This window comes from Phocaeicola sp. HCN-6420, from assembly GCF_037890145.1.
Classification (GTDB): Bacteria; Bacteroidota; Bacteroidia; order Bacteroidales; family Bacteroidaceae; genus Phocaeicola.
This window is the reverse complement of record NZ_JBBKBJ010000010.1, coordinates 1-57,671: the sequence shown is the minus strand read 5'-3', so window position 1 is coordinate 57,671 and position 57,671 is coordinate 1. Positions and strand designations below refer to the sequence as shown.

General features: G+C 40.9%; 48 protein-coding genes, 1 tRNA gene and 1 pseudogene (1 of these 50 running past the window's edge). 21 read left to right on the top strand and 29 right to left on the bottom strand.

Annotation, left to right across the window (positions count from 1 at the left end; all coding sequences use genetic code 11):
* Window positions 1–1,017, top strand: partial view of a zinc-dependent metalloprotease gene (locus tag WKT12_RS08075; protein WP_340319371.1) — the end only. It extends 1,491 nt beyond the left edge of the window; 1,017 of the gene's 2,508 nt are visible here — the last part of the coding sequence; the start codon falls outside the window, past its left edge; its stop codon occupies window positions 1,015–1,017.
* Between the two features lie 17 nt (window positions 1,018–1,034).
* Here the strand turns inward: WKT12_RS08075 and WKT12_RS08070 are convergent, their stop codons facing one another.
* The 4 genes and pseudogenes from WKT12_RS08070 to WKT12_RS08055 form a co-directional block, all read right to left on the bottom strand.
* Window positions 1,035–1,322, bottom strand: a complete 288-nt coding sequence (locus tag WKT12_RS08070) for an alpha-L-arabinofuranosidase C-terminal domain-containing protein (protein ID WP_340319370.1) — start codon at window positions 1,320–1,322, stop codon at window positions 1,035–1,037.
* 188 nt (window positions 1,323–1,510) lie between these two features.
* Complete coding sequence (locus WKT12_RS08065) at window positions 1,511–3,649, bottom strand: RagB/SusD family nutrient uptake outer membrane protein (RefSeq protein WP_340319369.1); 2,139 nt, start codon at window positions 3,647–3,649, stop codon at window positions 1,511–1,513.
* Between the two features lie 34 nt (window positions 3,650–3,683).
* Window positions 3,684–6,968, bottom strand: a pseudogene (locus tag WKT12_RS08060) (SusC/RagA family TonB-linked outer membrane protein).
* A gap of 135 nt (window positions 6,969–7,103) precedes the next feature.
* Complete coding sequence (locus WKT12_RS08055) at window positions 7,104–7,934, bottom strand: metallophosphoesterase (RefSeq protein WP_340319368.1); 831 nt, start codon at window positions 7,932–7,934, stop codon at window positions 7,104–7,106.
* Between the two features lie 101 nt (window positions 7,935–8,035).
* On the opposite strand from WKT12_RS08055, the gene WKT12_RS08050 reads away from it, so the two are divergent.
* Both WKT12_RS08050 and WKT12_RS08045 read left to right on the top strand, forming a co-directional pair.
* Complete coding sequence (locus WKT12_RS08050; protein WP_340319367.1) at window positions 8,036–8,926, top strand: 1,4-dihydroxy-2-naphthoate polyprenyltransferase; 891 nt, start codon at window positions 8,036–8,038, stop codon at window positions 8,924–8,926.
* 21 nt (window positions 8,927–8,947) lie between these two features.
* Complete coding sequence (locus WKT12_RS08045) at window positions 8,948–9,898, top strand: acyltransferase (RefSeq protein WP_340319366.1); 951 nt, start codon at window positions 8,948–8,950, stop codon at window positions 9,896–9,898.
* Here WKT12_RS08045 and ispF read toward each other — a convergent pair.
* Genes ispF through WKT12_RS08030 form a run of 3 tightly spaced genes read right to left on the bottom strand, consistent with a single transcriptional unit; the run spans window position 9,895 to window position 11,648 of the window.
* Window positions 9,895–10,374 (bottom strand): 2-C-methyl-D-erythritol 2,4-cyclodiphosphate synthase, encoded by a 480-nt coding sequence (gene ispF / locus WKT12_RS08040; RefSeq protein WP_021969992.1) that lies wholly within the window; start codon window positions 10,372–10,374, stop codon window positions 9,895–9,897. The genes WKT12_RS08045 and ispF overlap by 4 nt on opposite strands.
* On the bottom strand, window positions 10,371–10,988 hold the full coding sequence (locus WKT12_RS08035; RefSeq protein WP_021969991.1) for a fumarylacetoacetate hydrolase family protein: 618 nt from the start codon (window positions 10,986–10,988) through the stop codon (window positions 10,371–10,373). Before WKT12_RS08035 ends, ispF begins: the two co-directional genes overlap by 4 nt.
* 6 nt (window positions 10,989–10,994) lie before the next feature.
* Window positions 10,995–11,648: a redox-sensing transcriptional repressor Rex gene (locus tag WKT12_RS08030; protein WP_021969990.1), complete on the bottom strand. Its 654-nt coding sequence runs from the start codon at window positions 11,646–11,648 to the stop codon at window positions 10,995–10,997.
* A gap of 113 nt (window positions 11,649–11,761) precedes the next feature.
* On the opposite strand from WKT12_RS08030, the gene WKT12_RS08025 reads away from it, so the two are divergent.
* Entirely contained in the window at window positions 11,762–12,100 is a 339-nt protein-coding gene (locus tag WKT12_RS08025; RefSeq protein WP_340319365.1) for a translation initiation factor, read from the top strand.
* 375 nt (window positions 12,101–12,475) lie between these two features.
* Here the strand turns inward: WKT12_RS08025 and WKT12_RS08020 are convergent, their stop codons facing one another.
* From WKT12_RS08020 to purB, 15 genes are all read right to left on the bottom strand, one after another.
* Window positions 12,476–13,684, bottom strand: a complete 1,209-nt coding sequence (locus tag WKT12_RS08020) for a DUF1735 and LamG domain-containing protein (RefSeq protein WP_340319364.1) — start codon at window positions 13,682–13,684, stop codon at window positions 12,476–12,478.
* Between the two features lie 11 nt (window positions 13,685–13,695).
* A complete protein-coding gene (locus WKT12_RS08015; RefSeq protein ID WP_340319363.1) occupies window positions 13,696–14,706 on the bottom strand; it encodes a BT_3987 domain-containing protein in 1,011 nt (336 codons plus the stop codon).
* Window positions 14,707–14,729: 23 nt separating this feature from the next.
* Complete coding sequence (locus WKT12_RS08010; protein WP_340319362.1) at window positions 14,730–15,725, bottom strand: glycoside hydrolase family 18; 996 nt, start codon at window positions 15,723–15,725, stop codon at window positions 14,730–14,732.
* A gap of 31 nt (window positions 15,726–15,756) precedes the next feature.
* On the bottom strand, window positions 15,757–17,376 hold the full coding sequence (locus tag WKT12_RS08005) for a SusD/RagB family nutrient-binding outer membrane lipoprotein (RefSeq protein WP_340319361.1): 1,620 nt from the start codon (window positions 17,374–17,376) through the stop codon (window positions 15,757–15,759).
* 11 nt (window positions 17,377–17,387) lie between these two features.
* On the bottom strand, window positions 17,388–20,681 hold the full coding sequence (locus WKT12_RS08000) for a SusC/RagA family TonB-linked outer membrane protein (RefSeq protein ID WP_340319360.1): 3,294 nt from the start codon (window positions 20,679–20,681) through the stop codon (window positions 17,388–17,390).
* A 149-nt stretch (window positions 20,682–20,830) separates the two neighbouring features.
* Window positions 20,831–21,835 carry a FecR family protein gene (locus tag WKT12_RS07995; protein ID WP_340319359.1) on the bottom strand — a complete coding sequence of 335 codons (1,005 nt, stop codon included), beginning with the start codon at window positions 21,833–21,835 and terminating at the stop codon, window positions 20,831–20,833.
* 39 nt (window positions 21,836–21,874) lie between these two features.
* Window positions 21,875–22,420: an RNA polymerase sigma-70 factor gene (locus WKT12_RS07990; RefSeq protein WP_340319358.1), complete on the bottom strand. Its 546-nt coding sequence runs from the start codon at window positions 22,418–22,420 to the stop codon at window positions 21,875–21,877.
* A 264-nt stretch (window positions 22,421–22,684) separates the two neighbouring features.
* Entirely contained in the window at window positions 22,685–23,683 is a 999-nt protein-coding gene (gene tsf / locus WKT12_RS07985; RefSeq protein WP_340319357.1) for a translation elongation factor Ts, read from the bottom strand.
* A 131-nt stretch (window positions 23,684–23,814) separates the two neighbouring features.
* Window positions 23,815–24,651 (bottom strand): 30S ribosomal protein S2, encoded by an 837-nt coding sequence (gene rpsB / locus WKT12_RS07980; RefSeq protein ID WP_022232074.1) that lies wholly within the window; start codon window positions 24,649–24,651, stop codon window positions 23,815–23,817.
* Window positions 24,652–24,839: 188 nt separating this feature from the next.
* Window positions 24,840–25,226 (bottom strand): 30S ribosomal protein S9, encoded by a 387-nt coding sequence (gene rpsI, locus WKT12_RS07975; protein ID WP_007569886.1) that lies wholly within the window; start codon window positions 25,224–25,226, stop codon window positions 24,840–24,842.
* A 6-nt stretch (window positions 25,227–25,232) separates the two neighbouring features.
* Window positions 25,233–25,694: a 50S ribosomal protein L13 gene (gene rplM / locus WKT12_RS07970; RefSeq protein WP_021971068.1), complete on the bottom strand. Its 462-nt coding sequence runs from the start codon at window positions 25,692–25,694 to the stop codon at window positions 25,233–25,235.
* 203 nt (window positions 25,695–25,897) lie between these two features.
* Window positions 25,898–26,389, bottom strand: coding sequence for a DUF4488 domain-containing protein (locus WKT12_RS07965; protein ID WP_021971067.1), 492 nt, complete (start codon window positions 26,387–26,389; stop codon window positions 25,898–25,900).
* Window positions 26,390–26,609: 220 nt separating this feature from the next.
* A complete protein-coding gene (gene asnS / locus WKT12_RS07960) occupies window positions 26,610–28,013 on the bottom strand; it encodes an asparagine--tRNA ligase (protein ID WP_021970842.1) in 1,404 nt (467 codons plus the stop codon).
* A gap of 20 nt (window positions 28,014–28,033) precedes the next feature.
* Window positions 28,034–29,386, bottom strand: coding sequence for a pseudouridine synthase (locus tag WKT12_RS07955; RefSeq protein WP_340319356.1), 1,353 nt, complete (start codon window positions 29,384–29,386; stop codon window positions 28,034–28,036).
* A gap of 66 nt (window positions 29,387–29,452) precedes the next feature.
* Window positions 29,453–30,799: an adenylosuccinate lyase gene (gene purB / locus WKT12_RS07950; RefSeq protein ID WP_340319411.1), complete on the bottom strand. Its 1,347-nt coding sequence runs from the start codon at window positions 30,797–30,799 to the stop codon at window positions 29,453–29,455.
* A gap of 244 nt (window positions 30,800–31,043) precedes the next feature.
* Here purB and WKT12_RS07945 point away from each other — a divergent pair, with 244 nt between their 5' ends.
* Complete coding sequence (locus WKT12_RS07945) at window positions 31,044–31,220, top strand: DUF4250 domain-containing protein (protein WP_021970845.1); 177 nt, start codon at window positions 31,044–31,046, stop codon at window positions 31,218–31,220.
* A 225-nt stretch (window positions 31,221–31,445) separates the two neighbouring features.
* Here WKT12_RS07945 and WKT12_RS07940 read toward each other — a convergent pair whose 3' ends face one another.
* From WKT12_RS07940 to dut, 4 genes are read right to left on the bottom strand one after another with little or no spacing between them, the layout of a single operon-like run.
* Window positions 31,446–32,756 (bottom strand): murein hydrolase activator EnvC family protein, encoded by a 1,311-nt coding sequence (locus WKT12_RS07940; protein WP_021970846.1) that lies wholly within the window; start codon window positions 32,754–32,756, stop codon window positions 31,446–31,448.
* Complete coding sequence (locus tag WKT12_RS07935) at window positions 32,753–33,589, bottom strand: DUF4292 domain-containing protein (RefSeq protein ID WP_340319355.1); 837 nt, start codon at window positions 33,587–33,589, stop codon at window positions 32,753–32,755. The genes WKT12_RS07940 and WKT12_RS07935 overlap by 4 nt, the downstream gene beginning before the upstream one ends.
* A complete protein-coding gene (locus tag WKT12_RS07930; RefSeq protein ID WP_340319354.1) occupies window positions 33,586–35,379 on the bottom strand; it encodes a tetratricopeptide repeat protein in 1,794 nt (597 codons plus the stop codon). Before WKT12_RS07930 ends, WKT12_RS07935 begins: the two co-directional genes overlap by 4 nt.
* Window positions 35,380–35,420: 41 nt before the next feature.
* A complete protein-coding gene (gene dut / locus WKT12_RS07925; RefSeq protein ID WP_021970849.1) occupies window positions 35,421–35,855 on the bottom strand; it encodes a dUTP diphosphatase in 435 nt (144 codons plus the stop codon).
* Window positions 35,856–36,026: 171 nt separating this feature from the next.
* Here dut and WKT12_RS07920 point away from each other — a divergent pair, with 171 nt between their 5' ends.
* Window positions 36,027–37,358, top strand: coding sequence for a deoxyguanosinetriphosphate triphosphohydrolase (locus WKT12_RS07920; RefSeq protein ID WP_340319353.1), 1,332 nt, complete (start codon window positions 36,027–36,029; stop codon window positions 37,356–37,358).
* An 82-nt stretch (window positions 37,359–37,440) separates the two neighbouring features.
* On the opposite strand, the gene WKT12_RS07915 is transcribed toward WKT12_RS07920, so the two are convergent.
* Together WKT12_RS07915 and WKT12_RS07910 are read right to left on the bottom strand one after the other, a co-directional pair.
* Entirely contained in the window at window positions 37,441–38,430 is a 990-nt protein-coding gene (locus WKT12_RS07915) for a GNAT family N-acetyltransferase (protein WP_340319352.1), read from the bottom strand.
* A 24-nt stretch (window positions 38,431–38,454) separates the two neighbouring features.
* Entirely contained in the window at window positions 38,455–39,273 is an 819-nt protein-coding gene (locus WKT12_RS07910; protein ID WP_340319351.1) for a 1-acyl-sn-glycerol-3-phosphate acyltransferase, read from the bottom strand.
* 461 nt (window positions 39,274–39,734) lie between these two features.
* Here WKT12_RS07910 and rsmH point away from each other — a divergent pair, with 461 nt between their 5' ends.
* The 13 genes from rsmH (at window position 39,735) to WKT12_RS07845 (ending at window position 55,275) form a co-directional block, all read left to right on the top strand.
* Entirely contained in the window at window positions 39,735–40,649 is a 915-nt protein-coding gene (gene rsmH, locus WKT12_RS07905; protein WP_021970853.1) for a 16S rRNA (cytosine(1402)-N(4))-methyltransferase RsmH, read from the top strand.
* Between the two features lie 8 nt (window positions 40,650–40,657).
* Complete coding sequence (locus tag WKT12_RS07900) at window positions 40,658–41,023, top strand: FtsL-like putative cell division protein (protein ID WP_340319350.1); 366 nt, start codon at window positions 40,658–40,660, stop codon at window positions 41,021–41,023.
* Window positions 41,020–43,146 carry a penicillin-binding protein gene (locus WKT12_RS07895; RefSeq protein WP_340319349.1) on the top strand — a complete coding sequence of 709 codons (2,127 nt, stop codon included), beginning with the start codon at window positions 41,020–41,022 and terminating at the stop codon, window positions 43,144–43,146. Before WKT12_RS07900 ends, WKT12_RS07895 begins: the two co-directional genes overlap by 4 nt.
* A 15-nt stretch (window positions 43,147–43,161) precedes the next feature.
* Entirely contained in the window at window positions 43,162–44,616 is a 1,455-nt protein-coding gene (locus WKT12_RS07890; protein WP_340319348.1) for a UDP-N-acetylmuramoyl-L-alanyl-D-glutamate--2,6-diaminopimelate ligase, read from the top strand.
* A gap of 12 nt (window positions 44,617–44,628) precedes the next feature.
* On the top strand, window positions 44,629–45,897 hold the full coding sequence (mraY, locus tag WKT12_RS07885) for a phospho-N-acetylmuramoyl-pentapeptide-transferase (RefSeq protein WP_340319347.1): 1,269 nt from the start codon (window positions 44,629–44,631) through the stop codon (window positions 45,895–45,897).
* Between the two features lie 7 nt (window positions 45,898–45,904).
* Window positions 45,905–47,239 carry a UDP-N-acetylmuramoyl-L-alanine--D-glutamate ligase gene (gene murD, locus WKT12_RS07880; RefSeq protein WP_340319346.1) on the top strand — a complete coding sequence of 445 codons (1,335 nt, stop codon included), beginning with the start codon at window positions 45,905–45,907 and terminating at the stop codon, window positions 47,237–47,239.
* Between the two features lie 18 nt (window positions 47,240–47,257).
* Window positions 47,258–48,556 carry an FtsW/RodA/SpoVE family cell cycle protein gene (locus tag WKT12_RS07875; protein ID WP_021970859.1) on the top strand — a complete coding sequence of 433 codons (1,299 nt, stop codon included), beginning with the start codon at window positions 47,258–47,260 and terminating at the stop codon, window positions 48,554–48,556.
* 100 nt (window positions 48,557–48,656) lie between these two features.
* Window positions 48,657–49,787, top strand: a complete 1,131-nt coding sequence (murG, locus tag WKT12_RS07870) for an undecaprenyldiphospho-muramoylpentapeptide beta-N-acetylglucosaminyltransferase (protein WP_021970860.1) — start codon at window positions 48,657–48,659, stop codon at window positions 49,785–49,787.
* On the top strand, window positions 49,777–51,153 hold the full coding sequence (gene murC / locus WKT12_RS07865; RefSeq protein ID WP_340319345.1) for a UDP-N-acetylmuramate--L-alanine ligase: 1,377 nt from the start codon (window positions 49,777–49,779) through the stop codon (window positions 51,151–51,153). Before murG ends, murC begins: the two co-directional genes overlap by 11 nt.
* Window positions 51,150–51,887: a cell division protein FtsQ/DivIB gene (locus tag WKT12_RS07860; protein ID WP_340319344.1), complete on the top strand. Its 738-nt coding sequence runs from the start codon at window positions 51,150–51,152 to the stop codon at window positions 51,885–51,887. The genes murC and WKT12_RS07860 overlap by 4 nt, the downstream gene beginning before the upstream one ends.
* 3 nt (window positions 51,888–51,890) lie before the next feature.
* Window positions 51,891–53,462 (top strand): cell division protein FtsA, encoded by a 1,572-nt coding sequence (gene ftsA, locus WKT12_RS07855; protein WP_021970863.1) that lies wholly within the window; start codon window positions 51,891–51,893, stop codon window positions 53,460–53,462.
* A 29-nt stretch (window positions 53,463–53,491) separates the two neighbouring features.
* Complete coding sequence (ftsZ, locus tag WKT12_RS07850) at window positions 53,492–54,787, top strand: cell division protein FtsZ (RefSeq protein ID WP_021970864.1); 1,296 nt, start codon at window positions 53,492–53,494, stop codon at window positions 54,785–54,787.
* A 38-nt stretch (window positions 54,788–54,825) separates the two neighbouring features.
* Entirely contained in the window at window positions 54,826–55,275 is a 450-nt protein-coding gene (locus WKT12_RS07845) for a GatB/YqeY domain-containing protein (protein WP_021970865.1), read from the top strand.
* A 291-nt stretch (window positions 55,276–55,566) separates the two neighbouring features.
* On the opposite strand, the gene recO is transcribed toward WKT12_RS07845, so the two are convergent.
* Complete coding sequence (gene recO / locus WKT12_RS07840) at window positions 55,567–56,289, bottom strand: DNA repair protein RecO (RefSeq protein ID WP_340319342.1); 723 nt, start codon at window positions 56,287–56,289, stop codon at window positions 55,567–55,569.
* 609 nt (window positions 56,290–56,898) lie between these two features.
* On the opposite strand from recO, the gene WKT12_RS07835 reads away from it, so the two are divergent.
* Window positions 56,899–56,970: transfer RNA gene (locus tag WKT12_RS07835), tRNA-Glu, on the top strand.
* Between the two features lie 42 nt (window positions 56,971–57,012).
* Window positions 57,013–57,267 (top strand): 30S ribosomal protein S20, encoded by a 255-nt coding sequence (gene rpsT, locus WKT12_RS07830; RefSeq protein WP_007571135.1) that lies wholly within the window; start codon window positions 57,013–57,015, stop codon window positions 57,265–57,267.
* Window positions 57,268–57,671 lie beyond the last annotated feature (404 nt).

Genomic DNA, 57,671 nt, shown 5'->3' with positions numbered 1-57,671 from the left:
GACTACGCCCGGTTCAACTATGTTGCGCAGCCAGAAGACAGCATTACACGTGCAGGAATCTTTCCTCGCATAGGAATGTATGACAAATGGTCTATAGAATGGGGATACCGATGGTTACCACAGTTCCAAAAACCGGAAGATGAAATTGCATTCTCCAATCAATCCATCATTGGGAAACTGAAAGAAGATATCCGTTATACATTTGGTACAGAATCAGATGCCAACGATCCCCGCAACCAAAGTGAGGACTTGGGCGATGACTCCATGCTGGCCAGTATGTATGGCATCAAAAACCTGAAACGAATTGTTCCTCAGATACTGAAATGGTCGTACGAGCCCAACAAATCATATGCCGGTGCCGGAGAAATATACAGTCAGGTAGTATCTCAGTTCAATCGCTATTTAGGACATGTGACCAAAAACGTCGCAGGAATTTACAGCAATCCCATTACGGTAGAACAATCAGACGAAGTAGCGCGCGAATTTGTTCCTGCCGATATACAGAAACGAGCTGTTACATTCCTCAACGAACAGTTGTTTACTACTCCTCAGTGGCTCATCAACCGCCAGTTGATAGAAAAGGCAAAGATACTTCCCGTAAATGTGATCTGTTCACTGCAGTCGGGGATTCTCACACGCCTCATCAGTAAAAGTACACTTGACAAAATGAGTGAAAACGAAACATTGAACGGAAAGAAAGCATATACCTCGGCACAAATGTTCAATGATTTGAAAAAAGTAATCTGGAGCAACCTTGGACAATCGGATATCTACAAACGCAACATGCAGAAAACATACGTAGAAAGCCTCATCAGCTTACTCGACAAGCCTGAAGCAGCCAGCAAAAATGCATCAGGAAAGCGACCTGCATATTCCGAAGCCCCGGCTATCGCTCACGGACAACTGCTGGAACTAAAACGTCTGGCAACTGGAGCAGCCGGTATGACAAGTGGTACAGCCAAAGGCCACTATCTAAACTTGGTTACCCTGATAGATAATGCGTTGAATGACAAATAAAAAGCTCCGTTGTTACTTTATCTTTTCACAGATAAATGTAACAACTGAGCTTTTTTTAAATCCTTAGGAGTCACAATATCAGGATGTTCAAACGAGTTACAATCATCAATATTTTTCGAAGTCAGAATACGTCCCGAAACAGATTTAACCTGTACACCATCCAAGGATAAAGTAATATACTGCGATTCCTCCAAGTCAACATTCGACAAAGAGATATGAATTACTCCTGCCTTGTCGCGCGAAGCCGTTGCACTAACCATCGGTACAATTCGGTCATCACGTACAATCTTACGTTCACACCGCATATATCTATAAGCAAATATGTAACCATTTAGTAGTTTTACATCGTTACATTTTCATACATCAGACTTCTTTGCAAACACACTAAGAAATCCCATTTACTTTGTTTACATGCAAAAAAGGATGTGTCTTAGCTTTCGCCAGACACATCCTTTATGCTGATCTAAAGATTTATCAATCTACATCACCTCGATCAATTATTTTTGAATCCATAACCATTGGTTATTTTACCCAATGATGTTTCCAAAATAGAGCTATGGAACGGTACGAAATAAATAGGAGCTTCTCCGTCTACAAATCCACGGAATACATAATCAGAATAATCAGACTCGTAATCAAGAATATCCTTACCCCAGTTTACCATTGTATAGCCATCAGCTTCCAAAGCCTTAGCTTCGGCACTGCCCGGTTCAATGTGTTTAAACAGACCTTGAATTGCCAAATTTGTACCCGGATTTGCCGAATAAATTGATTTGCCGGTATATCCTTCCCAGTCATCAAATACACCACGCCATCCCGGATACATTACCGGGTCTGTTTCATCGGTACATTGAGTAGTCAAGCGGTAACCATACTGTGCTTTAGCATCTACGCTCTTAGTCCATACATACAGTGAAATCGTATTGCCATTTTCGAATGTATAATAGCCGTTAGTCTTTAATCCGTTAACCATCGCAGCCAAATCAGCTTTCAGTTTCTTGATAGCTTCCGGCAACTTACCAGTACGGATCAAATCGTAACGGCGAAGACCTTCACCACCAAACTCCAGTTTACGCTCCTGCTGAATAGCTTCTTTGATACCACCCCATTTAGAAATGAAACCATCAAGATTAGCAAGTTCCGGAGTCGCAAACGCACGGTTATGAACTTCCGACAAGTACTGCTTAGCAGTCATTTCATCACCCAGTTCGGCTTTTACCTCTGCCAACATCAAGATAACATCCGACATACGTACAAATGGATTATTGATACCTGATTGACGCTGTTTTTCCCAACGTGGCTCCGGCTGACGGTTTTCATCCCATTTGTTATTGGCAATACCACCACCATTAGCCTGTGATCCCGGAATAAATGGTAAAAGCTTTTCTACTCCATTCTTTCCATCGCTACCTGTAACCGTACAAGTAACATCACGCCGCATGTCATTCGGATCGAAATCACCATAGTAGTAAGTAGGATGGAAACGGCTCTGACCATAATTCTTACACGGATAGTTGTTCGAGCTACCAGCCGAACTTGGACGGCCGAAAGCATAAGGACGCTCTGTCTGAACTCCTCTGGTTTCAGGAATTTCATAAATACTTTCAGAAGAGAGTACTAAATTCTCATTCTGCTGGAACACGTACTGATAAGGATTTCCAAACGACTGACCATCAGAACCTTTTGCACGAGGATCGACTGTACATAATGCTGCTGTACCTGGATTATCAACACAGTTCTGCAAATACGTTTCGGCTATTTCATAGAACTTCTTATAATCTGTACGTCTACCGTAAAATGCATTGTTTGCATCTACTGTATTCAACTTTTCAAAGCTCAGCACATTTCCATCCAGATCTTTATAGAAATCTGTTCCCAAATCAGTACGACGAGTAGAATAACCTCCTGCATACAGACACATACGACCGATTAATGCATCCACATAATTACGCGTCATCATACTTGCATCTGCGCCGACATTTTCGCCCAAATAATACATGTAAGGTTCAACTTGCATCAATTTGTTGATATGGTATTCATAAATCTGATCACGTGGAGTCAGACCTTCCGCAACTACACCAGGTACCAGATTATGAGGAACATCTCCCCAAAAACGGAGTAATTCATTATAAGCAGTAGCACGCAAAGCCACGGCCTGTCCGTACAAGTCTGTCATTTCTGTTACCGAGCCTGTTCCTGCTTCAATAGCCTTATAGGTATCAGTTTCCTCAATAGCATTACAAAGCGTATTACATGTAGCAATGATGCTATATAAAGCCGGCCATGCATTTACGCCATTATTTCCAGCCGAGTTAATATCAAAGTTGGATGTACCTCCATAATACAAATTTTCCGGGATATGACGTGCCTGTGCATCGTAACCTTCGGGATGCCGTTCTGAATCCGATCCGCAAACTACCAAATCGTAAAACAAACCATTGGCATGAACATAGGCTTTTGCACGCCACTTTTCATAAGCTTCCATTAAGGCACCGCGAGCCGTTGAAACGTCTCCAAACACAAATTCCGGAGTAGCTTCAGATGGTGAAGACGTATCCAGAAAATCTTCACACGAAGTTATATTGAGCATTAAAAGTCCAACACCTAAATATGTATATAATAACTTTTTCATTGTCTTTTCATTGATTAGTTAACAGATTATTTAATTAGAATGTAATGTTTACACCAAATGTAAATGTTCTTGCACGAGGATAAGTACCATAGTCCATACCCAACAACGGATAGTTTCCTGTGTTGGCAGCAGTTGTACTCTTATCCGGATCAGCATTAACTTCAGGATCAATACCAGAATAACCTGTAATAGTAAACAAATTACCAGCAGTTGCATAAATACGTGCACGTTGCATACCAATCTTCTTTGTCCATTCTTTCGGGAAGGTATAACCAAGAGTTAATGTATTCAATCGCAAGAATGAAGCATTTTCTACGAAGGTTGACAAAACAGTACCATTTTCCATATAAGGGACACCGTATTTAGCACCAGCATTCAATGCATCCAATGCAGCCGGTTCTACAACAGGAACCAGTTCTCCATTCTGGATATCATAAATCTGGTAGCAGTCATTGATGAATTCCAGCTTATTGGCACCTGCACCTGTATCCTTGTTACCATACATATTAATCAAAGAGTTAACATTGTATACATGACCACCTGCAGCCCATGCAAATCCTGCACTGAAGTCGATATCCTTCCATGTCATGTTCAAATTGAAACCACCGGTATGAGGATGAGTTATTTCACCTAAATCAGCAACATCTTCTGTATCTGCTACACCATTACCATCCAAGTCACGCAGTTTAACTGCTCCCGGGAATGCTTTCTGACCTTCCGGCAAATTATAGTGGTTAGGATAGTTACCAACCTGATTACCCAAGTCGGCTACACCTGGTTTCAACGTATACATCTGGGTTGCCGGATCGTAATTAAAATCGGCTGTTGTATAGAAACCGTCGCAGATGTAACCACGAATCAAGCCAACAGGTTTTCCTTCACGGAACTCATAGTCGTAAGTCGGAGTTGTAGCACTGGAAGCCCACTGAGAACCATATTGTGCAATGATATTATCAGCCAGTTCATCGATGTTGTTATGGTTATAGTTATAAGTTGCAGAAATACCTAATGTAAAGTCTTTGGTACGGACGATATCATAGTTCTAAGCAATTTCAAAACCTTTATTCGAAGTCTGTCCGATATTCTGATATTGATATGAATAACCGGTTGTTTCATCAATAGGAATACACATCAACAAGTCTTTCGTTGTATTCCAGTAAGCATCAATGGTACCAGAAAGACGGTTGCCGAAGAAACCGAAATCCAAACCGATATTTCTTGAAATAGTTGTTTCCCATTTCAGATCAGGGTTAGAAAGCATACCACTGGGTTTATAGCCTGAATAAGTCTGCCCGTTGAATGTCACAGTAGTAGATTCCCATGTTTCTCTCCAAAGACTGGCATCAATATTATCAGCACCTGCCATACCATAAGACAAACGAAGCTTCAAATTATCCAGCCAGCTACGAGTACCTTCCATGAATGATTCATCAGAAAGACGCCAAGCAAATGCACCTGCCGGGAAATATCCCCAACGGTGGTTAGGAGCAAATTTAGAAGAACCATCGGCACGGAATGTAACAGTAAACAGATAACGATCCAACAATGAATAATTAGCACGTGCAAAGAATGAAACAGTCTTGTCGGGAGTACCAATTGAGTTACTGAATTTATCCTTTGCCAAAGTCTTGTCTGTTTGGTCGATCATACCGAAAGCCTGATCAAAATCGAATCCTTCGGGATATCCGTGACCTTCAATCTCTGTTGAGTTCGATTTAGAAACAATGGTTTCCTGACCTAACAGGAATGACAAGCTATGTTTGTCACCCAAGCCCTGAACCTGATAATTCAACGTATTTACGTTACGTAAATTATAGCCTTCGCTGCGAGTCAGCTTAGCCACTTTATGACCTTGAGTCAGACCGTTTTCATAATACTTAGTTTCACCCCAGTTACGACCGGCACCAACTTCAGCACGTAAAGTCAAACCTTCAATAATATCCCAAGACAGAGCAGCAATACCTCTGATTCTTTGTTTTCTCGCAATATTCTGGACATCGTTTGTCCAGTCAACCGGACTTCCGTAAGAAGCATCTACATTATCAGCACCTAAACCAAATCCACCAAATGTTTCAGGATCTCCCAAAGGATTATCGATAGGACGCCAGCGGTATGCACCTGACAATAAAGAACCTTTACCGTTTGTTGAAGATTCTTTTCCAGTAGTCTGATCTTCAGAATAACGAACATCAACATCCAACTTCAAATTTTTCAACAGCTCCTGATTCAACTTCAATGATGTGTTGAAACGATTATAACCAGAATTAATCTTGATACCTTCATCATTCAGATAGTTGACATTCAATACAAATTTTGTTTTTTCGCTACCACCTGAAATTGAAAGGTTGTGTGTATGAGCAATGGCATTACGCAGCATATCGTCAGTCCAGTCGTGCACGCCCACGTTCGCGTAGTCAGCAAAATGATTTCCATAAGCAGCACCTAATCCAAAATATTTGGCTACGCCATCAGCGCTAACAGCACCACCTGTCTTTTCCAAGGCATCTGCATAACCCCACTGATATTTTACATAATCCTGAGCACTGAGCGGATCCAAGGTCTTGGCAGCAGCTTTGGTCTGTATATATCCATTATAAGTAACAGACAGCTTATCTGTCTTTGCTCCCTTTGTAGTAACCAAAATAACACCATTTGCACCACGTGCACCATAAATAGCAGTAGACGACGCATCTTTCAATACATCAATTGTTTCAATCTGGTCTGCAGGAATATCAGAAATAGAACTTACCGGAAACCCATCAACGATAAACAACGGATCGTTGCTCTGTGTAATAGAACCTCCACCGCGAACTCGAATGGAAACCTCCGCACCCGGACGACCATCCTGAGAAACAACTGACACACCGGCCAATTTACCTTGCAAAGCCTGAGATACATCCGAAACAGGGTTCGCTGTCAATGTTTCATTATTCACTGATGCAACAGAACCTGTCAGGTCACGTTTCTTTACAGTTCCATAACCAATAACAACAACTTCATCCAGTGCTTCTGTATCTTCTTTTAAGATAATGTTGAAAGAAGATTTACTTCCAACCGAAATAGACTGTGGTACATAACCTACATAGGTAATAGTAAGTACATCCGAATCTTTTACATCCTGAATACTAAACTTACCATCGAAATCTGTAATAGTACCATTAGTAGTACCTTTCACCAATACATTTACACCAATCATAGGCTCACCGGCACTATCCTTAATAATACCAGTTATCTGTTTTCCTTGTGCAAATGCAAGTACACAGAGCATACTCAATAAAAATGTAGAATATACCCTTTTCAAAAGCAGTAGTCTGTTCATACGTGTTTTTAGTTTAGATAATAAATAAGGTTAATAGTTCTCATAAGAATTACAACATTTCAAAATTAGGAAAGATACGACTGATATAATTGATAAAAAATGGTTTTTTAGTGGTAAAAATTGGTTTTTAACAGTTCAGCGGCCCTTGTGAAGAACAATCTGGACTATTTCGCTGGGGGTAAACAAGCGAATATCTTTGCGCGACGTACCTATCCCATTGCTGATTATCACGGGAATTCCCTTGCTATTATATTTCAGGCCAGTAAGGAAACGATTACCGTATTTTGAGAAATGTGCAAAAGCGTATTTATGAAACAAACTGACCTGACCTCCATGTGTATGCCCTGCCAGCGCCAGATCGGTATTACTTACATCCACATCTTCAACATAATCAGGCGTGTGTGTCAGCATAATGACATAATCTTCCGGACGGAGAAACAAGGTAGGCGAAACTCCGTTTTTTGTCAAATCAAACGGATTGCGAATTCCACAAAGTAAAATATACTGGTTTCCCTTCCATATCGTATCTACTTGATGCTCGAGCAAGTGAATTCCTGTCCGTTGCATTTCTTGCCTGACAATTTCATAATTGGCATTATTCTCATGGTTACCCATTACCCCATAGGTACCATAAGGTGCGTGAAACTGCTGAAGCACATCAAAAAGTTCAGACAAATTTCCTCCATTCCTTCCCCGGTAATCTCCTCCTAACAGCAGAAGATCGGCATCGGTAGCCTGCAAGGCTTTCAACAAACTGGGAAGTCTTTTCTTTCCAAAGCGGCTCTCATAATGAAAGTCGGAAGCAAAAGCTATCCGAAATCCGTCAAAAGAATCAGGAAGCTGTGTGCTATATATGTCGTATTTCTTTACACGTCCTATTCCATGATATTTCGACAGAGAAGCCGTGGCACACGAAGAGAGTAAAATCATGACTGCCAAAAAAACAAGATAAATAATCTTTTTCATGGTATATAACTAAATCCTTAAACGAAAATAACACTTTTCTACCAGCCAAGCAAAGTGTCGGCAGAATTTTCTAACTTTGCACCATAAAATAAATTGGATTTATGGTAAAACAAAATTCTGCAAAAGCCTGGTTGCTGGCCAGCCGTCCCAAGACCCTGACAGCAGCTTCCATCCCAGTCATGCTGGGGTGTGCACTGGCTTCAATGTACGGACATTTTCAGCTTATTCCGGCTATATTATGCTTCTTATTCGCTTTTCTGATGCAGATAGATGCAAACTTTATCAATGACTTGTATGATTATCTGAAAGGTACTGACCGAGAAGACAGACTCGGACCGGAACGTGCCTGCGCACAAGGTTGGATTTCTTCGTCGGGTATGAAGAAAGGAATAGCCATAACGACTTTACTGGCTGCATTGGACGGGCTCTGCCTGCTCTGGTACGGTGGCTGGGAAATGATTCCGGTAGGCATTGCCTGCATTATTTTTGCCTTCTTATATACCGCCGGTCCTTATCCGCTTGCCTACCATGGCTGGGGGGACGTACTGGTTTTAGTATTTTTCGGATTTGTTCCCGTAGGATGTACTTTCTATATCATGGCACACAGTTGGAATACTTCTGTTACCATGGCTTCGCTTGCCTGTGGATTTGTGATAGATACGTTGCTGATGGTCAACAATTTCCGCGACAGGGAGCAGGATGCTATCAGCGGAAAGAAAACAATCGTTGTACGACTGGGAGCCCGTGCCGGACTGATTCTATATTTTCTGCTGGGACTGGCTGCATGCTGGAGTTGTTTTTATTTTGTAACCGAGGGCAGACTATGGGCAGCTATCCTGCCACAGATTTATTTGTTGCTCCATATTTTTACCACCGTGAAAATGGCACGCATCAACCGAGGAAAGGAACTCAACGTCATTTTGGGAGAAACTTCAAGAAACATGTTGCTGTTCGGCATACTACTTACTGCCGGCCTGTTACTCAACGCCTGATAATTATCAATTCTCACTCCTATGAACGGCAGAATCAAGGAACTCGATTTTTTAAAAAGCATATTCATCATTCTGATGATTATCTTTCATCTGGTATACATCGGCGATTCGTACCCATATGCCAAACAAGTGGTCTATACCTTCCACATGTCGGCATTTCTCATCATATCGGGATATCTGAATAATATAAACAAGGAAACTAAAGCTTTCGGACGGAGCCTGCTCTGGATATTCATTCCGTATGTCTTCATGGAAGCCGGCTACGTGGTCATGTCGGCAGTTCTCCCCGTACGGGAGAAAGTAACCGAACTCTCTGCCAGACTTCTGTTGTATAAAGCTATCATTGCTCCCATGGGACCATACTGGTATCTGCATACGCTGATACTCTGCAACGCCAGTTATTTCCTGATCTATAAGGTGACGGATAAGTGGAAAGGCATAATCCGTTTCATCATCTTGGGAATATTCCTGTATATTCTTTCCGAAGTACGATTGCTGACATTTGCCAATGCCATTTACTTCCTGGCAGGAGTGGCTATCCGGCAAAGTGGCCTTCCCATTATCCGTGTATTTCAGCCCAGCTTTCTGTCGGTAGTCCCCCTCGTCATCTTATGCTGTTTTCCGGAGAACCTGAACCGCGGCACACTGGCTGGTGTAGCTATAACCTATTTGGTAATCAGTCTGTTGCTTGCAACTTACACCTATTTGCCGGAAAAAGTAAAAACACTTCTTCGTTATATCGGTAGTAATACACTGGTGATTCTTCTATTTTCGCCCGTATTTACCATTTTATCGAAAGCCTACCTGCCGCTTTTTGCTTTCGATGCAACAGGTATTTGCTTTACGATTGTTTCGGTGATTTTTGTTATATCGGGGTGCTTTGGCGTAACTTATGTACTCGACCGCCTGCACATCTCACCTTATTTTTTAGGAAAGAAGCGGATGCTTCCTCCCTATCCTCCAGCCGACTAATCGCGTTCTATCAGTACAGTAGCATACGCCGAAATGCCTTCCTCACGACCGGTAAAGCCTAACTTTTCGGTCGTAGTCGCCTTTATGGACACATCCTCCGGATCTATATTCATGACATGAGCCAGCACTTCCTGCATTTCAGGTATACGAGCTTTCAGCTTCGGACGTTCGGCACAGACCGTCGCATCGATATTACCTACCCGATAACCTTTCGTAGCAATCAAATCGACTGTACGTGCCAGCAGAATCTTGCTGTCAATATCTTTAAACTCACCGGCATTATCGGGAAAATGATAGCCGATATCGCGCATGTTGGCGGCTCCCAGCAACGCATCACAAATAGCATGAATCAATACATCGGCATCCGAATGACCCAATAATCCCAATTCGTGCTCCAGCTTGATACCTCCCAGCCAAAGCTCACGCCCAACGACCAGCCGATGGACATCGAAACCAAATCCTACACGTATTTTCATCGTACGTAAAAATCAAGAACTTTTTCGTTTTCCAAATAACCTTCCAGGTGATTGTCTATATGCACCGGACCTACGCCAACCGGCGTTCCCGTAAACAGCATATCGCCAATTTTCAATGTACAGAACTGGCTGACGTATGCGATAATCTGATCTACCCGGAACAGCATATCCTGTGTATTTCCCTGCTGCACAGTCTTTCCGTCAATATCCAAATGGAAATTAATATGCTGAATGTCGGCAAATTTCTCCACAGGTACCCAGTCGCCTATGGCCGCCGAATTATCAAATCCCTTACACAGTTCCCAAGGTTTACCTTCGGCACGGAACTTACGCTGCAAATCGCGTGCGGTAAAGTCGATACCTACCGTAACGGCATCATAATAACGGTGTGCAAAACGCTCGGAAATATTCTTTCCCAAACGGTTAATGCGTACTACCAGTTCGGTCTCATAGTCTACCTGCTGGCAGAAGTCAGGAATAAAAAACGGCTTGCTGTCCTTCAGCAAGGCAGAGTCCGGCTTCATGAAGATGACCGGTTCTTGTGGCAATGGTTCGTCTGCATGCAATTCCTTGCAATGCAACGGATAGTTCATGCCGATAGCTATAATTTTCATGGAGAATTATTTCTTTATTGTTTCATTCAAACGATTGAACATCACTGCCAGATGAGCATAAAGTGATGTATTCTGTACTACAATATTTTCAGGAACCCGAATACGGAAAGGAGTAAAGTTCCAGATAGCCTTGATGCCTCCTGCAATCATCTTATCGGAAATCTCCTGGGCAATGGTAATGGGAACGGTCAGCACACCGATATTTACCCCATCTTGTTTCATGCGCTGCTCAAAGTCATCGGAATGATAAATGGGAATACCGTTGATTTTTGTTCCTACCAGTTCCGGATTAATATCGAAGGCTCCAACAATCTGAAGCCCGAAATGCGAAAGACCTGAGTCGCGCAGTAACGCCCCCCCCAGGCTACCAACCCCGAAAAGATACGCTCTGTGCATATTGGTAAATCCTAAAAAATCCTCAAGCACCTCAATCAGCAGGTCAATGTCATAGCCTACACGAGTGCGTCCGGCAATATCTACATACGAAAGATCCTTGGCTATTTGCGAAGCGTCTATATTGATTTGCTTGGAAATCTGCGTGGAAGAAACATATTTCTCCCCTTTCTCTTTCATCAGCTTTGCATTCGAAAGATACCACGGCAGTCTACGTAAGGTAGGCTCCGGTATTTTATCCGTATTTTTACGAGTACGTATTGCCATTTTTTGCGCTTCTGTAAAGTTATGCCTTGTGCAAAATTAAGGTATTTATTCGGAAACGCACACAGAATATAGAAAAATGTACCTATCTTTGAGTCGGATTAAAATTAATTCACATGAAAAATAATGATTGGAAAGACCGACTGAACATTGTATATTCCACCAATCCGGACTTTAAGTACGACAACGGAGAAGAGGAAGAAATAGAAACGCTGGACAAAAAACAGCAGAAACTTCGTGTATCAATAGAAAAAAAAGGACGTGGCGGAAAGACCGTTACTGTAATAACCGGCTTTGCTGGCAACGAAGAAGACTTGAAAGAGCTGGGTAAGCTGCTAAAGACTAAATGTGGTGTAGGCGGATCGGTAAAAGAGGGAGAAATCTTGATACAAGGAGAATTCCGTCAGCGTATTATCGATTTGCTGAAAGCGGAAGGCTATACACAGACTAAATAATATTCAGGTACACGCCCAACAAACAATATCAACTGGGATTATAAGCAAGAAAGCAGGAGGTTTTTCTCTAACCGTCTGGAAGACTTCTAAAGTTTTTGTACAAATCTTCTAATTTTTTGTACAAATTTTCAAAAAACATCCCGATGTTTTTTCTTCAAGACAGCGGCCTTCAGAACAATTCATCTCTTCCTTCCAGTTCGAAATGGTAAGCCGCAAGAAGTATTAATATTAAAATTAAAACGCCAACGGATGTTTTTACAAACACGTTGGCGTTTCTAACATAGGCTACAAGAGAATTAACTTTTCCTCAACAAATAGCCAACTAAATCTATAATCTATAAAACTATAACCTATTTTACTTATATATACCTTTATTTAGAACGGACATTTTTGATTATCTACCCACTCTATTTCCTTATATGGTTTTGCATTATATCCATGTCCCGTTACATCAAGTACGGTTCCATCTTCCTGTGTTTCGCCATTAAAACGCCAATAAGCGATCAATCCTTCTGTTGTTGGGTCAACATAACAGATACCATCTTCAAGCTCTGCTGGAGTACGAGCTACATTCCATACACGGCATTCACTGATATAGCCATCGAAGAAACGTGAATAACCAGCAGAACGACCGATAGCAAATGTATCTTCCCACGAGTGTCCATCGTATGCCATACTCAAATTGATAGAACCACCATTATTGGTTTCTACAAAATGAATCTGTTCACCATCCAAATATACACGAAGATATTGTCCGTCATAAACAGCAGCAAAGTGCAACCAATGTCCTGTTTCAAATTCCTTCTCTACCCAAGATTCATAATGATCTTTCTGGTCCGGATGAGAAGCTGTACCGATAGAACCTTTTGCCAATTGTAACTTATTAGTAGGATTTCCGGCACCGTCGCCAAAACGGAACAAAAAGTTTTCCTCACAACCGCACAACGAACTGATACCATTTGCACTATTAGCCGTAGTAGGGAAAGATACCGGTAATACTTTCATTTCCAATGTCATCTGATTTAATGCTTTCACCGGACTATCTTCGCCCGCAAAACCAGGTATATCAAAACAATTATTACGATGCAAATAAGCAGCCTTTACGGTAATAACTTTAGTCAGCATCACATAAGCTGTACGAGAAGCTTCCAAGACATCTAAATCACCACCCTCAACAGAAACAATCGATACAGGCAAACAATAAGAAACTCCTTCCTGTAACTGCTCAGAGTCGGCATTTATCTTTATTTGTGAAGACAAAGTCTTACCAGAATTAATCACGACTTCAGTACCTTCTATACTGTAACTTCCTTCGGGAGGCAATACACAATTACGTCCTGTAGATGAATTAAACGCATCCAACAGTTCCGGTGATTCTTTTAAACTGATTTTCACATCGCCCTCTGCTTTATTAGTAGAAGTTACAGTCAATCCAATACTAGACTGCCCATCTACCAAAAATCGAACAGCAGAAGATTGCAAGGTTCCTGTCATATAAACAGCATCCCCATACTCGGGTCCACTTTTACAACCTGTAATACAAAGCAGTAAAGCCCAAAAACAAAAAACTATATACTTTTTCATATCTTATTTTTTTATTTTACATATACATTAAAATCTCCAATAGTAATAGAAGCTACTTCACCATAATAGTAAGAATCAACTACAGGAATTTCCATACGAAGATAACGCATCGCTACCGGAGCATATAAAATTACATTTTTTGTTGAAGTAGAAGAGATTGTTCCTAAATCTTGCCAATCTGTACCATCCTGACTATATTCAACTTTAGTACCATTGGTAAATGAATTATACTCCCACCATCCATAATATAAATATAAAGCACGAAGAGCTGTTACATTATATGACTTTTGTAAATCTACGACAACATGATAAGGTTGTTCAGAAGATAGTTTCCATTCTGTAGATGTACTTTCATCAAACATATCTGAAACATTACCACTTATAGTTACTCCATCTGATTCTTCAATATATGCCGACCATCCCGTCCTGTCTTTCACTAACGTTCCTTGTACATCATTATCAACAGCCTCATCATCAATCATACCAGACTTAATACTTACACTGACCGGGATATAAGTACAATTCATATTTGTACTAACAGCAGCATTTTCTCCTTTTACATTTTCCAATTTTAAAGGAATCAGATAACCTTTTTCACTACGTAATTGAGGTAATATATCTTCGTTCACAACAATATGTATCGAATCAGAAGACTGATATTCACCTGCAGGAATAGTCATTTCCTGATTTTCAATGCGAAGAGCATTTTCCGGTAACACATCAAAATCCGAATTGTTAGTCATGTTATATGCATCAACAAGAGAATTATCAAAACCAACAGTGGCCTGAATGGTACCTGAATGATTACCTGTTACATACACTGGAAATTTCAAATCCAACGAACTAAAACTTTGAATCGGAGTATGTATAAAAGTAAAATCTCCGCCTGTATAAGATTTTATATATACACGATTCATAGAATCACCTGGAAAATCGTATGTTTCATCATCATTGCACGATGTACCTCCCAGCATGGCAAAGATACCTGCCAGCATATAAAGAAACTTTTTTGTATTTTTCATATTCTCAGTCAAACAATATTAAATTAATGAACCGCAGGGTTCTGAATCTGAATACATTCACGGAAACGCTTATAAGGGTACGGATTATTTTCATGCACATTATAATCACGATGGATAAAAAATGCTCCAAAGCCACCTTTACGTCCTTCAGCCGGTTGATAACGTGCTTGTTCATACATTTCACTCATAGTACCTTGCCATCCGTCTCCCATGTTACAACAAAAAACAACTTTCTCTATCGGCCAGGTAGTACTGGTTCCCCCACCATAAGCTTGCTTAAAATAATAATCACAGATATCATACAACTGCGAAGAGGGATCTCCCGGTGAATCAACACACAATAACTTGTTAACGTCGGTTACCCCACTTCCATATCGTTCCTGAATAAGCTTTAAACGTTCTTCTTTTGTTATATTAGGGTTAGGACCCATATACTTTGACAGATGTTGCATAAAGTAATCAAAATAACTACCAGACAAGAAATCGCCTTCAGGTTCATAGTCCGCATCAAAACCGTCCAAATCGTTCAAGAATACCTGATCGAGAAAATATTCTGCATACATTTCAATAGCCTTCTTAAGAGCAGCTTCTCTTTCTTCACCGTAAGGCATAAGTTTTGCTTCATTATAGGCAATCTTAAAATCGTGATCATCGGTTTCGGCATCAATACGGGTTATGGCCACAACAAGCATCTTAGTGCCCTTTACTTTCTGAACAAAACGAAGTTCATCCCAAATTTCCTGATTTTCCTTTGCAGGAATTCCTCCCCACAAAGAGCAGATATCAAGACTGTCCGGCAGTCCCATGAAACGTACGGCCATAGAGTTCTGCTGTCCATATTGAGAGAACCATCCAAAAGCAATAGAATGATCGCTTGCTTTATAGTCACGTAAATTTTGATAATACAAATCGCTATAGGTGTAAGGATTCTGAACCGAAACAGATTCTATATCCGTATTACATGCAGTCATTAATCCTCCTGCCAATACTACACTCAACAAATATTTAATAAATTTCATAATATCGAATTTTATTATAATTAAACTTACATTATCTTCTGACATCCCACCAGAGTCTTGTTCCAGCAGTATCACCACCTGTACCCAGCAAAGCAACAGCAGCCTGAGTATTTTGGCTATTATCAGAATATTCTGTTGTCGGGAATTTCAAACGACTGATAAGTTCACCGTCTGCGACTTCATTTTGATGTGCATAAGATGCGATTCTCACAAAACCAGGATATCCTGTACGACGCATCTCGCTCCATGCTTCCTGTCCGTCAGGGTAAAGGGCAATCCACTTCTGAATCATAATACGTTCCAGTTTTATTTCATTAGAAACCCCTTCTTCCCAAGCTACCGCTCTTTGTGACAAATATCCGGAAACATTTGTTGAACGATTCGTCACTGGATCTGTATAAGAAGCCAGAGGCAGACGTTCTGAATTAGTAATATATTCATCAACTCCAGATACTCCATCTTGAGAGAAAGATGTACGTATGCCCTGTTCATAATATTCCTGCACTGTACCACTTCCTAATCCTAATCTCAATTTTGCTTCAGCAAGCAAGAAGTATGCTTCGGCAGCATCCATCCACTGCATGTCACTATTTTCATTAAAATTCAATCCTGAAGCTGCTGCTATATAGCTGTCTTTTGCTATATTATCCATACCATTTCTTACTCCATGATATTTACCGTCATTGGTCGCTGTACGGAAATATTTAGAAATACGTGGATCATTATAGCCGTTCAGATAACAATCCATCGTTGCTCCCATACGTATATCCTGAAAACTTTCACTTATTTCCCACAACGGATTCACAAAAGAAAAATTAGTATTCTGATGTAATATTGCTGAATCATCAATTGAAGTCATCAAACCTGACGGATGATTTATCGCAGCTGTAGCCTCCGTGCGTGCTTTTGACTCATCGACAAAAGAAATACGCATAGCTAAACGTAAACGCAGAGTATTAGCGAATTTAATCCATTTACCAACATTGCCACTATAAATATAATCATACTGCTCCATATAGTTGGCAGAAGTCGTATTATTATAGTCGGTCAAAACAGCTATGGCATCATCAAGTTCGTCGAAGAACTGATAATATACGTCTTTCTGGCTATCATAAGGGACCTGAGTTGTTGTACCAAACTGACTGTAAGGAATAGGACCATACATATCTGTTATACGACTCATTCCTAAAACCTTAACAATAGTAGCTAAAGCTCTTGCCGGAGAATTTTCTTCTGTTACATCATGAATTGATTTCCAAGGTTGCATTATATAAGTATATGCATCTCTGAAAGGAGCATTGTACCAATCTCGATAAAGAACATAATGATCGTTATGATAACTAGTATAACTGAATGTATTGATGTTAGCTACAAAACTGGCAAAAATATCACCATTCAAGACCTCCGTAATCTGATATTCACCTCCGAGTCCGACACCATCAGCACTTTTACCAACAATAAATACACCTCGAAGCATTTGAGTAAAATAAGCTCCTGTATTCAAATTATCCTGTTCCATTTGTTCAGGAGTCACTTCATTGGGATTGATATTCCATTTTTCAAACTGGCTTGTACAAGAAGATACACAAAGGCTTCCTGCCAATAAAAGATACAACCAGTTTCTTTTTGTATTTTTCAATGTATGTTTCATTTTTGTAAGCATTAGAAGTTAAGTCTAACAGAAAAACCAAGATTACGCAAACTTGGAAGCATAAAGTAATCCATTCCAGTAAAATGTGTACCTGTACTTGCCGTTAGTTCTGGATCAAAAGGAGCCTTACAATAGAACATCATTAAATTATGTCCTGTAAAAGCAACATTCAATCCTTTAATCCAAGGTACCACTTTTGTTATAGGCACATCATATCCAAGTGAAAGTTCGGCTAAACGAACATTAGTCGCACTATAGACATACATAGAACCCGCTCCTGTACCAACTGTCTGATAATATTTCTGAGCAGCAGGAACCAAACTACCATTAATAATAACTCCACCCGCATCGCGAGCATCTGCTGAAGCTTTGGAAGTACCATAAGCATCCATCAAGGCTTGTGTCATAGAAACACAAACACCTCCTACACGAGCATTGATCAAAAAACCTAAAGACAGCCCCTTCCAGTTAAAAGAGTTACGCCATCCCATTGTATATTTCGCCTGAGAGTTTCCAGCATAGATCCACCCGTCCTTTCGCTCACCGGCATTCTTATCAATAGCAACTGTATTATTTACATAATCCACATCTATATATCCATGCTCATCGGTACGTAAAGCTGTTACATACAAATCACCAATAGATCCTCCTTCCGTCAAACGTGACATAACATTTCCAACTCCTCCAAGATCTAATATATCTTGTTCTACGGTTAGACCTGTAGAAAGTGTAGTAGGTTTCAATAGCTTCTTAATCTTATTACGGTTCAGTGTATAAGTAAATGTCGAATTCCACTGTACCGGACCTAATGGCTGGTTCAATGCCAAACTTAATTCAATACCTTTATTATCAACCTGTCCACCGTTTATATAAATAGATGTATAACCAGATGATGCAGAAAGTGAAGGATTAAACAACTGATTATAAGTAGATGTTTTGTAAAGCGAAACATTCAATGATAATTTATCGCCCCAGAAATTTGACTGTAAACCAACTTCCCAAGCTTTTGTTCTTTCTGGTTTGATATCTGTATTTGGATAAGTCGAAGCCGTAGTTGGTATACCAGACTGATAAGGATAAGTCTGAAATGCGATATAGCGCGTTGGGGCATTACCGACTTCACTGTAAGAACCCCGTACTTTCAAGAAAGTCAGAACATCATTTTTTATAGGAAGCAAATCTGTCAAGATTGCAGACAAACCAACAGAAGGATATGCAACATTCTTCGAATTTGTCCAGGCTAGTGCTGAGGCCCAATCTACACGTCCTGTTACATCCAGATACAGCTTACTTTGCCAGCCTAACTGAGCCGTAGCAAAAACGGACTGAGTCTGGTCATGATATCCATCCTGATCGAATTCAGCATTAGCCTGATTCAAATTCTTCAAAGTAAAACTGTTTGCCACAGAGTTAAGATCACCTCCAACACTATAATATTTATAATTAACATCTTGAATGCTGGCTCCCAATGTAGCAGTTAAAGAGAAGTCACCAAAATATTTATCAATATTCAGCATAAGGTCTCCATATACTTGTCGAGTTGTAGCATCCGCTTTGTAATAAGCTCCATATTGCTGAGCAAAAATAGCATCAGTAGATGCCGAATATTTTTTCTCACTGATAGCAGAAGTATAATCAAATTTAGTACGGCCACTAATCGTAATTCCTTTTGCAATATCATAAGTCAGACCACCACTTACCAAAAAGCGGTTTTTGCTATTCACAAATTTATCACGGTTGATAATCCAATAAGGATTTTGCATGGCAAGTCCCATATTTCCCCACGGCCAGTACTGAGTTTTAAAGCCACGGCTTTCATCATACATTTCAAATAATTGATAGGTTTCCAGACTATAACTTGGAGACATCAGATATACTGGTACAATTGGATTGAAATATTGTCCTTGAGATACCATATTCTGTTCACGGATGTTTACATAGTTGGCACTTAAATCGAGATGCATTTTATCGTTCAACATACTGGTAGTATTACGAACCGAAAAATTATAACGGTCGTATGTATTATTTTGTACGATACCTTCTGCATTGGTAGCCGCCAAAGAAACAAAAGTCTGGTTTTTTTCATTACCATTACTTAATGTTAATGAATTAGTTTCATTCCAACCTGTTTGAAAAAAATCTAACGGATCATAATCACTCGGTTGAGCCAATTTTTGTCCCCAACTTTGAAATGATCCTGTTGTAGCGCCATAAGTATTCTGAAAATCAGGCGTCACAAAAGGATTATAAAAGGAGGTGTTATTTGCATAACTGACATTCAGCTTATTGGCTGTACCTTTTTTAGTAGTAATCATGATTACACCATTTGCAGCATCGCTACCGTATAGTGCAGATGCAGCAGCACCACTTAGTACAGACATACTTTCGATATCTTCAGGATTAATCATTGATGCCCCGTCACCAGATTGTCCCATACCCGTAAACTGATCATCCGGCTGAGTTGTATCCAAGGTAGGCATAGGTACACCGTCAATAACATACAAAGCATTATTATTCCCCGAAATGGACTTAGCACCACGCATAACCACCTTTGCTCCTCCACCAATACCAGACGAACTGGTATTAATAGAAACACCAGCAATCTTTCCAGACAGACTATTTACAAAGTTAGCATCTTTTACACCAATAATTTCACGTGCTGATACTTCTTGCACATTATAAGAAAGAGCTTTCGCTTCCTTCTTAATACCAAGCGCTGTAACCACAACTTCATCTAAGACTTCATTATCTGAAGCCAGTGTAATGTTATAGAAATTCAGATCAGAAACTTTTATTGATTGTGATTTATATCCGACATATGAAACTTTTAATGTAGCCCCTGAAGCAACATCCAATGTAAAGTTTCCATCAAAATCGGTAATTGTTCCTGTTGCACTTCCAGCGACGGACACATTTACTCCAATAAGAGATTCACCTGTCTCATCAACTACTCGTCCCGTTATTTTCTTATTTTTGGTATTACTTTCCTTCTGTATAGGCACAACTACTATACACCCATTTTTTATCTGATATGTAAAGCCCGTATTTTTCAATATAATTGTTAGGGCCTCATCTAATGACTGATTACTGATATTCAGTGAAATTTGTTTATTGGCTAACTGAGATTCGTTGTAGGCTACAGACATCTTAGACTGTTTTTCAACTTCAGTTAACGCCTTTTTTAAAGTTATATGATTGTTTTTAATGGTAATTCGCTCGGCATTTTGAGCGAAAAGTGCTGTCCCCACAAACAATAAACAGCTAATTAATACGTACTTTTGAGTTTTTTTTAGATACAAATTCATATCTTTGTAACGTTTTTAGTGTTAAGTTCATAATATTATCTCATTCTTAAAGTTATAAGCTTATTGCTTGATTACTAAAGGCATTTCATACCCGAATTCGGTGGCCCCCGGATTCGGGTACTTTTTTTCATCGTATAAATAATTTTAAATTAATAGTCCATTTTTTTTCTTGATTTAACGTAACATATATCATCACATAATTGATAATCAAATCCTCCCATTACAATTTGTAAGACTTCAATGATTTGTTTAAAATCGGCATTTTTCTTAAAACTGAAATTGTACTTATCATCATTAAATATTTCCGGATTACAACGGAATGTTATACCGTAACGTCGTTCCAGCTCACGGAATATTTCATTGGCAGTACAACCTCGAAATACAATCTCACCACGCTGCCAGGCTGTTACATCGTTGATATTGGCGGACAATAATACACTCTGAGAGGTTTTTCTATTATATATCACTTGCTCACCGGGAGAAAGAATATAGTTTATCGTATCCGAGCCTGTGTCAACTTTGACCTTTCCCTTCAATAGAGTCGCTATTATCTCACCTTCTTCAGGATACGCCCTAACATCAAACTCTGTTCCTAATGCTGTTACTGATAAATTAGCTGAGCGAACAATAAAAGGTTTATTTGGATTCTTAGCTACTTGAAAATTTCCTTCACCAAGTAAATACACAACGCGTGTATCTCCTTTAAAATTCTCAGGATATAAAATATAAGAACCGGAATTAAGATGTGCTGTACTTCCATCTGGTAAAACAATACTTCCTGTTTCTCCTTTTTTTATATATTGTTCCACCATCAAAACACTTTTGCTTTCGACTGTGTTTTTGGTTAACCAAAAGGTTGTTATTACAGAAACACACAATATAGCTACAGCAGCGGCATATCTCCATAAAGGGAAATGAATACTCCTGGACTTTTCAGGCTGTGCTACATTTAAACGCTGCAATACATGACTGAAAGATAATTCTGTCTGAGAATCGGCTTTTGCCTCAGTTGTATCCCAAATTTCTTTTAAGGCTTGCTCCTTCAAATCCGAATTATCTTTTCCGATGAGCCAATGCTGTATTTGTTTCGTTAAAGAATCCGAGTATTGAAAACGAACAAAATTCTGTAATATTTTTCTTATGTAGTTTTCCATAAACTGTCTTATTGGCTTTTAATAAAAGACAGTTTGCTCCTACAGACTACTTAATGAAAATATCAAAAAAATTAAAATATTTTTCTTCAGCTCCCGCAAAGCCAAATATAAATGATGTTCTACCGTTCGAACAGAAAGATTTAATTCATCTGCAATTTCCTGATTAGAAAGACCTTGCTTACGACTTAACATAAAAATCTTCCTACGTTGAGGAGGCATTTGTTCAAGAGCCATTTTTAATAAGATATTGATTTCTTTTGCATACAACTTATCAGCAGTTTCATCAAAATCCGACAAAGATACTTGCATATTTTCTGTAACACTCTCAATATAATGAGCCTCAACAGATTTATGTTCCAGAAAATTATAAATATGATTTCTCAGCATAGAAAACAGATAACTATCCCATTTTTCACGTTCAACCCACAAATCCGGATGTGCCCATAATTTTACGAATATATCTTGGGCTATATCTTCTGCATCCTCCTCTGATTTCAGCAACTTCCATGCAAAAGCCTTCACTTTAGGAAAATTCTCCAAGAAGAACTTTCTGAATTTATCTGTTTTTTCATCACCCGTAATCATTCTCTCAATTTTAAATTCCGAAACAAATAGAACAATTTAAGGAGTCTATATCTGACAAATTTACAACATTTTTAACAAATAAGAAATCTTTAATTCTTTTCAAAAAAGGCAAATTAAACTATTATAACTTTTCAATAGTGCGCCATACTAATTAAAGACAAGATTCTTCATTAAATTATATCATACTAAAAAATGATCAGCGCCAAAATAAAGAGAGGGATACTTAAAAAGCATCCCTCTCACAAAAATTATAATCTATTACAATTATTCAGCACGCAAAGTGAAACGTTTGAAATCTGTAATAACCAATTCAGCATCAGCAGCTTTCAATACTTCAGCTACAGTCTTCTTCGGTTCCATAATGCTTTCCTGGTTCAACAGACAAACTTCTTTCAAGAATTTGCCCAGACGACCCTTAGCAATATTTTCAATCATAGCCTGAGGCAAGTTAGCAGCCTTTTCAGCAGCTACAGTTTCTTTAATTTCTTTAGCCTTAGCAACGTCTTCAGCTGTAATCCATCCCTTAGCCATATTGCTTTCCATGTGCTCTTCGCTATCTACATGAGCAGGATTGATACCAGCTTTCTTCAAAGCAGCTTCTACGGCTTTCTGTACCTGTTCTGCCTTAGTCTTTTCGATAGCAACATTGATTTCTTCCTGTTTTACAGCTTCAGGAACACCTGCTTCGTCGATTGCAATCGGGTTCATTGCTGCAATCTGCATACAGATTTCGTGAGCAATCTTTTCGTCACAAACTTTATTGAAAGCAACGATTGTACAAAGCTGATTCTTGTTCATGTGGTTGTAAACAGCAGTGCAAGCACCAGAAACAAAGAAGTAGCCATCCAATTCAGTCTTTTCACCAGTGATACCGCTACGTTCAACGATAGCATCAGCAATTGTACCGCTACCCATCGGAAGAGCTTTTACTTCATCCAAAGTCTGACATTTGTTAGCAATAGCAGCATCCAAGATAGCCTGAGTCAAAGCAACGAAATCTGCATTTTTAGCAACGAAGTCTGTTTCACACTTCAAAGCGATCATAGCAGCATAGTCACCAGTTGATTTTGCCAAAACACAACCTTCTGAAGTTTCACGATCAGAACGTTTTGCAGCAACAGCTTGTCCCTTCTTACGGATAATTTCTACTGCCTTGTCGAAATCGCCTTCAGATTCAGTCAAAGCGTTTTTACAATCCATCATACCAGCTCCGGTCATTTTACGGAGTTTGGTAATATCAGCCATACCAATCTTTACAGCCATAGTAATTTCTTTTTATTGAGTTAATAAATAAATCTATATTAAAGCAAATGAGAGCTGAGAACAGAGAGTTGAGAATTGCCTTTATATAGTAACTCTCAACTTTCAACTCTCAACTCTCACTCTAAAGTATTTTAAGCTTCTTCGTCTTTACCCATGAAAGCGGCAGCCTTTGCAGCATTGATAGCTTCTTCTTCTGCCTTATCCATACGAGCCTTAGTAGCTTTCTTCTTAGCAGCTTTCGGAGCATTTTCTCCAGCAGCTTCCATGTCTACTTTTTCAGCTTTTCTTTCTTCCAAACCTTCTGCCATTGCAGCGCAGCAAGCATCCAAGATAACTTCTACAGACTTAGTAGCGTCATCATTAGCAGGAATTACGAAATCTACGTTTGTAGGATCTGAGTTTGTATCAACGATAGCAAATACAGGAATACCCAAACGATTAGCTTCGCGAACTGCGATATTTTCTTTCAATACGTCTACAACGAACAAAGCAGACGGCAGACGAGTCAAATCAGCGATAGAACCCAAGTTCTTTTCCAATTTAGCACGCTGACGAGAAATCTGAAGAATTTCTCTCTTTGACAAGTTTGAATAAGTACCATCGTTAGTCAACTTATCGATAGTAGCCATTTTCTTCACAGCCTTACGGATAGTCGGGAAGTTAGTCAACATACCACCCGGCCAACGCTCGATTACATAAGGCATGTTTACAGAAGCAGCTTTCTCAGCTACAACCTGTTTTGCTTGTTTTTTAGTAGCAACGAACAGGACTTTCTTTCCTGATTTTGCAATCTGCTTCAAAGCTTCAGCAGCTTCATCAACTTTAGCAACGGTTTTGTTCAGGTCGATGATATGGATTCCGTTGCGTTCCATGAAAATATAAGGAGCCATAGCAGGGTTCCACTTTCTCTTAAGGTGTCCGAAGTGGCAACCAGCCTCCAATAAAGTATCAAAATTTACTCTTGACATTGTTTTTAATCTTTTAATCGTTTACTTTCTTTTTTGTTTAATTGAACCAACTGCCGGGTAGTTTCTCCGCAAACGCTTGTAGGGAAAATCCCGACGGTTTAGATACTAAACGCTTTCTTAGTTGAGAGTTGAAAAGTGAAAGTTGAAAAAAAATAAGCAACTTGTCCGTTCCAACATTCCACCAACTCTTAACGTTTACTGAACTGGAATCTACGACGTGCTTTCGGACGACCCGGTTTTTTACGTTCAACAGAACGAGGATCACGAGTCATGAAGCCTTCTGCACGAAGAGTCTTCTTATCTTCAGGGTTGATTTTAACCAGTGCACGAGCGATAGCCAGACGCAAAGCCTGTGACTGACCAGTAAATCCCCCACCGCACAAGTTAACTTTAATATCATATTTTTCAGCTACTTCCAGCTTATTCAAAGGCTGTTTTACTACATACTGCAGAATAGTTGATGGAAAGTACTGTGCAAGGTCTCTCTTGTTAATAGTAATCTTTCCTGTACCTTCGCTTACGAAAACGCGAGCAACTGCGCTTTTACGTCTGCCTAATGCATTTACTACTTCCATTCTTTATTATTTAAGTGTGTTAATATCAATTACTTTCGGAGTCTGAGCTTCATGTTTGTGTTCAGCACCTTCATATACATAAAGGTTGCCCAGCAACTTAGCTCCCAGACGATTTTTCGGAAGCATACCTTTTACTACTCTCTTCATCAATTTTTCAGCGCCATTCGGTTTTGCCATCAAGCGAGCCGGAGTGATTTCGCGCTGACCGCCCGGATAACCGGTGTAGCTCAAGTAGATTTTATCATTCCACTTGTTTCCTGTAAATTTCACTTTGTCTGCATTGATGATAATAACGTTATCACCGCAGTCTACATGAGGGGTAAAGTTTGGTTTATACTTACCTCTCAACAACTTTGCAACTTTAGCACCGAGGCGACCTACCACCTGATCGGTAGCATCAACTACGACCCATTCTTTAGCCGCAGTTTCTTTGTTTGCAGAAATGGTCTTGTAACTTAAAGTATCCACTCTTAAATCTTTTTTAAAATGTTAACTACTAAAAAACAAATCCGTCACACTTTATTCCTCCCGGACAAAGAGGATTAAAGCATTCAGAATTAAACTTTTATCACTATTTGATAATAATCGGCTTGCAAAATTACTGCTTTTATCCGAACTGACAAAGATTTTAAGTATTTTTTTCTACAGCCAAGCCTCTGACTCAGGGCTAATTAGCGAACAATATTTTCCGGATAAGTAGAAGGCATTACTACACGCTTCCAAATTTCGTGACACCAAGAATCAATCTTATTACCATCACGGTCAACCGTCAGATAATATTTTACAAACATCAGATTACCATTTTCCTTCAATTCAAAATGCATTTCATTTTTATCCCCGTTCAGCTGCGGTAAATGCAAATTCTTTTCCACATATTCGGTATATACATTCTCAGCATTCTGCTTATAAGTTCCATATCCAATAATAATAGCTCCATTCTGCATCATTACCAGATTAGTAAAGCGGCCATCATCTGAAAGAATCTTAAGAGAATTACTCGTTTTCAACTCACCTACAACATTAGGAGAACTGGAACGATAGAAACACATTTGCCATACCCCATTCAATGTAGTTGGAATTTTTTCCTGAATATCCTGAGCCAACATATTCGTCGCACCTAAAAAGAGGCACACTAACCAAAGAAACAAAGAACGTGTTTTCATAACAAATAAATTTAAAAGGTTAAACGAGAAATAAGTTGATATACAAATATATAAAATATATCTTATAAAAAGTTTCCATACTCATTTTTTATTTTACCTTTTTTAAAGATATTCAAGACGAAACAGAAAGAACCTATGCACCCTCCTTATTATATATTATAAAATAAAAAAGCGAATCCCCAGTTGGAGATTCGCCTCAATATAGACAACAGGTATCGATTTAGAATTCAGCATTACGCGGCGTACGCGGGAAAGGAATAACATCACGAATGTTTGCCATACCCGTAACGAACAGCAACAAACGTTCGAATCCCAGGCCAAAGCCAGAATGAGGACATGAACCGTACTTACGTGTATCAAGATACCACCACATATCCTTCATAGGAATATTCAATTCCTTGATACGAGCAAGCAATTTATCATAATCTGCTTCACGCTCAGAGCCACCGATAATTTCACCAATCTTCGGGAAGAGTACATCCATTGCACGAACAGTCTTACCATCTTCATTCTGTTTCATATAGAACGCCTTAATTTCCTTCGGATAATCGGTCAAGATTACAGGACGTTTAAAGTGTTCTTCCACCAGATAACGTTCATGTTCAGAAGCCAAGTCTACCCCCCAATAAACAGGGAATTCAAACTTATGCCCTTTAGCAACGGCATCTTCCAGAATTTTAATTCCTTCAGTATAAGGCAAACGTACAAATTCCTCTTTTAAAACTCCCTGCAAACGTTCAATCAAGCCTTTATCGAACATATCGTTCAGGAATTTCACATCATCGTAGCAGTTATCAAGCGCCCACTGAACACAATACTTAATGAACTCTTCTGCCAAGTCCATATTATCATTGATATCATTGAAAGCGACTTCTGGTTCAATCATCCAGAACTCAGCTAAGTGACGTGGAGTATTTGAATTTTCAGCACGGAATGTCGGACCAAATGTATAAATAGCACCTAAAGCCGTAGCTGCCAGCTCACCTTCCAACTGCCCCGACACGGTCAAACTGGTCTGTTTGCCGAAGAAATCGTTATCATAGATAATCGACCCATTCTCATCCTTCTTCAAATCATACAGATTCATGGTAGTAACCTGAAACATTTGACCGGCACCTTCGCAATCGGAAGCTGTAATAAGCGGTGTATGAAAATAGAAGAACCCACGTTCATGGAAGAACTTGTGAATAGCGATAGCCATATTATGACGAATACGGAACACAGCTCCAAATGTATTCGTACGCGGACGCAAGTGAGCGATTTCACGTAAGAATTCCATAGAATGTCCCTTTTTCTGCAAAGGATATGTATTATCGCAAGTACCCAAAACCTCAATTTCACGAGCCTGGATTTCCGCTGCCTGTCCTGATCCTACTGATTCAACCAGTTCGCCATTCACACTGATACATGCTCCGGTAGTAATCAACTTCAGCATTTCTTCGTCAAAGTTTGCCAAATCAACAACTACCTGCACATTATTTATAGTAGAACCATCATTCAAGGCAATGAAGTTTACCTGTTTGCTACCACGGCGAGTACGTACCCACCCTTTCACATTGACCATTGTTCCGAAATCACGGCACTTCAAAAGGTCAACAATTTTTGTTCTACGAATTGTTTCCATGTTATTATTTCATTAACTAATTATTCAAAAGATCCCATACGGAGCATGTTTACTTCCTGTTCAGTCAGATAACGCCAGTCACCACGACGCAAACCTTTCTTAGTAAGTCCAGCGAAATATACACGATCCAGCTTGATTACACGATAACCCAACGATTCAAAAATACGACGGACAATACGATTCTTTCCTGAATGGATTTCAATGCCTACCTGCGACTTATCTGTATCTGAAGCATAGCTAACAGCATCTGCGTGAATTTCTCCATCATCCAACGTAATACCTGCAACTATCTGATCCAAATCTGCCTTAGTTACGTTTTTATCACAATAAACATGATAGATTTTCTTCTTCAGATACTTCGGATGAGTAAGTTTTGAAGCCAAATCACCATCGTTTGTCAAAAGCAATACACCTGTAGTATTACGGTCCAAACGTCCTACCGGATAAATACGCTCTTTACAAGCACCTTTTACAAAATCCATAACAGTCTTACGTTCCTGAGGATCATCAGAAGTCGTAACACAATCTTTGGGCTTATTCAGCAATACATATACCTTACGTTCAATATTAACAGGCTGGTCATGGAACTTAATTTCGTCAGAACGTTTAACTTTAGTACCCAATTCAGTAACCACTACCCCATTTACCGAAACAACTCCGGCAGTAATAAACTCATCAGCCTCACGACGTGAACAGATTCCTGCATTTGCCAAGAACTTGTTCAAACGAATCGGCTCATCCGGATCTGTCAATATATCCTTATATTCGATTTGTTTCTTCATGCTATACTTAGCATTCGGATTATAATCGGCCGTACGAGGACGATAGCCACCACCTTGCTGACGATTGTAGCCACCCTGCTGACCGCCATTATTGAAACGAGGACGTTGCGGACGATAGCCACCTTCACCTTGCTGACCACCGTTAAAACGCGGACGATACGGACGCTGTTCTCCGCCTTCTCCATTATTATTGTTATAACGAGAATTATACGGACGATGAGGACGAGCATTATTATTAAAGTTTGGATTATACGAAGAACGTTCACCATTATTGTTATCGTACGACGGACGGTTGCCATAAGAACGTTGCTGACGATAACCACCTTCGCCCTGCTGACCGCCGTTATTAAAACGCGGACGATACGGGCGCTGTTCTCCGCCTTCTCCATTGTTATTATTATAACGAGAGTTGTAAGAACGCTGAGGACGTTCGCCTCCTTCATTATTCGGAGTAAAACGCGGACGACGTCCATAACTGTTACCTCCCTCATTACGGTTGTATCTGTTATAACCTTCTCTGTTGTAAGACTTGTAACCATCGCGGCCAGACTGAGTGTTTTCACTCTCCTGTCTGTTTTCTCTTTCTGCCATAATTGTTGTTTTCTATTTATAGATTAATAATTACACCCTTCTCGGGCTAAACTTTTTTTATAGATTTTACATTCCAGTATAATTGTGCGGAGTTATCGCGCGCAATTCCTTCTTAATATCTTCACTGACATTCAGTGTTTCAATAAAGTCTTTAATAGATGCCTCATTGATAGCTTGATTAGTACGAGTCAATGCTTTCAATGCTTCATATGGATGCGGATATGCCTCACGGCGAAGAATAGTCTGAATTGCCTCAGCCACTACACTCCAACAATTATCCAGATCCTCATAAATCTTATGTTCATTCAACAGCAATTTACCAAGTCCTTTCAATGAACTTTGGATTGCAATGATTGTATGTCCGAACGGAACACCGATATTACGCAAAACCGTAGAGTCGGTCAGGTCACGCTGCAAACGCGATACAGGAAGTTTCGATGATAAATGTTCCAATACAGCATTTGCCATACCCAGATTACCTTCCGCATTTTCAAAGTCGATAGGATTCACCTTATGAGGCATTGCACTCGAACCAACTTCACCAGCTTTGATTTTCTGCTTGAAGTATTCCATAGAGATATACTGCCAGAAATCACGGTTCATATCAATCATAATCGTATTGATACGCTTCATAGCGTCGAATATTGCTCCAAGATTATCATAATTGGAAATCTGAGTAGTATATTCTTCACGTTCCAGTCCAAGCTTCTCGGCAACAAACTTATTACCAAAAGCCTTCCAGTCAAACTCCGGATATGCTACATGATGAGCATTATAATTGCCTGTAGCGCCACCGAATTTTGCAGTAATAGGACATGCTTTCAGAACAGCCAACTGGCGATTCAGACGATATGCAAAGACCATAATTTCCTTTCCCAGACGAGTCGGAGAAGCTGGCTGACCATGTGTTTTTGCCAGCATCGGAATATCTTTCCATTCTTCTGCATACGTTGTCAACTGATCTATCAGTTTCTGAATCTGCGGATAATATACATCATTCAACGCATCCTTGATAGACAAAGGCACAGAAGTATTATTGATATCCTGTGAAGTCAGACCAAAATGAATAAATTCTTTATAATGTTCCAGTCCTCCCAATTTATCAAACTGTTCCTTGATGAAATACTCAACAGCCTTTACATCATGGTTTGTAACACTTTCAATTTCCTTGATGCGCTGAGCGTCTGTTTCCGAGAAGTTACGGTAAATATCACGCAGTGATTCAAAACGCGCCGAATCGAAACTTTTCAGCTGCGGCAACGGCAATTCACACAAAGTGATAAAATATTCAATTTCAACCCGCACACGATATTTCATCAGTGCAAACTCTGAAAAATAAGCAGCCAGAGCACCGGCTTTGCTTCTGTATCGACCGTCAATAGGTGATATAGCTGTGAGTAAATCAAGCTCCATCATGTTTTACAAATACTTTTTGAGTCTATATAATGATCATTATTGAGAGTGCAAAGGTAATGTTTTTTCCCGAGTTGAGGGGAGTAACACAGAAAACTTTAGTATTTATTTTACAATTATTTCCTATTGAAAGCCAGCAATAATGCAAAAGTTACCGAACAATGTTATATCTTGCTAATAACCGGAACAATGAAACGCAAAATAATGTAACTTTGCACCCGCAAATAAAAAAAGGAATAAACATATGGAATTACCTAAAGACCCGATGATGCTGTTTAGCTTCATCAACATGAAATTGCGTGATTTCTATCCTTCACTGGATGCACTTTGCCAAGACATGCAGGTCAACAAAGAAGAAATCGTAAACAAACTGAAAGCGGTAGGATTTGAATATAATCCTGAACAAAACAAATTCTGGTGATTATTCATAAAGAATATCACCAGAATTTGTTTTATTAGCCTCAGCATATATAGCCAAACTGCCGAAGCAATCAAAACAGATACTCCGATCACACACCTTCTACACGCTACACGAAGATATATAATCTCTCTATAATCTATTACAATATTACCTCATACAGATCGATAAACGACCAAGAAGGCATTCATCTGGAAAAGAAAAGAACTATTCCCGACTATCAAAGGATCAACGATGTAACCAAAGTTCCGGATTCAGTTTTTCCGTTTCCCTACGAAGCTGAAAGTGAAGTACTGTATTACCATCCTTATCTGTATTGACCTGACCAATGATATCGCGTGCTTTCAGCACACTGCCTTTTTTTACCAACACCGACGACAAGTTACAATACACTGAAATATAGCTACCATGACGGACAAGAACATTCGACAATCCATTATATTGGAATATAGCCGAAACTTCTCCATCGAATATGGCACGAGCCTGCGCACCATCTTTACCCTTTATATCGATACCCTTATTATCCAAACGTACATTCCGTAAACCTTTCACCTGATACTGTCCAAAGTGTCCCACTATCACATAAGGTCCAGTAATCGGAATTGGAAGTCGTCCTTTATTTTGCGAAAAGACACTGGACAAGCGACGGTCTTCTGAATCGACCTTATACTCTTCCACCTTCGAAGGTGCAGTTTTTGTCGTAGTACTCTTTTTGCTTTCTCCGGCAGCGACCGTCTTTTCTTTAGCCAATTCAGCTTTTCTCTTAGCCTCTGCCTTACGACGAGCTTCCTCTTCTGCACGCTTCCGTGCTTTTTCTATTTCTATTTCAATCAGACGATCAATCTGCGCATTCAACCGATCGGCAGAACGACGTTTCTTCGAAATTTCAGACTGAATACTTCGTTGTTTCTTTTGCAAAGATGTAAGCAATGTCTTACGGTCCTTTTCCTGTTCTTCGAGCTTCATTCTTTCAGCTTCTCCCTGCTTCAACAATTCTTCCTTTGCTTTTCTGCTGGCCAGTAATGTCTGCTGCTTCTCGGTAACCTGTTTTTGCTTGCGTTCTACTTGGATTCCCTGCAAGCGCTGATAATCGGCATACTCACGAACATACCGTAACCGCCGGTACATCTGACTCAGGTTATCTGCCGAAAAAATAAACATCAGTTTTTCCTGTATGGACTTATTGCGATACATATACTTCACCGACTGTTCATACTTTTTCTTTTTATCAGTCAGCTCCCGCTGTAAAGACCGTAACTCTACCTGCAAACGGTCAACTTCCGTCTGTATAACCTTTACATCGTTTTCAATTGTTTCAATATACTTTTTGCGTTCATTAATCTGTCCCGAAAGTAAAGCCAAGTTATCCAACTGACTTTTTACATCCTTTTTGGTCGATTGCAGCAACGTTTCGGATGCAGAAATCTGTTTTTGCAACTCAGCATGCTGCTTCTCCAATTCCCGAATCTTACGAGTACTCTGTGCAAATCCTTGCACACAGAACAGACAGATCAATAATACACCAAGTAATTGTTTCATTGTTTCAACAAAGTCTTTAGCAATTCTTGTAATTCAATTTGCTGATAACGAGACGACAATTGTGTCCGTCCCTCCCAATCACCACCAACCGACAGGCGAGAAAATTTCATGTCGAGCGTAAGAGCCTTACCCGTCCCTTCTACAGAAAGCAACATATGACTTGGAAACAAACGATTGTCCAATGTCGTAAAATCATCATATTTCCAGTTAAGTGCGTAAGGAGTATTTAAAACTCCAATATGACTTTCCTCCAACAGGCCACGATCGGCAGATGTACGGAAACGATAAGACAATCCCTTAGCAGGTTTTGCCTCCAGCAAAGCATATTCACCTTCCAATGAAATATGGAAAGACTTAGCATCAGTAACATCCAGTTGCGCTTTTCCCGGAAGGAATAGTTCATTCAAAAATAAAGACTGTAGGATATTAAAGCTCAACTCTGTATTTGCCAAACGGCTAAGCTCCTCGAATGATACCTTAACATATCGTTTATTTAAACGGTCGACAGCCAGCAATCCGTCGGGAGTAATCTCCAGACGAGCCACTTCAATTCCCAGCAACGGGGCCACATACAACTGTATAGACTCACCTCTTTTCAAACGAAGTGTAGCACTTATTTTTGCATCCTTCTGTCCTTCCATGTTCAGATTCAGTGCAACTTTTCCGCTCACAGCCTTCCATGAAGGCGAGAGTTCTATAACTTTCTCCATATATGCCTCCCCTGTCAGTCCTCCAACCATAGGAGTCTTTTCAATCTTCCGGGTAGACGAACACGAAGCCACCAAAACAAGAGCTATCAGCACATACAGATATCGTATTAACAATCTTATCATTCGGCTATATATTTCTTTTGAGCAATCTTTTGTTTTAAACGTTTCTTTTCTTTTTCTGTAGGCGGAGTAGAGCCATCTTCGGGAGTTTCATTCATCGCATCAGCTTTCTTCCAGTATTCCAAAGCCTTATCCTTCTCACCCAACATATAATAGATATCACCAGCATGTTCCACAATCGTACGACTTTCATCTCCTTTATTACGCAAAGCCTGTTCAATATAGATACGTGCCTCGGTATATCTTCCTTTTTCGAACAAAATCCATGCATAGGTATCAAGATAAGTTTCATTATCCGGCTCAGCCTTCACGGTACGATAACTCATTTCTTCGGCCTTATCCAAATCCTTCCGCTCAACGGAAAGGAAATAAGCATAATTGTTCAACGTACCGATATTATCCGGATTGTATACTAACGAAGAATCATAAGCAGCATATGCCTCAGCATGCATTTCCTTTGAATGATATAAATCACCCAGTATAGCATAAAAGTCAGAAACAATATTTTTATCACTCTTTTCATTTATCTGCTTTATACCTTTAGTGAATACATCCAAAGCCTCATCGGTTTCTCCTTTCTGATGATAGGCTATTCCCAGATAATAATAGAACTCAAGCGACTCCGGATTATATTCCAGTGCAGGTTTGGCTATTTGAATTACATCATCCAAATCATTGTCACGTATGGCATAACTCAGCAGTTGAAGACGTGCCGGCTTGTTTTCCGGATCAAGTGCCAATATCTGATGCAATACAGGCACAGCTTCTTTTTCCATTTTTTTCGTCAGCAGATACTGTGCACACAGCATCGCCAGGTCAGCATTCTGCTGCGGACGCTTCAAGATATTCTGAAACAAAGAAACAATCTGCGTGCTATCCTTGGAGCCTTGTTCCGACTGAAGGATAAGCTGACGCATAATTTCCATCTTGGTATCCGACTGCACATCATCATTCAGCAAAATCGTATCAAGTTGTGCCTGATATAAACTATCCTGCCCCGTTTTCTGATAATAAGAAGCCATCGAGATCAACGCCGGAGCATATCCGGGCTCTTCTTTCAAGATACGCTGATAAACGCCAAGCGCTTCCTGAGGCTTGTCGTTATTCAGATAGACATCTCCCAAGATTGTCTGGTAACGCATGTCGTAAGGATATTCTTTCGACAAGCTTTCTATTTCTGTAAAAGCCTTCTCCTGATCACCCAGCAATAAAAACATACGGAATTTTTCCATACTAATCTGTTCCGACTTTCCATCCAGTTCTTCCAAGCGATTCAACGTATTAATAACCTGCTGATAGCTTTTGGCCTGATTATATAAATCAATCAACGACATCAGCGGCTCCAGACGCGACGGAAACTGGTCCGCCATGTTTTCATAAACCGCAATAGCCTTCGGAATATCCCGTTTCCGTTCGTAATAAGAAGCCAGTGTCTGCTTATACCAGAAATTAGATTCATCAGAAGAAACAGCCTGTTTCAAAGCCTGTTCTCCTTTGGTTTCCTGCCCCAGATACATGTAAAACTGCGAAAGCTCGTATAGAGCAGCTCCCGAAGTCGGATAAATATCCAGACAATGTTGATACAGCTCGTACGCTGCATCGAAATCACCTTTCTGTTTCATACGAACAGCTTCCAGAAAATAATAGTCGTACTTCCGCCGCTGTTCAGGAGTAAGCGGATCCTTTTGTGCGACAGCCTGCTGCTGCTTTTGTCTCATCTGCTTGCCAGAAGTTCCGCAAGCAGCCACAATCACCATCATGCAAGCCGATATGATATAAATTAATTTTCGCATACCGATGAAATTTTTAGATAAAGGAATACGGACACGCTTCGTTATTTTACTCCTGTATGTCCGAAGCCACCAGCTCCACGCTCAGTATCTTCCAACACTTCCACCTCCTGCCATTCGGCCTGTTCATAACGAGCAATTACCATCTGTGCAATGCGTTCACCATCTTCTATCACAAAATCCTCTGTAGAAAGGTTAACCACAATAACACCAATTTCACCACGATAATCAGCATCAATCGTACCCGGTGTATTCAAAAGCGTAATTCCTTTTTTCAGAGCCAGTCCGCTTCGGGGACGTATCTGCGCTTCAAATCCTTCGGGCAAAGCTATATATAATCCGGTAGGCACAAGACAACGCTGCAAAGGTTTCAATACTATAGGCTCATTCAGGTTCGCGCGCAAATCCATCCCTGCCGAGCTACTTGTAGCATACTGGGGTAATGCATGTTTCGACTTATTGATAATCTGTACTTTCATTTTACGGTCATTTTAATTGTGCGAAGTTAAACATTTCGGGGGACTTACTATTTATGTTTACCATTTTTTATAAAAACAAATCTTTTATCAGACAAAATCGTCCCTTTTTCTCACCCGGCTATCCGTTTTTCCAGCGATTTTACCTAAGTTTGCAAAAAACTGTAACCAACCATGAACTGGAACCAACTCATATCGAACAAGCGTTTCGGACTGGAAGCTTTGCATGAAACCAGAAAGGAAGACAGAACTGAATTTCAACGTGATTACGACCGGTTGATTTTCTCTGCCCCTTTCCGCCGTCTGCAGAACAAAACTCAGGTATTTCCGTTGCCCGGAAGTATTTTCGTACACAACCGTCTGACTCATAGTCTGGAAGTTTCCTGTGTAGGACGTTCACTGGGAAACGATGTTGCCATGCGCCTCTTACAAAAACATCCGGAATTATCAGATTCACACTTGTCGGAAATCGGCGCCATTGTTTCCGCCGCCTGCCTGGCACACGACCTTGGCAACCCTCCTTTCGGGCATTCGGGAGAGAAAGCCATTGGCACCTATTTCTCCGAAGGGAAAGGACTCGCACTGAAACCTTTTTTATCGGAAGCTGAATGGGAGGACTTGACTCACTTCGAAGGAAACGCAAATGCCTTCCGTCTGCTGACGCATCAATTTCAAGGAAGACGGCCGGGAGGATTTGTCATGACGTATTCTACTCTTGCCTCTATTGTCAAATACCCGTATTCATCACGACTGGCAGGGAAAAAGCAGAAATTCGGTTTCTTTCTGAGCGAAGAAACAGACTACAAGCGAATCGCAGACGAGCTCGGCATTATCAAGCTGAGTAAAGACGGCGAACCGGTACGCTATGCACGCCATCCGCTGGTATATCTGGTAGAAGCAGCCGACGACATCTGCTATCAGATGATGGACATAGAAGATGCTCACAAACTGAAGATTCTGACGACTCAAGAAACAAAAGAACTATATTCACAGTTTTTTACGGAAGCCCGAAAAAAACGTATCAATGAAATCTGTCAGTTGGTTACAGACACCAACGAACGGATAGCCTATCTGCGCACATCTGCCATAGGCGTACTGATACAAGCATGCACACAAGTCTTTGTCGAAAACGAAGAACAGATTCTTTCCGGCACTTTCGAGGGGCCTCTTATCAAACACATGGATGAACCGATACGAAAAGCATATGCAAATTGCTCAAAGACAGCCTTCGCAAAAATTTATTGTTCAAAAGACGTTCTTGACATCGAGCTTGCCGGTTATCAAGTCATTACGACCTTAATCGACCTGATGATAGAAGCAGTCAGATACCCCGACAAGGCTTATTCCAAGTTACTCATCAACCGCGTATCGAAACAATACGAAGTACAGGCACCTACCTTATACGGGAAAATACAAGCCGTACTCGATTACATTTCAGGCATGACCGACGTATATGCACTCGATTTATACCGCAAGATAAACGGAAACAGCCTGCCTGCCGTTTAAAACAACAATAAAGCCGATTCCATATATCTGTTCCAAATGGAACGTCATATATGGAACCGGCTCCTAATTTATTTGATCAAAATCAGATTGAACTTTTTGAAACCACCGGATTAGCACCAGAAGTGATTTGAAGCGCCTCCGGATGTTCCTTGATATACGATTCGATGTGACGAATACGTTTCTCTTCCAGAATTTCATCCACGGCAATCAGGATACCGGTTTCCTCCACATCACCAAAGCCGTCGTTGATAGCTGTACCAAACATACGCATGGTAGGCGACAAACTCATGTAAGCATTTACCAAAGGAGGTATATTATAACCCAGTTTACGCACTTCCGAATTCAATACCTTATAATCATCCTTGAACGTATCGTAACAGAATAATTTTTCCAAGACAGCCGGGTCTGTTTCAATTTCCAGCGGAACCATCGGAGTAATCAAACCGTCCTTGTCGGAGAAATGCTTCTTCAGGAAGAAGAGAATCATATCACGTCCAAAACGATTGTAACTGGGATACATCGTCATCTTGCCAAAAAAATATTTAACATTCGACTTAACCACCGTCAAGGCACCCAGACCATCCCATAGATTATCGAGCGCAAACAGTCCCTTCGAACCCGCACGGGTTGACTGATATTCCAGTGTAACAAACGAACGTCCCAATTCAATAGTCGTAGGAAGATATTCCTTCAGGAATTTTTCTGAAAAATTGAACATATGAGCAGTAGCCAGCACAGGTTTTCCCTGCTTATCAAACTCTACCTCATCTCCCAATATATAACGATAACCTCCAAGAATTTCTTCCGCATCCGGATTCCAGACCACCAGTTGCTGGTAAGGATTTTCCATTAAGTCATATTCATCCAGGTCTAATGCTTTCCCGGTTCCACCTCCGGCAGCACGGAAAGCTATCTCACGCAAACGGCCAATCTCCTTCAGCACATTAGGAGCATTCTTCCAGTTTACGATATAGATTTCGTTATGGCTTTTATTAGTCGACCTCAAACGCCTTTCAGCGGTCAGTTCCGACTTAAGTAACTCTCTGTCAATAGGTGCAATAATATCTTCCATATATGTAATTAAAATCTTCCTAAATTACAGTTTATAGACCAAATCTCTGACATATTCTGCCCACTCGGCCGGAGATTTGGATTTATCGAATGCATGCCAGGGTATAGGCTTCCCGATGGTTACCCGAAACGTTTTATGACGGTTCTTGAACATTTCGTCTGCCAGATACAACATGGCTATATTAAATTTTATTCCAAAGAACTTACAAGCGTTGGCAAGATTATAGAAAAAATTGGAGTTCCGCCCTTCAAAATGTATAGGCACTACATAGCGCTGGGTTTCAATACTCTTGGTAATAAATGTTTTCTTCCACGCTAAATCTTTGATAACACCATGCTGACGGCGGGAACATATGCCGGCAGGAAACATTATGATGTGGCTGTCGGAGCGGAATCCCTCTTCTACCATTCTGGGAAAATCGCGCGACTGCGATCCGGTCTTGTTGATAGGAATGCAGAGTGGAGCCAATCCATGCAGGTTCATCAGCAAATCGTTGACCAGATACTTGATGCGTCCGTTGTAGTGCGTTCCCAACAAATACCCCAGTGCAACGCCGTCCTGACCGCCCAACGGATGGTTCGACACAAACGTGCACAGTCCGTCTTCTGGCAAATTCTCCAGCCCATGTACATCCAACTTTGCATCCAGAAAGCCCATACATGCAGCCAGAAAATCAACCCCGCTTTTATCTTTTACGCTTTTCAGGAAAGCATTAATCTCCTCCTGATGCACGATATGCTTCAGATAAGAAACAAAAAAGCGAGGAATTCGCCTGGCTTTTTTCCCAGCCTTCTCCTTCAAGATTTTATCAATGTCTATTAAAAAAATCGAATCGCTAGCCATTATTTCATTCACACATTTCTTTGCAAATGTAATCTATCTTTCGTAATGTTGCTCACTTATATCGAAAAAATGTAACATCAAAGCCAGAAAAAAAGGACACAATGAATTAAAATGTAACAGAATTGCACAATAAGGCAATTAAATGTGCAAATTTTCCTTTATCCCCCAGCGGATTTATAAAAAAGAAGCACTTACCACAAAACCAACGACTTAGAGTTTCACCTAAAATTTGTACAAATTCTTATTTTTTTTGTACAAATTTTCAAAAAACGTCAAGAGGTTTTTCAGAAAACTTCCCGAGGTTTTTTCGCATCGCCACGATATTTCACAATAATGCCTTTACCTGTTGATAACTTCCTCAAATATTTTCATAAAACTATACCCTTTAATTGTCGGGAAATATGTAATTTTACCAGCCCAATATATATAAGGTGTAAACCTATTAAAGTAACAGCATAATAATGAACGAAACAGAACAGATATATCACATACCAGTATTGCTGAACGAAAGCATCGAAGGCATGAATCTTCACCCTGCAGGCATCTATGCCGACATGACATTCGGAGGCGGAGGACACTCAAAGGAGATTCTGCGCCGCATGGATGCAGACAGTCACCTATACAGCTTCGACCAGGATGAAGACGCCGAAAAGAATATCGTCGATGACCCGCGCTTCACTTTCGTCCGAAGCAATTTCCGCTACCTTCATAACTTTCTCCGCTATTACGGTGTGGAAGAAGTAGATGCTATACTTGCCGATCTGGGAGTTTCATCGCATCATTTCGACGACTCGGAACGCGGCTTTTCATTCCGCTTCGACGGCAATCTGGATATGCGCATGAACAAACGTGCCGGATTGACGGCTGCCGACATTGTAAACACTTACGAAGAAGAACGACTGGCTAATGTCTTTTATCTGTACGGAGAGTTAAAAAATAGCCGCAAGCTGGCTTCGGTTCTGGTTAAAGCTCGTACACAGAAACAATTCGTTACTATCGGCGACTTCTTGGAAGTGATAAAGCCTTTGTTTGGAAGAGAGCGTGAGAAGAAAGAACTCGCCAAGGTCTTTCAGGCACTGCGCATTGAGGTCAACCAGGAAATGGAAGCACTGAAGGAGATGCTGTATGCGGCAACCGAAGCGCTAAAGCCCGGAGGACGGCTGGTAATCATTACTTATCATTCGCTGGAAGACCGCATCGTAAAGAATCTTATCAAGACAGGCAACGTGGAAGGTAAGGTAGAACAAGACTTCTACGGCAACGTGCAGAGTCCTTTCCGTGCGGTAAACAACAAGGTAATCGTTCCTTCGGACGAAGAAATAGCCCGAAATCCACGGTCACGAAGCGCAAAATTACGTATAGCAGAAAAGAAATAGTTAAACTCATGGAACAGCAAGATACAACATCACAACAACAAGGCTCTTCACATATTACGCTGAAGAGTATTTTGGGAGGAGATATTCTGGCACACAGCTTCCTGAAAAGACAAGCAAACCTGCTTATCCTGATTGTCATTCTTACTATCTTGTACATAGACAACCGCTATTCCAGCCAGCAGGAACAGATTGAAATAGACCGGCTGAAAAAGGAACTGACAGACATCAAATACGATGCGCTGACCATTTCTTCCGAACTGACGGAACGAAGCCGCCAGTCGCGCATCGAAGAATATATAGCAACCGAAGGTACTCCGCTGCAAACAGCGGCAACTCCTCCTTATCTGATTAAAAAAGAAGACGAAAAGAAATGATACCCGGACTTAAAAATATAATGTTGCGCTACACGTTTATCGTGGTAATCATGTTTGTGCTGGCTGTACTGATTATAGTCAAGGCAGGATTCATCATGTTTGCCGAACGACAATACTGGAAAGATGTAGCCGACCGTTTCGTAAAAGAAAACGTAATCGTGCCCCCCACACGAGGAAACATCATTTCTTCCGACGGGAAACTGATGGCAAGCAGCCTGCCCGAATATCGTATCTACATGGATTTCCGTGCCGGAGGAACGGAGAAAGATACCATGCTGATGAACCATCTGGCAGAAATCAGTCAGGGACTTCACGAAATATTCCCGGATAAAAGTGCGCAAGAATTCCGCAAGCACTTGCTGAAAGGACGCCGTTCTAAAAGCCGTCATTTTCTGATTTACCCTCAGCGTATTTCGTATATCGAATACAAGGAAGTCAAACGCCTGCCCGTATTCGAACTGAGCCCCAACAGAGGTGGCTTGCATGTGGAAACATTCAACCAGCGCAAGAAACCGTTCGGTTCACTGGCTATGCGAACACTGGGAGATATGTACCCTGACATGGCACAAGGAGCAAAAAACGGTCTGGAATTAACTTACGATTCCATTTTAAAAGGACAGAACGGAATTACTCACCGCCAAAAGGTTATGAACAAATATTTGAACATTATCGACAAGCCAGCTGTAGACGGTTGTGATATCATCACGACAATCGATGTCGACATGCAGGATATTGCCGAGAAAGCATTGGTAGACCAACTGAAAACACTGGAGGCGATTTCGGGAGTAGCAGTCGTAATGGAAGTAAAAACCGGCGAGGTGAAAGCCAATGTCAATATGACACGTGCCAGCGACGGCAATTATTATGAAATGCGAAATGCAGCCGTAAGCAACCTGATGGAACCGGGTTCTACTTTCAAAACAGCATCTATCATGGTTGCCATGGAGGATAAATACATCACTCCCGACTATGAAGTAGATACCGGCAACGGAATGGTCAACATGTACGGTAGCTGGATGAAGGACTGGAACTGGTACAAAGGCGGATACGGAAAAATAGATGTAACCAAAATCTTGGAGGTATCATCGAACGTGGGAGTATCGACTATCATCGATAAATTCTACAAGAATAATCCTCAAAAGTTCGTCGACGGTCTGAAACGTATGAGCATTGACACTCCGCTTCATCTGGGATTTGTGGGAGAAGCCAGTCCGCGAATTCTCGGTCCGAAGGAACGTTATTTCGCAAAAACGACCTTGCCGTGGATGAGTATTGGTTACGAAACCATGATTCCCCCTATTTACATCCTGAATTTCTACAATGCCATTGCCAACGATGGGGTGATGATAAAGCCTAAATTTGTAAAGGCCATTTCGAAAGACGGTGAAATATTGGAGGAAATCCCAACAGAAGTTGTCAACCCCAAAATCTGTTCGGATACGACATTGACCATGATCCGTACCATTTTGCGTAAAGTCGTATCTGAAGGACTTGCCAAACCGGCAGGAAGCAAGCAGTTCAGCGTATCAGGTAAAACTGGTACAGCGCAGATTTCTCAGGGTAAGGCTGGATATAAATCCGGAGGAGTAAGTTATCTGGTTAGTTTCTGCGGATATTTTCCTTCAGAAGCACCCAAATACAGTTGCATCGTTTCCATACAGATACCTCACGGACCTGCATCCGGAGGCTTACAGGCAGGAAGTGTATTCAGTCGTATAGCCGAGCGCATCTATGCCAAACATCTGTATCGTGACCTTGCTCATGCAAAAGACTCGACGGCTGTACTGATACCGGAGGTAAAGAATGGGGATATCGAAGAATCGTCATATGTACTTCGTGCACTGAACATTCCGGGAAACAGCAAAACTGTTCCCTACTCTACCCAGCCTTTATGGGGAAAAGCCCAATGCACACACACCTATGCCGATCTGAAAATGACGAAACTGAACAAGCATCAGGTTCCAAATGTATTAAACATGGGGGCAAAGGATGCGGTATACTTACTGGAAGACTATGGTCTGAGAGTACGACTTGTAGGAGTGGGTGAAGTAAAAGCCCAAAGCATTCCGGCCGGCTCTCCGATTCATAAAGGACAGACTATTACATTAACATTAAAGCATTAGAAATAACATAAAAACATGAAACTGGAAAATATTATCAAATCCGTCAATGTCTGCGAAACAAGAGGTAATGTGGACAAAGAAATTAAGGGTATTCAAATGGACTCTCGTCTGGTAGAAGCCGGACATTTGTTTGTTGCCGTAAAGGGAACTCAGACCGACGGACATGCTTATATCGCAAAAGCTATTGAAAAAGGAGCAACCGCCATCGTTTGTGAAACATTACCTGAAGAGCTGAATGAGAATGTTACTTATGTAACAGTAGCGGATACGGAAGATGCAGTAGGTAAATTGGCAACAACTTTTTATGGGGATCCTACATCGAAACTTGATCTGGTAGGAGTTACTGGAACAAACGGAAAAACTACTATCGCCACCTTATTATATAATATGTTCCGCAAATTCGGATATAAGGTGGGGCTGCTGTCCACTGTCTGCAACTACATCGACGGAGAAGCTATACCAACAGATCATACAACTCCCGATCCTATTACACTAAACCGCCTGCTGGGACGTATGGCAGACGAAGGCTGTAAATATGCATTTATGGAAGTCAGTTCTCATTCCATCGCACAAAAGCGTATCGGAGGTTTGAGATTCGTAGGGGGTATCTTTACCAATATCACTCGCGACCATCTGGATTATCACAAAACTTTCGAAAATTACCTGAAGGCAAAAAAGGCATTTTTCGACGGACTTCCCAAAACAGCTTTTGCCCTGACTAATCTGGACGACAAAAATGGCAGCGTCATGGTACAAAATACCAAAGCTAAAGTTGCGACTTATTCACTGCGTACACTCTGCGATTTCAAGGGAAAGGTATTGGAAGATGGATTTGAAGGCATGCTGATGGATATAAACAACCGGGAAGTCAATGTACAATTCATCGGACGCTTCAATGCTTCCAATCTACTGGCCGTATATGGCGCAGCATGCTTGTTGGGTAAACAGCCTGAAGATGTATTGCTTATATTAAGCACACTTCGTCCGGTGGCCGGACGCTTTGACGCATTGCGCTCCCAAAAAGGTTATACAGCAATAGTAGATTATGCTCATACTCCAGATGCATTGGTCAATGTTTTGAATGCTATCCACGAAGTATTGAAAGGAAGAGGACGAGTTATCACTGTAGTTGGAGCCGGCGGCAACCGAGATAAAGGCAAACGCCCTCTGATGGCACAGGAATCGGTCAAACAAAGTGACCGTGTAATCATCACATCCGACAATCCTCGTTTTGAAGAGCCTCAGGATATCATCAACGATATGCTGGCTGGCTTGACTAAAGAAGATATGACAAAGGTTCTCTCCATCGCTGACCGTAAGGAAGCTATCCGTACAGCTTGTATGCTGGCACAAGCGGGCGACGTAATCCTTGTAGCAGGAAAAGGACATGAAAATTATCAGGATATAAAAGGTGTAAAACATCATTTTGATGACAAGGAGGTATTAACAGAGATTTTTGATAACGAATAATACAAATACAACATGTTATATTATTTATTCAACTATTTAGAACAGCTTGATTTTCCGGGGGCGCGTATGTTTGGTTACGTATCGTTCCGGGCACTCATGGCTATCATTTTGTCACTACTTATATCTGCCATTTTCGGAGAATATTTCATCAAGCTGCTCAAGAAAAAACAAATTACGGAGACACAGCGTGATGCTTCAATAGACCCGTTTAATGTAAATAAAGTAGGAGTCCCCACGATGGGAGGAATCATCATCATTGTTGCAATACTTATTCCCTGCCTTCTACTGGGAAAGCTGCACAACATTTATATGATACTGATGCTGATTACGACTATCTGGCTGGGAAGCTTAGGCTTTGCCGATGACTATATCAAGGTATTCCGTAAAGACAAGGAAGGGCTTCATGGTAAATTCAAGATTATCGGTCAGGTGGGATTAGGATTAATCGTTGGGCTAACTCTTTACCTGAGTCCGAATGTGGTTATCCGTGAGAACGTAGAGATTCAGAAAGACGGACATGTGGTAGATGTGGTACATAAAAGCCAAGACGAAAAATCTACAAAAACGACTATCCCCTTTTTCAAGAACAATAACTTAGACTATGCCGATTTTGTAGGATTCATGGGAGAACATGCACAGACAGCCGGCTGGATTGTTTTCGTATTGGTCACTATCTTTGTCGTAACTGCGGTATCGAATGGAGCCAATCTGAATGACGGTATGGATGGTATGGCAGCAGGAAACTCTGCCATTATCGGAGTGACCTTAGGAATATTGGCTTATGTATCCAGCCACATAGAATATGCCAGCTATTTGAATATCATGTATATTCCAGGAAGTGAAGAGCTGGTAATATTTATCTGTGCCTTTATTGGAGCCTTAATCGGCTTCCTTTGGTACAATGCTTTCCCGGCACAAGTATTTATGGGCGACACAGGAAGTTTGACTATTGGAGGTATCATTGCCGTATTTGCAATCATCATACATAAAGAGTTGCTGATTCCCATACTATGCGGAATATTCCTCGTAGAAAACCTGTCAGTCATCCTTCAGGTAAGATATTTCAGAAGCGGCAAGAAGAAAGGACTCAAGCGTCGTATCTTCAAGCGCACACCGATACACGATCACTTCCGTACAACTTTATCACAGCTTGATCCAAGTTGTACGTACCTGATTACTTCTCCAAGCAGTGTATTCCATGAATCGAAGATAACCGTCCGATTCTGGATTGTCACTATCGTATTAGCAGCAATAACAATTATAACTTTAAAGATAAGATAAACGTATCATGGCAAAAAGAATTGTCATTTTAGGAGCCGGCGAAAGCGGTGCGGGAGCAGCCGTGCTGGCACAGAAAAAAGGTTTCGATACCTTTGTTTCTGATATGTCTTTGATAAAAGACAAATACAAGAACATGTTGAACGAAAGAGGCATTCAGTGGGAAGAAGGACACCATACTGAAGAGCTGATTCTTAATGCTGACGAGGTTATCAAAAGCCCGGGTATCCCCAACGATGCCCCATTAATTCTGAAATTGAAGGAAAAAGGAACTCCAATCATTTCTGAAATTGAATTTGCAGGACGATATACCAACGCCAAGATGATTTGTATCACCGGAAGTAACGGAAAGACTACTACTACTTCTCTTATTTATCATATCTTTAAGAAAGCAGGATTAAACGTAGGACTGGCGGGAAATATCGGACAGAGCCTGGCATATCAGGTGGCAGAATGCAACTACGATTATTATGTTATCGAGCTAAGCAGCTTCCAGTTGGATAATATGTATAAGTTCCATGCCAACATTGCTGTCTTGATGAACATCACGCCCGACCACCTGGACCGTTACGATTATAAAATGCAGAATTATGTAGATGCTAAATTCCGCATCATACAAAACCAGACGGACAACGATGCTTTCATTTTCTGGAACGATGATCCTGTTATTCAAAAGGAATTGCATAAATATGGAATACACGGACGCTACTATCCTTTTGCCGAAAAGAGAGAGGAAGGACTGGCAGCCTTTGTAGAACAGAACAAGGTTTATTTTACAAAGCCCATTGAATTTAACATGGAACAGGAAGAGCTTGCATTGACAGGTACTCATAACCTGTTCAATTCTATGGCAGCCGGTATTTCTGCTAACATCGCAGGTATCCGGAAAGAATGTATCCGTGAGGCATTAAGTGATTTCAAGGGAGTAGAACATCGCTTGGAAAAAGTTACTCGAGTACGTGGCGTAGACTATATCAACGACTCAAAAGCGACCAATGTAAACTCATGTTGGTATGCATTGAGCAGCATGAAAACAAAAACGGTACTTATTTTGGGTGGAAAGGATAAAGGAAACGACTACAATGAAATAGCCGGACTGGTAAAGGAAAAATGTTCCGGTCTGATATTTCTGGGTCTGCACAACGAAAAGCTTCATGCTTTCTTCGACGGATTCGGCTTACCTATCGCCGATGTACAGAGCATGAAAGATGCTGTGGATGCTGCTTACCATATGGCTAAAAAAGGTGAGACGGTACTTCTCAGCCCATGTTGCGCCAGCTTCGACCTGTTCAAGAGTTACGAAGATCGTGGTGACCAATTTAAAGAGTGTGTAAGAAACTTATAATAAAATTATCCTGAAAAGATGGATTTGCTAAAAAACTTATTCAAAGGCGACAAAGTAATCTGGATAATCTTTTTGTTACTTTGCCTCGTTTCTATCATTGAAGTATTCAGTGCTTCCAGTACGCTGACGTATAAAAGCGGTGATCACTGGAGGCCTATCACCATGCATATGATATTGATGGCAGTGGGAGTCATCGTCATACTTATTATACATAATATTCCCTGCCGATGGTTCAAGACGTTCGTCGTGTTGCTACCAATATCGTGGGTTATGCTGATTTTTGTTTTTGTGGTAGGTGCATTGACCAATGGAGCCAAACGTTGGATAGATTTAGGATTTATCCAGTTTCAGCCTTCTGAAGTAGCCAAAATGGCAACCATCATAACCGTAGCATTTATCTTGTCGAAAATGCAAGAGGAAAAGCAGGCTAACCCGAAAGCTTTCAAATATATTCTGTGGGTTACGGGGATAACCTGCATCCTTATCGTTACGGAAAATCTTTCCACAGCAGTACTGTTAGCAGGAAGTGTCTTCCTTATGATGTATGTCGGCAGAGTACCGTTTAAACAATTAGGTGCACTTTTGGGAATTTGTATTGGCCTTTTGATTTTTGCTGTTGCAACAATCAAATATGTACCGTCTGAAACCTGGGACAAGGTAGGTTTGCATCGTATGGTTACCTGGCAAAGTCGTCTGGATAATCACTTCGATACATCTACTGTACCACCAGAAAAATTCGACATTGATGCAGACGGTCAGATTGCTCATGCCAATATCGCAATAGCAACAAGCAACGTATTGGGTAAAGGTCCGGGAAATAGTGTACAACGAGACTTCCTTTCACAGGCTTTTTCCGATTTCATCTATGCCATTATCATCGAAGAATTAGGATTGATAGGAGGCGGTATCGTAGCCTTTCTATACATCTGGCTTTTGATGAGAATCGGCAAGATAGCCCGTAACTGTGATAAATCGTATTATTCATTTCTGGTTATGGGCATAGGTATGCTGTTGGTTACACAAGCCATGTTCAACATGTTGGTAGCTGTTGGTATTATGCCGGTAACCGGACAGCCACTTCCGCTCATAAGTAAAGGAGGAACTTCTACTCTTGTCAACTGTGCATATATTGGAATCATACTAAGTATCAGCCGTCATGTAAATGAACTGAAGAAACAACAGGAACAGGAAGAAGCCGAAAAACAGCAGCAAATACAAGACGCAGCAGTTACATTGCTACAAAATGCAGCAGCCATTGCCAAAGAGCAGTCAGCCGATGAATCTGAAGCCAATAAAAAAGCATCAATACACGAATAAGATTGGCTTTATATTCCAGCTCTTTTGCAGCTAAATAAAATAGAATCAGAATAATTATTTTTACAAGTTTATTCCTAACTTTGCAGGAAAATATAAAATTATGAAGGATAATTTGAGGATTATAATCAGCGGAGGAGGAACAGGAGGTCATATCTTCCCAGCGGTTTCCATTGCTAATGCAATCAAGGAGCAGCATCCTGATACCGAAATATTGTTTGTCGGTGCAGAAGGACGTATGGAAATGCAGCGCGTACCAGCCGCAGGATATAAAATAATAGGCCTGCCTGTTGCCGGATTCGACAGGAAGCATTTGCTGAAAAACATTAGTGTACTTGTAAAGTTACTGCGCAGCCAGCTAAAGGCTCGTCAAATTATCAAAGACTTTAAGCCACACGCAGCGGTGGGAGTTGGCGGATATGCCAGCGGCCCAACCTTAAAAATGGCTGGAATGATGGGAATTCCTACCCTGATACAAGAGCAGAATTCATATGCAGGAGTAACCAACAAACTATTAGCAAAGAAAGCTTGTAAGATATGCGTTGCTTACGAAGGTATGGAACGTTTCTTCGATAAAGAAAAAATTATTCTCACAGGTAATCCGGTCCGTCAAGGTCTGTTGAATCACACTATCAGTCGTGAAGAGGCAATCCGGTCATTCGGACTTGACCCGCAAAAGAAAACCATATTGATTATCGGAGGAAGCTTGGGAGCTCGTACTATAAACAATTGTGTCATGCAGGGATTGGAAAAGATAAAGAATTCAGGTGTACAGTTTATCTGGCAGACCGGAAAATTCTATATTAATGAAGCCAAAGCTTGTGTAGCACAAGCCGGAGAGCTGCCCATGCTGCACACAACCGATTTCATTTCCGACATGGCCGCTGCATATAGTGCTGCCGATCTGGTCATTAGCCGTGCAGGAGCAGGATCTATTTCTGAGTTCTGCCTGTTGCAAAAGCCAGTCATACTGGTACCTTCTCCTAATGTAGCAGAAGATCATCAGACAAAAAATGCATTAGCTTTAGTCAACAAGGATGCAGCTTTATATGTTAAAGACTCAGAAGCTACCCAAAAATTGCTCGATCTTGCCATCGCAACTGTAGGACAAGCTGATACATTAACTAAATTAAGTAAAAACATAGCTAAGCTGGCTTTTAAAGACTCGGCAAACGTTATAGCAAACGAGGTCTATAAGCTGGCTATCAATTATAAGAAAGAACATGAACGTTAATACACTGAAAGCTGTTTATTTTATCGGAGCAGGAGGCATAGGAATGAGCGCACTGGTCCGTTACTTTTTGTCGAAAGGGAAAAAAGTTGGCGGCTACGACCGCACTCCGAGTGAACTGACAGAAAAACTGATTGCAGAAGGAGCAGCTATTCATTACGAAGAAAACGTTTCACTCATTCCAAGTGACTTTCTCGATCCAGAAACAACGCTGATAGTTTATACACCAGCTATTCCGGCCGAACATAAAGAACTGGTTTATTTCCGTGAACACGAATTTGAAACTCAAAAACGTGCTCAAGTATTAGGTATGCTTACGCGCACTGAAAAAGGACTCTGTGTCGCAGGTACCCACGGAAAGACTACGACCTCTACAATGACAGCTTACCTACTGGATCATTCTCATGTAGAGTGTAATGCTTTTTTAGGAGGTATTTCCAAAAACTATAATACGAACTTATTATTGTCCGATAAAAGTGAATATGTAGTTATCGAGGCTGACGAGTTTGACCGTTCGTTCCACTGGCTGACACCGTATGCATCTGTTATCACTGCGACCGACTCTGATCATTTGGACATTTACGGAACTCATGAAGCCTACGTGGAAAGTTTCCGAAAATATACATCGCTAATACAACCGGGAGGTTTTCTTATTGTAAAGAAAGGTATAGATTTGGTACCGGATGTACAGTCGGGAGTAACAGTATATACTTACTCCACAAAAGAAGGAGATTTTCATGCTGAAAACATACGAATAGGTAACGGAGAGATTTTCTTTGATTTCATTTCTCCTTTAGGAAATATAAAAGATATCCAATTAGGAGTGCCTGTCTATGTTAACATTGAAAATGGAATAGCCGCAATGGCTCTGGCACAAATAGGTGGAGCAACTTCTGAAGAAATCAAACAAGCTATGCCTGGGTTTAAAGGTGTAGACCGCCGCTTCGACTTCAAGTTAAAGAATGATCATATCGCATTTATGAGCGACTATGCACATCATCCTGCCGAAATCAAGCAAAGTATTTCTTCTATCCGTATGCTGTATCCGGATAAAAAAATAACGGCAATTTTCCAACCCCATCTGTATACACGCACTCGCGACTTCTACAAAGACTTTGCAAACAGCTTGTCACTGCTCGATGAGGTTATTCTGCTCGACATTTATCCAGCTCGTGAATTGCCGATAGAAGGTGTAACCAGTAAACTCATTTATGACAATTTACGTCCGGGTATCGAAAAATGCATGTGCTCCAAAGAAGAATTGCTGGAAGTTCTGAAACATAAAAAGATAGAAGTTCTCATTACACTGGGAGCCGGCGATATAGAAAACTATGTTCCACAAATATACGAATTACTGAAAGACAAATGATAAAACGAATTTTCATACTCTGTGCTTTAATATTGGCAGCAGCCTATCTTATCCTGGCTGTTACCACATTCAACAGCAAGCCTGGCAACCGGGTTTGCAAGGGTATGGAATTGACTGTCAAAGATAGTGTCGATTACGGTTTTGTCACGCAGAAAGAAGTAAAAAACATTCTGAAAAGGAAAAAGATATATCCTGAGGGCAAAGAACTGGCAAGCATTAATGCCCGCCAATTAGAAAAGGCCCTTTCGAATCACCCCTTCATTGAAAATGCAGAATGTTATCTTACTTCCGGCGGGAAAGTAGCGATTAACATATACCAACGAGTTCCTGTCATGCGAGTGATGAGCAGCAACGGTGACGATTACTATCTGGACAATGCCGGGAAAATAATGAATGCTCCCGGAAAATCAGTACATGTAGTCGTAGCAACTGGATTCATCGATCGCAAGTTCGCCCAGAACGAATTATACCCACTGGGAAAGTTCTTGCAGGGAGATAAGTTTTGGGAATCGCAAATAGAACAAATAAACGTAACCCCCAAACAAGAGCTGGAATTGGTTCCTCGAGTAGGCGATCATATACTCTTTTTAGGAAAACCAGGCGATTATAAAGAAAAATTCAGTAAATTGCAAACATTCTACAAAAGCGCGCTGAACCGGGTAGGATGGAACAAGTACGAACGGATCAGCATAGAATTTAACAATCAGATTATTTGTACCAAAAAGGAGAAGTAAGATATGGCAGCAACAGACTTTATAGCAGCAATAGAACTGGGATCGGCTAAAATAACAGGCATTGCGGGAAAGAAGAATGCAGACGGAAGTATTCAAGTTCTCGCCTACGCCAGCGAACGATCTTCCGATTGTATCAAAAAGGGAACAATCTACAACCTGGATAAAACAACTCAATGCCTTACCTCAGTCATCAGTCAACTGGAAGAGATGCTACATGCATCCATCAAAAAAGTATACGTGGGCATCGGAGGACAGTCTGTAAGAAGCATTCGCAATACAGAAGTAAAACAACTAACCGAAGAAACCAAAATATCTCAGGCACTGATCGACTCCATGATGGAGAACAATCGTGATATTGCTTTGGTCGATCAGGAAATTCTGGCTGTTGAACCACAAGAATATAAAATAGGAAACAACCAGCTTACTACTGAACCTGTTGGAATTCAGACAGACCGTATAGAAGGAAACTTTCTGAATATCATAGCCCGCAACTCCTTGAAGAGCAATATCCGCCAATGCTTCCGTCAGGCTGGATATGAAGTTGCTGAATACCTGCTTTCTCCACTTGCTACAGCCAACGCAGTGCTTACCGGAAGTGAGAAACGTTCTGGGTGCGCGCTTGTCGACTTTGGTGCAGATACTACAACGGTATCGGTATACAAGAACAATATGCTCCGTCATCTTGCTGTCATTCCGTTGGGAAGCAATAATATAACCAAAGACATTTGTAGTCTTCAAATAGAAGAAGAAGATGCAGAACAATTAAAACTTCACTACGCAAGCGCCTATACAGAACCGAGCGAAAACGATGATGAAGTAGGAAAGGAATATAGCATCGACGGAAAATGTACCATCCGTGCTCATAAACTGGAGGACATTGTTGAAGCCCGTGTAAAGGAAATACTGGAAAATGTTTGGAATCAGATTATCTTATCCGAATATAGTGACAAACTGCTTGCCGGAATCATTCTGACAGGAGGCGCATCTAAACTGCCTAATCTGGATAAAGCTGTATTCAACATCACCAAAATAGAAAAGATACGCATCGCACAAAGCGGAGCCGTAGAACTGAGAGGAGATATTACAATTCCGCAAGACGGAAGCAGCAATACACTGATTGGACTGCTGACCACAGGCAAAGATAATTGTTGCAAGATAGATCCCCGCAAAGGTCACCAGTTAGATTTTATCGATGACTTGCAGAAAAAAGAAGAAGAAGCCCGCCTGAAAGCTGAAGCAGAACGTAAAGCCGCCGAAGAAAAAGCCGCAAAAGAAGCCGAAGCTGAAAGACTACGCCAGCTGGAAGAAGCCAAAGTCCGTCAGGAACAAGAACGTGCACAAAAACGACTGCACGATTGTGAAACCCTGATTACGGAAGCTACCCGCCAGATGAATCGTAAAAAATATAAAGATGCACTGGCAAAACTGGAACAGGCACGCAGCTTGAATGTGCAGGAAAAGGAAGAAGAAATAGCCTCCCTTACTGCCGAAATAGAAAAGTTGAAAGAAGATAATCCGTTCAAGCGACTGATTAATGCGCTCAAGAACGGAGCCGACGAGATGATGAAAGATTAATATTCACCGCATAAAGAAAAGGAAGAATTATGTCTGACGAGAAAATTATGCCATTCGATTTCCAAAGTGGAACACCGAGTATCATTAAAGTTATCGGTGTAGGCGGTGGCGGCGGTAACGCAGTCAACCACATGTATAGAGAAGGTATCCACGACGTTACATTCGTCGTCTGCAATACAGATAATCAGGCTCTCGATGAATCGCCTGTACCTATTAAACTTCAGTTAGGACGTGAAGGTCTGGGAGCGGGAAACCGCCCGGAACGTGCACGCGATGCTGCCAACGAAAGTCTGGAAGATGTCAAGAATATGTTGAATGACGGCTGCAAAATGGCCTTCATTACAGCAGGTATGGGAGGAGGAACCGGAACCGGAGCTGCTCCTATCATTGCCAAGACAGCCAAAGAAATGGGTATTCTGACGGTAGGTATCGTTACTATCCCGTTCCTTTTTGAAGGCAACAAAAAAATTGACCAGGCACTCGACGGTGTAGAAGAAATGAGCAAGCATGTAGATGCATTGCTGGTTATCAACAACGAACGCCTGCGTGACGTATATTCCGACCTGAGCGTAATGAATGCTTTCGGCAAGGCCGACGATACACTTTCGATAGCTGCCAAAAGCATTGCCGAAATCATTACGATACGTGGTAAGATAAACCTCGACTTCAACGATGTGAAAACCGTTTTGAAAGATGGAGGTGTAGCTATCATGAGTACCGGATATGGTGAAGGAGAAGGACGAGTTACACAAGCTATAACCGACGCTCTCCACTCTCCATTACTGAACAACAACGATATTTTCAATTCGAAAAAAGTTCTTTTCAACATCTCTTACAGCATGAACAGCGACTTGATGATGGAAGAAATGAACGAAGTACACGAGTTCATGAGCCGCTTCGGAAAAGATGTAGAAACCAAATGGGGTTTATACATCGACGACAGTCTGGGCGAAAAAGTAAAATTCACTATCCTTGCTACCGGATTCGGCATTAAGGATGTACCGGGCATGAGCAACAAGCTCTCTGCCGAAGAACAAAAACGCTTGGAAGAACTGGAAGAAGAAGAACAAAAGAAGGCAGAACGCCGCGACGACTTCTATCCGGGAAGCTATAAGAACAACAGAAAGAAAGGGAACTATAAAATCTATATCTTCACACAAGAAGATCTGGACAACGACGATATCATCAGCATGGTAGAAACTACTCCTACTTACAAACGCTCGAAAGCTGTACTGGAAAGCATTCAGTCGAGAGCTGTAGCTGAAGAAAGTGCAATGCCTAAGCTGGATAACAATGAAAATGGTTCCATGACAATCACTTTCTAAACCGACAAATTAACCAATAACTTATATAATATACGACTATGGACTTATTTGAACAAATCAGCAACGATATTAAAGAGGCTATGAAAGCCAAGGACAAAGTCAGACTGGAAACTTTGCGTAATGTAAAGAAATGCTTTCTCGAAGCAAAAACAGCTCCGGGAGCAAACGATACACTGACTGACGATGCTGCTTTAAAAATCATGCAGAAACTGGTTAAACAAGGAAAAGACTCTGCTGCTGTATACGAAGGACAAGGACGTGCCGACCTGGCTGAGGAAGAAATGGCTCAGGTACGTGTCATCGAAACCTATCTTCCGAAACAGCTTTCACCCGAAGAACTGGAAGCCAAGCTGAAAGAAATCATCGCCCGCGTCGGTGCAACCAGCGGAAAAGATATGGGTAAGGTAATGGGTGTTGCCAGCAAAGAACTGGCAGGTCTTGCCGAAGGACGCGCCATTTCTGCAAAAGTAAAAGAATTGTTGCAGTAAACTGACAAGGTATGCACAGTACCCAGTGCATACAAAACCAAGCAATATAAAGGCAAAAAATACGGGACTTGCAAAGGTTCCGTATTTTTTTGTCACCACATGCCGGCCTTTTCCTGCAAAGAGCCTGACATTCCACTATTTTTTGTACAAAAAATAAAAACGTTTGTACAAATTTTCAGAAAACGTGCCGACGTTTTTCGAGAGATGAAAGGTAGAAGTTCCGAAAACAGCCTCAACTTTCCCGTTACGATACCAACAACCGTTCCCTATTCCTCCCCTCAAGTTCTATCCTCAAAATAAGTCCTGTAAGACAGGAAGAGATTTCAATTCCGGAAAATCCGGTAAATGCAGACGGTAATACTCATTAATTATATCCAGACAACGGTTACGCTCCATCCGGTTCATAGCAAACAAGTGCATCGTTTCGTAGTTCATACGCATCAGATTGCGAATATGAGAAGCTTCTTCCGGACGGACAAACATGCCGTGATAAGGCTGTGTCGAAACAAAACAGGCATTCAGTAAATCAAAATAATCGCTGGGAGCATATTCTTCTACATTGGGATAAAGCCCGAGAAAGCGAGACAAACGCATCAGAAACACCAGGTGAAAATTAGCGAAATTCGTTTCGCATACATCCAGCCACTGCACAGAATGTACCAGATAAGCATATAAAGGAATGTTGGTTGTTTCCTCTTTCAAGGCACGATAAAGGAACTCTGCCAAAAACATGGCAATGGCCGACTTATAAGGATCGTAAGGCAGAGAGGTAAAGATATACCAGGCTTTAGCTTCCTTTATGGGATGAAGTCCCGAACGAGGACGTACATCTGCCTCAAACTCAACTATCGACAAAGGCTGAAAAAGCACCTGCTTCACCGCCGATTTACGCGAACGCTGAACCGGCAGCAGAAAAGACATCCTGCCCGACTGCTCGGTATAAATATGTACAATGTTCGACTTGTCACTATACTTTACCGTATGAAGTACTATACCTACGTATTTCTGTAACATAACGCGACAAAGATACAAAAAAACAAGCAATCCCTGCATGGGAGATAAAACAGTCACCCGCCATGCAAGGAATTACATTACCTATTGAACCTTTAAGAGAGAGAGGATTTGTTAAAATATCAAAATAAGTCTATTCGACTGGATATATATCCAATCAGTTTCAGCTATTGCAAAAATAGCTAAATCAGCTCCTTTTCTTAAAATGCCAGTTGGCATCAAGATAGCATAAGCAGTCATTTTTTCAGGCTAAGTGAACAGAAATCGTATCTATCAGAACAAAAAAACACCTGAAGTTTTTGTTCATAAAAGACTTTTTCCATCACAGATATAACCTCCTAATACTTCCCGCTTTAAGTAATATGTCAATAAAGTTCGCCCCCAATACCCAAGAAAAGAAGTACCCTTCTCCCCTATACTAAAAGAAAAAACAGCAGGAAAAAACCACAAAAGGAAACGATAAAACCGCTGAAAAAGAAAATTTAGCCAGACACTCAGCAAAAAAATCACAGAAAGTTTTGCAGGAATGAAAAATCTTCATACCTTTGCATCCGCAATCGAGAGATATATATCCTCGAAGAGCCAGTCAGGTTTAATCCTGAATCGAAGGATGGCCCGTTCGTCTATCGGTTAGGACGCAAGATTTTCATTCTTGAAAGGGGGGTTCGATTCCCCCACGGGCTACATAATAAACAAAATCACGAACAATATTAAAGATTAGTCGAGATGGCAAATCACAAATCATCTATCAAAAGAATCAGACAAGAAGAAAAGAGAAGACTTCACAACAGATATTATGCTAAGACTATGCGTAACGCAGTGAAGAAACTTCGTGCAACTACTGACAAAGCAGAAGCTGTAGCTCTGTTCCCTAACGTACAGAAAATGTTGGATAAGTTGGCTAAACGTAACATTATCCACAAGAACAAAGCTGCTAACTTGAAGTCTAAATTGGCTGCTCATATCAGCAAATTGGCTTAAGTAATTGCTCACTTTAAGGATATTAAGGCTGAATCTAAAAGATTCGGCCTTTTGTCGTTTATAGCTACGGCTTGTGACATTTCTTTCCTCCTGCTCGCGACTAAGCGAAAAATATGAAGCCTGTCAGACCTGAACGTAAACATTCGGGATATTTGTAAGCCCCCCCCTTCCGGCCAATGTGTCATACCAGACAACTTTAGGCAACTCTAAACTCCACCAAACCTCAACCGACACGAAAAAGCTGCCCAGTAAAACAGAGAATCACTTTTTTCTAAAAAAAAAAGCATTATATTGCAATCGAAAAGAAACATGCACTTTCCGAGAGGTTTAGCTTACCCTTCAAAAGGACCTGCTAAAAGCAAAGACTCGAAAAAGTTCCGCAATCCATCTTTCGTATCACCGAT

What these genes read in the sequence shown, in the direction of transcription:
- asnS (WP_021970842.1), bottom strand. Translation starts at nt 28,013, where the DNA reads ATGGAAACAATTCGTAGAACAAAAATTGTTGACCTTTTGAAGTGCCGT.
- WKT12_RS07990 (WP_340319358.1), bottom strand. Translation starts at nt 22,420, where the DNA reads ATGATTACGGGTGATGAAAAAACAGATAAATTCAGAAAGTTCTTCTTG.
- rpsB (WP_022232074.1), bottom strand. Translation starts at nt 24,651, where the DNA reads ATGTCAAGAGTAAATTTTGATACTTTATTGGAGGCTGGTTGCCACTTC.
- tsf (WP_340319357.1), bottom strand. Translation starts at nt 23,683, where the DNA reads ATGGCTGTAAAGATTGGTATGGCTGATATTACCAAACTCCGTAAAATG.
- WKT12_RS07860 (WP_340319344.1), top strand. Translation starts at nt 51,150, where the DNA reads ATGATAAAACGAATTTTCATACTCTGTGCTTTAATATTGGCAGCAGCC.
- WKT12_RS08010 (WP_340319362.1), bottom strand. Translation starts at nt 15,725, where the DNA reads ATGAAATTTATTAAATATTTGTTGAGTGTAGTATTGGCAGGAGGATTA.
- WKT12_RS07900 (WP_340319350.1), top strand. Translation starts at nt 40,658, where the DNA reads ATGGAACAGCAAGATACAACATCACAACAACAAGGCTCTTCACATATT.
- rpsT (WP_007571135.1), top strand. Translation starts at nt 57,013, where the DNA reads ATGGCAAATCACAAATCATCTATCAAAAGAATCAGACAAGAAGAAAAG.
- murG (WP_021970860.1), top strand. Translation starts at nt 48,657, where the DNA reads ATGAAGGATAATTTGAGGATTATAATCAGCGGAGGAGGAACAGGAGGT.
- WKT12_RS08065 (WP_340319369.1), bottom strand. Translation starts at nt 3,649, where the DNA reads ATGAAAAAGTTATTATATACATATTTAGGTGTTGGACTTTTAATGCTC.
- WKT12_RS08055 (WP_340319368.1), bottom strand. Translation starts at nt 7,934, where the DNA reads ATGAAAAAGATTATTTATCTTGTTTTTTTGGCAGTCATGATTTTACTC.
- WKT12_RS07915 (WP_340319352.1), bottom strand. Translation starts at nt 38,430, where the DNA reads ATGGAAGATATTATTGCACCTATTGACAGAGAGTTACTTAAGTCGGAA.
- WKT12_RS08035 (WP_021969991.1), bottom strand. Translation starts at nt 10,988, where the DNA reads ATGAAAATTATAGCTATCGGCATGAACTATCCGTTGCATTGCAAGGAA.
- WKT12_RS08070 (WP_340319370.1), bottom strand. Translation starts at nt 1,322, where the DNA reads ATGCGGTGTGAACGTAAGATTGTACGTGATGACCGAATTGTACCGATG.
- WKT12_RS08000 (WP_340319360.1), bottom strand. Translation starts at nt 20,681, where the DNA reads ATGAATTTGTATCTAAAAAAAACTCAAAAGTACGTATTAATTAGCTGT.
- WKT12_RS07945 (WP_021970845.1), top strand. Translation starts at nt 31,044, where the DNA reads ATGGAATTACCTAAAGACCCGATGATGCTGTTTAGCTTCATCAACATG.
- ispF (WP_021969992.1), bottom strand. Translation starts at nt 10,374, where the DNA reads ATGAAAATACGTGTAGGATTTGGTTTCGATGTCCATCGGCTGGTCGTT.
- WKT12_RS07895 (WP_340319349.1), top strand. Translation starts at nt 41,020, where the DNA reads ATGATACCCGGACTTAAAAATATAATGTTGCGCTACACGTTTATCGTG.
- WKT12_RS07965 (WP_021971067.1), bottom strand. Translation starts at nt 26,389, where the DNA reads ATGAAAACACGTTCTTTGTTTCTTTGGTTAGTGTGCCTCTTTTTAGGT.
- murD (WP_340319346.1), top strand. Translation starts at nt 45,905, where the DNA reads ATGGCAAAAAGAATTGTCATTTTAGGAGCCGGCGAAAGCGGTGCGGGA.
- WKT12_RS08045 (WP_340319366.1), top strand. Translation starts at nt 8,948, where the DNA reads ATGAACGGCAGAATCAAGGAACTCGATTTTTTAAAAAGCATATTCATC.
- dut (WP_021970849.1), bottom strand. Translation starts at nt 35,855, where the DNA reads ATGAAAGTACAGATTATCAATAAGTCGAAACATGCATTACCCCAGTAT.
- rsmH (WP_021970853.1), top strand. Translation starts at nt 39,735, where the DNA reads ATGAACGAAACAGAACAGATATATCACATACCAGTATTGCTGAACGAA.
- mraY (WP_340319347.1), top strand. Translation starts at nt 44,629, where the DNA reads ATGTTATATTATTTATTCAACTATTTAGAACAGCTTGATTTTCCGGGG.
- murC (WP_340319345.1), top strand. Translation starts at nt 49,777, where the DNA reads ATGAACGTTAATACACTGAAAGCTGTTTATTTTATCGGAGCAGGAGGC.
- ftsA (WP_021970863.1), top strand. Translation starts at nt 51,891, where the DNA reads ATGGCAGCAACAGACTTTATAGCAGCAATAGAACTGGGATCGGCTAAA.
- WKT12_RS07890 (WP_340319348.1), top strand. Translation starts at nt 43,162, where the DNA reads ATGAAACTGGAAAATATTATCAAATCCGTCAATGTCTGCGAAACAAGA.
- WKT12_RS08025 (WP_340319365.1), top strand. Translation starts at nt 11,762, where the DNA reads ATGAAAAATAATGATTGGAAAGACCGACTGAACATTGTATATTCCACC.
- WKT12_RS08015 (WP_340319363.1), bottom strand. Translation starts at nt 14,706, where the DNA reads ATGAAAAATACAAAAAAGTTTCTTTATATGCTGGCAGGTATCTTTGCC.
- WKT12_RS07920 (WP_340319353.1), top strand. Translation starts at nt 36,027, where the DNA reads ATGAACTGGAACCAACTCATATCGAACAAGCGTTTCGGACTGGAAGCT.
- WKT12_RS07910 (WP_340319351.1), bottom strand. Translation starts at nt 39,273, where the DNA reads ATGGCTAGCGATTCGATTTTTTTAATAGACATTGATAAAATCTTGAAG.
- WKT12_RS08050 (WP_340319367.1), top strand. Translation starts at nt 8,036, where the DNA reads ATGGTAAAACAAAATTCTGCAAAAGCCTGGTTGCTGGCCAGCCGTCCC.
- WKT12_RS07930 (WP_340319354.1), bottom strand. Translation starts at nt 35,379, where the DNA reads ATGCGAAAATTAATTTATATCATATCGGCTTGCATGATGGTGATTGTG.
- WKT12_RS08030 (WP_021969990.1), bottom strand. Translation starts at nt 11,648, where the DNA reads ATGGCAATACGTACTCGTAAAAATACGGATAAAATACCGGAGCCTACC.
- WKT12_RS08005 (WP_340319361.1), bottom strand. Translation starts at nt 17,376, where the DNA reads ATGAAACATACATTGAAAAATACAAAAAGAAACTGGTTGTATCTTTTA.
- WKT12_RS07995 (WP_340319359.1), bottom strand. Translation starts at nt 21,835, where the DNA reads ATGGAAAACTACATAAGAAAAATATTACAGAATTTTGTTCGTTTTCAA.
- WKT12_RS08020 (WP_340319364.1), bottom strand. Translation starts at nt 13,684, where the DNA reads ATGAAAAAGTATATAGTTTTTTGTTTTTGGGCTTTACTGCTTTGTATT.
- WKT12_RS07940 (WP_021970846.1), bottom strand. Translation starts at nt 32,756, where the DNA reads ATGAAACAATTACTTGGTGTATTATTGATCTGTCTGTTCTGTGTGCAA.
- purB (WP_340319411.1), bottom strand. Translation starts at nt 30,799, where the DNA reads ATGGAGCTTGATTTACTCACAGCTATATCACCTATTGACGGTCGATAC.
- WKT12_RS07955 (WP_340319356.1), bottom strand. Translation starts at nt 29,386, where the DNA reads ATGGCAGAAAGAGAAAACAGACAGGAGAGTGAAAACACTCAGTCTGGC.
- ftsZ (WP_021970864.1), top strand. Translation starts at nt 53,492, where the DNA reads ATGTCTGACGAGAAAATTATGCCATTCGATTTCCAAAGTGGAACACCG.
- recO (WP_340319342.1), bottom strand. Translation starts at nt 56,289, where the DNA reads ATGTTACAGAAATACGTAGGTATAGTACTTCATACGGTAAAGTATAGT.
- WKT12_RS07935 (WP_340319355.1), bottom strand. Translation starts at nt 33,589, where the DNA reads ATGATAAGATTGTTAATACGATATCTGTATGTGCTGATAGCTCTTGTT.
- rpsI (WP_007569886.1), bottom strand. Translation starts at nt 25,226, where the DNA reads ATGGAAGTAGTAAATGCATTAGGCAGACGTAAAAGCGCAGTTGCTCGC.
- WKT12_RS07875 (WP_021970859.1), top strand. Translation starts at nt 47,258, where the DNA reads ATGGATTTGCTAAAAAACTTATTCAAAGGCGACAAAGTAATCTGGATA.
- WKT12_RS07845 (WP_021970865.1), top strand. Translation starts at nt 54,826, where the DNA reads ATGGACTTATTTGAACAAATCAGCAACGATATTAAAGAGGCTATGAAA.